The sequence below is a fragment of the Paractinoplanes brasiliensis genome (assembly GCF_004362215.1).
GTDB lineage: Bacteria > Actinomycetota > Actinomycetes > Mycobacteriales > Micromonosporaceae > Actinoplanes > Actinoplanes brasiliensis.
Genome location: NZ_SNWR01000001.1, coordinates 1092238 through 1148516 on the forward strand (window position 1 = coordinate 1092238; position 56279 = coordinate 1148516).

Annotated in this window: 58 protein-coding genes (1 of these 58 running past the window's edge); 27 read left to right on the forward strand and 31 right to left on the reverse strand. The window is 69.8% G+C overall.

Translation table 11 applies throughout. The features are described 5' to 3' along the window. The 4 genes from C8E87_RS04470 to C8E87_RS04485 all read left to right on the forward strand — a co-directional run. Positions 1 to 846, forward strand: the 3' portion of a protein-coding gene (locus tag C8E87_RS04470; RefSeq protein ID WP_133871906.1) for an NAD-dependent epimerase/dehydratase family protein. 60 nt of this gene lie to the left of the window's left edge; only the last 846 of its 906 coding nucleotides appear in the window; its start codon lies off the left edge, out of view; it ends in the stop codon at positions 844 to 846. Positions 847 to 1063: 217 nt separating this feature from the next. Further along, positions 1064 to 1462, forward strand: coding sequence for a VOC family protein (locus C8E87_RS04475; RefSeq protein WP_133871907.1), 399 nt, complete (start codon positions 1064 to 1066; stop codon positions 1460 to 1462). 750 nt (positions 1463 to 2212) lie between these two features. Further along, positions 2213 to 3130, forward strand: a complete 918-nt coding sequence (locus tag C8E87_RS04480) for a hypothetical protein (protein ID WP_133871908.1) — start codon at positions 2213 to 2215, stop codon at positions 3128 to 3130. Between the two features lie 523 nt (positions 3131 to 3653). After that, on the forward strand, positions 3654 to 3905 hold the full coding sequence (locus tag C8E87_RS04485; RefSeq protein WP_133871909.1) for a hypothetical protein: 252 nt from the start codon (positions 3654 to 3656) through the stop codon (positions 3903 to 3905). A 431-nt stretch (positions 3906 to 4336) separates the two neighbouring features. Here the strand turns inward: C8E87_RS04485 and C8E87_RS44505 are convergent, their stop codons facing one another. Further along, entirely contained in the window at positions 4337 to 4585 is a 249-nt protein-coding gene (locus tag C8E87_RS44505) for a hypothetical protein (protein WP_203720693.1), read from the reverse strand. Between the two features lie 68 nt (positions 4586 to 4653). Between C8E87_RS44505 and C8E87_RS44510 the strand changes: the two genes are divergently transcribed. Beyond that, the gene (locus tag C8E87_RS44510; RefSeq protein ID WP_275409081.1) at positions 4654 to 4875 is read left to right on the forward strand and encodes a tyrosine-type recombinase/integrase; all 222 of its coding nucleotides are present in this window, start codon (positions 4654 to 4656) and stop codon (positions 4873 to 4875) included. An 88-nt stretch (positions 4876 to 4963) separates the two neighbouring features. Here the strand turns inward: C8E87_RS44510 and C8E87_RS04495 are convergent, their stop codons facing one another. The 7 genes from C8E87_RS04495 to C8E87_RS04530 form a co-directional block, all read right to left on the reverse strand. Then, the gene (locus C8E87_RS04495; RefSeq protein ID WP_203720691.1) at positions 4964 to 5887 is read right to left on the reverse strand and encodes a DUF4253 domain-containing protein; all 924 of its coding nucleotides are present in this window, start codon (positions 5885 to 5887) and stop codon (positions 4964 to 4966) included. A gap of 329 nt (positions 5888 to 6216) precedes the next feature. Beyond that, positions 6217 to 6621, reverse strand: a complete 405-nt coding sequence (locus tag C8E87_RS04500; protein WP_203720690.1) for a carboxymuconolactone decarboxylase family protein — start codon at positions 6619 to 6621, stop codon at positions 6217 to 6219. An 870-nt stretch (positions 6622 to 7491) separates the two neighbouring features. After that, entirely contained in the window at positions 7492 to 8250 is a 759-nt protein-coding gene (locus C8E87_RS04510; RefSeq protein WP_239080277.1) for an LLM class flavin-dependent oxidoreductase, read from the reverse strand. Positions 8251 to 8478: 228 nt separating this feature from the next. Then, positions 8479 to 8931, reverse strand: a complete 453-nt coding sequence (locus C8E87_RS04515; RefSeq protein WP_133871911.1) for an HIT family protein — start codon at positions 8929 to 8931, stop codon at positions 8479 to 8481. Between the two features lie 78 nt (positions 8932 to 9009). After that, positions 9010 to 9498, reverse strand: a complete 489-nt coding sequence (locus C8E87_RS04520) for a hypothetical protein (protein ID WP_239080276.1) — start codon at positions 9496 to 9498, stop codon at positions 9010 to 9012. Further along, positions 9495 to 10139, reverse strand: coding sequence for a hypothetical protein (locus C8E87_RS45275; RefSeq protein WP_239080275.1), 645 nt, complete (start codon positions 10137 to 10139; stop codon positions 9495 to 9497). The genes C8E87_RS04520 and C8E87_RS45275 overlap by 4 nt, the downstream gene beginning before the upstream one ends. A 139-nt stretch (positions 10140 to 10278) precedes the next feature. Beyond that, the gene (locus tag C8E87_RS04530; RefSeq protein WP_133871912.1) at positions 10279 to 10995 is read right to left on the reverse strand and encodes a hypothetical protein; all 717 of its coding nucleotides are present in this window, start codon (positions 10993 to 10995) and stop codon (positions 10279 to 10281) included. 161 nt (positions 10996 to 11156) lie between these two features. Between C8E87_RS04530 and C8E87_RS04535 the strand changes: the two genes are divergently transcribed. Further along, positions 11157 to 11678, forward strand: a complete 522-nt coding sequence (locus C8E87_RS04535) for a hypothetical protein (RefSeq protein ID WP_133871913.1) — start codon at positions 11157 to 11159, stop codon at positions 11676 to 11678. Positions 11679 to 11800: 122 nt separating this feature from the next. On the opposite strand, the gene C8E87_RS04540 is transcribed toward C8E87_RS04535, so the two are convergent. Continuing rightward, the gene (locus C8E87_RS04540) at positions 11801 to 12238 is read right to left on the reverse strand and encodes a hypothetical protein (RefSeq protein WP_133871914.1); all 438 of its coding nucleotides are present in this window, start codon (positions 12236 to 12238) and stop codon (positions 11801 to 11803) included. A 119-nt stretch (positions 12239 to 12357) separates the two neighbouring features. Here C8E87_RS04540 and C8E87_RS04545 point away from each other — a divergent pair, with 119 nt between their 5' ends. From C8E87_RS04545 to C8E87_RS04565, 6 genes are all read left to right on the forward strand, one after another. After that, the gene (locus tag C8E87_RS04545) at positions 12358 to 13458 is read left to right on the forward strand and encodes a hypothetical protein (protein ID WP_133871915.1); all 1101 of its coding nucleotides are present in this window, start codon (positions 12358 to 12360) and stop codon (positions 13456 to 13458) included. 427 nt (positions 13459 to 13885) lie between these two features. After that, positions 13886 to 14464 (forward strand): hypothetical protein, encoded by a 579-nt coding sequence (locus C8E87_RS04550; protein ID WP_133871916.1) that lies wholly within the window; start codon positions 13886 to 13888, stop codon positions 14462 to 14464. Positions 14465 to 15160: 696 nt separating this feature from the next. Beyond that, positions 15161 to 15835: a nucleotidyltransferase domain-containing protein gene (locus tag C8E87_RS04555; protein ID WP_133871917.1), complete on the forward strand. Its 675-nt coding sequence runs from the start codon at positions 15161 to 15163 to the stop codon at positions 15833 to 15835. Beyond that, positions 15832 to 15972, forward strand: a complete 141-nt coding sequence (locus C8E87_RS43490; RefSeq protein ID WP_166661079.1) for a hypothetical protein — start codon at positions 15832 to 15834, stop codon at positions 15970 to 15972. The genes C8E87_RS04555 and C8E87_RS43490 overlap by 4 nt, the downstream gene beginning before the upstream one ends. 241 nt (positions 15973 to 16213) lie before the next feature. Beyond that, the gene (locus C8E87_RS04560) at positions 16214 to 17167 is read left to right on the forward strand and encodes an NAD(P)-dependent alcohol dehydrogenase (protein ID WP_133871918.1); all 954 of its coding nucleotides are present in this window, start codon (positions 16214 to 16216) and stop codon (positions 17165 to 17167) included. Between the two features lie 246 nt (positions 17168 to 17413). Next, a complete protein-coding gene (locus C8E87_RS04565; RefSeq protein ID WP_133871919.1) occupies positions 17414 to 18175 on the forward strand; it encodes a hypothetical protein in 762 nt (253 codons plus the stop codon). Between the two features lie 37 nt (positions 18176 to 18212). On the opposite strand, the gene C8E87_RS47075 is transcribed toward C8E87_RS04565, so the two are convergent. The 9 genes from C8E87_RS47075 to C8E87_RS04600 all read right to left on the reverse strand — a co-directional run bounded on the left by C8E87_RS47075 (position 18213) and on the right by C8E87_RS04600 (position 24792). Next, a complete protein-coding gene (locus tag C8E87_RS47075) occupies positions 18213 to 18431 on the reverse strand; it encodes a bacteriocin immunity protein (RefSeq protein ID WP_498371093.1) in 219 nt (72 codons plus the stop codon). Positions 18432 to 18456: 25 nt separating this feature from the next. Further along, positions 18457 to 19716 (reverse strand): VanW family protein, encoded by a 1260-nt coding sequence (locus C8E87_RS04570; protein WP_133871920.1) that lies wholly within the window; start codon positions 19714 to 19716, stop codon positions 18457 to 18459. A gap of 7 nt (positions 19717 to 19723) precedes the next feature. Beyond that, complete coding sequence (locus C8E87_RS04575; RefSeq protein WP_133871921.1) at positions 19724 to 20521, reverse strand: serine/threonine-protein kinase; 798 nt, start codon at positions 20519 to 20521, stop codon at positions 19724 to 19726. A 65-nt stretch (positions 20522 to 20586) separates the two neighbouring features. Continuing rightward, positions 20587 to 21333: a YidC/Oxa1 family membrane protein insertase gene (locus C8E87_RS04580; protein WP_133871922.1), complete on the reverse strand. Its 747-nt coding sequence runs from the start codon at positions 21331 to 21333 to the stop codon at positions 20587 to 20589. A gap of 57 nt (positions 21334 to 21390) precedes the next feature. After that, on the reverse strand, positions 21391 to 21660 hold the full coding sequence (locus tag C8E87_RS04585; RefSeq protein ID WP_239080274.1) for a DUF6412 domain-containing protein: 270 nt from the start codon (positions 21658 to 21660) through the stop codon (positions 21391 to 21393). 58 nt (positions 21661 to 21718) lie between these two features. Then, positions 21719 to 22627, reverse strand: coding sequence for an intradiol ring-cleavage dioxygenase (locus C8E87_RS04590; protein WP_239080273.1), 909 nt, complete (start codon positions 22625 to 22627; stop codon positions 21719 to 21721). Then, on the reverse strand, positions 22624 to 23676 hold the full coding sequence (locus C8E87_RS04595; RefSeq protein ID WP_133871923.1) for a maleylacetate reductase: 1053 nt from the start codon (positions 23674 to 23676) through the stop codon (positions 22624 to 22626). The genes C8E87_RS04590 and C8E87_RS04595 overlap by 4 nt, the downstream gene beginning before the upstream one ends. Then, complete coding sequence (locus C8E87_RS43495; RefSeq protein WP_166661080.1) at positions 23676 to 23816, reverse strand: hypothetical protein; 141 nt, start codon at positions 23814 to 23816, stop codon at positions 23676 to 23678. The genes C8E87_RS04595 and C8E87_RS43495 overlap by 1 nt, the downstream gene beginning before the upstream one ends. Before the next feature lie 28 nt (positions 23817 to 23844). Next, the gene (locus C8E87_RS04600) at positions 23845 to 24792 is read right to left on the reverse strand and encodes a LysR substrate-binding domain-containing protein (RefSeq protein ID WP_133871924.1); all 948 of its coding nucleotides are present in this window, start codon (positions 24790 to 24792) and stop codon (positions 23845 to 23847) included. A 70-nt stretch (positions 24793 to 24862) separates the two neighbouring features. On the opposite strand from C8E87_RS04600, the gene C8E87_RS04605 reads away from it, so the two are divergent. From C8E87_RS04605 to C8E87_RS04625, 5 genes are all read left to right on the forward strand, one after another. Next, the gene (locus C8E87_RS04605; RefSeq protein WP_133871925.1) at positions 24863 to 26056 is read left to right on the forward strand and encodes a thiolase family protein; all 1194 of its coding nucleotides are present in this window, start codon (positions 24863 to 24865) and stop codon (positions 26054 to 26056) included. After that, positions 26053 to 26712 (forward strand): 3-oxoacid CoA-transferase subunit A, encoded by a 660-nt coding sequence (locus C8E87_RS04610; protein ID WP_133871926.1) that lies wholly within the window; start codon positions 26053 to 26055, stop codon positions 26710 to 26712. Before C8E87_RS04605 ends, C8E87_RS04610 begins: the two co-directional genes overlap by 4 nt. Continuing rightward, a complete protein-coding gene (locus tag C8E87_RS04615; RefSeq protein WP_133871927.1) occupies positions 26709 to 27404 on the forward strand; it encodes a 3-oxoacid CoA-transferase subunit B in 696 nt (231 codons plus the stop codon). Before C8E87_RS04610 ends, C8E87_RS04615 begins: the two co-directional genes overlap by 4 nt. A 224-nt stretch (positions 27405 to 27628) precedes the next feature. After that, entirely contained in the window at positions 27629 to 29131 is a 1503-nt protein-coding gene (locus tag C8E87_RS04620) for an MFS transporter (RefSeq protein ID WP_239080272.1), read from the forward strand. Then, on the forward strand, positions 29098 to 29700 hold the full coding sequence (locus tag C8E87_RS04625; RefSeq protein ID WP_133871928.1) for a TetR/AcrR family transcriptional regulator: 603 nt from the start codon (positions 29098 to 29100) through the stop codon (positions 29698 to 29700). The genes C8E87_RS04620 and C8E87_RS04625 overlap by 34 nt, the downstream gene beginning before the upstream one ends. Positions 29701 to 29760: 60 nt before the next feature. Here the strand turns inward: C8E87_RS04625 and C8E87_RS04630 are convergent, their stop codons facing one another. Both C8E87_RS04630 and C8E87_RS04635 read right to left on the reverse strand, forming a co-directional pair. Then, positions 29761 to 30837 (reverse strand): carboxylate-amine ligase, encoded by a 1077-nt coding sequence (locus C8E87_RS04630; RefSeq protein WP_133871929.1) that lies wholly within the window; start codon positions 30835 to 30837, stop codon positions 29761 to 29763. Then, positions 30834 to 31811: a methyltransferase gene (locus C8E87_RS04635; protein WP_133871930.1), complete on the reverse strand. Its 978-nt coding sequence runs from the start codon at positions 31809 to 31811 to the stop codon at positions 30834 to 30836. Before C8E87_RS04635 ends, C8E87_RS04630 begins: the two co-directional genes overlap by 4 nt. Before the next feature lie 165 nt (positions 31812 to 31976). On the opposite strand from C8E87_RS04635, the gene C8E87_RS04640 reads away from it, so the two are divergent. After that, positions 31977 to 32765, forward strand: coding sequence for a phosphotransferase (locus C8E87_RS04640; protein ID WP_133871931.1), 789 nt, complete (start codon positions 31977 to 31979; stop codon positions 32763 to 32765). Here the strand turns inward: C8E87_RS04640 and C8E87_RS04645 are convergent. Continuing rightward, a complete protein-coding gene (locus tag C8E87_RS04645; RefSeq protein ID WP_133871932.1) occupies positions 32739 to 33233 on the reverse strand; it encodes a hypothetical protein in 495 nt (164 codons plus the stop codon). The two genes, C8E87_RS04640 and C8E87_RS04645, sit on opposite strands and share 27 nt — an antisense overlap. A gap of 35 nt (positions 33234 to 33268) precedes the next feature. Next, positions 33269 to 34783, reverse strand: a complete 1515-nt coding sequence (locus tag C8E87_RS04650) for a beta-N-acetylhexosaminidase (RefSeq protein WP_133871933.1) — start codon at positions 34781 to 34783, stop codon at positions 33269 to 33271. A gap of 352 nt (positions 34784 to 35135) precedes the next feature. On the opposite strand from C8E87_RS04650, the gene C8E87_RS04655 reads away from it, so the two are divergent. Beyond that, positions 35136 to 35495, forward strand: a complete 360-nt coding sequence (locus tag C8E87_RS04655; RefSeq protein WP_133871934.1) for a hypothetical protein — start codon at positions 35136 to 35138, stop codon at positions 35493 to 35495. 188 nt (positions 35496 to 35683) lie between these two features. After that, a complete protein-coding gene (locus C8E87_RS04660) occupies positions 35684 to 37429 on the forward strand; it encodes a PAS domain-containing protein (protein WP_133871935.1) in 1746 nt (581 codons plus the stop codon). A 45-nt stretch (positions 37430 to 37474) separates the two neighbouring features. Here C8E87_RS04660 and C8E87_RS04665 read toward each other — a convergent pair whose 3' ends face one another. Continuing rightward, the gene (locus C8E87_RS04665; RefSeq protein ID WP_203720688.1) at positions 37475 to 39274 is read right to left on the reverse strand and encodes an immune inhibitor A domain-containing protein; all 1800 of its coding nucleotides are present in this window, start codon (positions 39272 to 39274) and stop codon (positions 37475 to 37477) included. 1705 nt (positions 39275 to 40979) lie between these two features. Between C8E87_RS04665 and C8E87_RS04670 the strand changes: the two genes are divergently transcribed. Continuing rightward, positions 40980 to 41795 carry a CHAT domain-containing protein gene (locus C8E87_RS04670; RefSeq protein ID WP_166661081.1) on the forward strand — a complete coding sequence of 272 codons (816 nt, stop codon included), beginning with the start codon at positions 40980 to 40982 and terminating at the stop codon, positions 41793 to 41795. A gap of 134 nt (positions 41796 to 41929) precedes the next feature. Here the strand turns inward: C8E87_RS04670 and C8E87_RS04675 are convergent, their stop codons facing one another. From C8E87_RS04675 to C8E87_RS04695, 5 genes are all read right to left on the reverse strand, one after another. Next, on the reverse strand, positions 41930 to 42835 hold the full coding sequence (locus C8E87_RS04675) for a DUF5996 family protein (protein WP_203720687.1): 906 nt from the start codon (positions 42833 to 42835) through the stop codon (positions 41930 to 41932). Next, entirely contained in the window at positions 42832 to 45183 is a 2352-nt protein-coding gene (locus C8E87_RS04680) for an MMPL family transporter (RefSeq protein WP_133871937.1), read from the reverse strand. The genes C8E87_RS04675 and C8E87_RS04680 overlap by 4 nt, the downstream gene beginning before the upstream one ends. Positions 45184 to 45209: 26 nt before the next feature. After that, a complete protein-coding gene (locus tag C8E87_RS04685; RefSeq protein ID WP_133871938.1) occupies positions 45210 to 45845 on the reverse strand; it encodes a TetR/AcrR family transcriptional regulator in 636 nt (211 codons plus the stop codon). Between the two features lie 67 nt (positions 45846 to 45912). Continuing rightward, entirely contained in the window at positions 45913 to 46653 is a 741-nt protein-coding gene (locus C8E87_RS04690) for an ATP-binding protein (protein WP_133871939.1), read from the reverse strand. A 245-nt stretch (positions 46654 to 46898) separates the two neighbouring features. Further along, positions 46899 to 47609, reverse strand: a complete 711-nt coding sequence (locus C8E87_RS04695; protein ID WP_133871940.1) for an SDR family oxidoreductase — start codon at positions 47607 to 47609, stop codon at positions 46899 to 46901. Positions 47610 to 47807: 198 nt separating this feature from the next. Between C8E87_RS04695 and C8E87_RS04700 the strand changes: the two genes are divergently transcribed. Further along, entirely contained in the window at positions 47808 to 48626 is an 819-nt protein-coding gene (locus C8E87_RS04700; protein ID WP_133871941.1) for a helix-turn-helix transcriptional regulator, read from the forward strand. A gap of 59 nt (positions 48627 to 48685) precedes the next feature. Continuing rightward, positions 48686 to 49501: an SAM-dependent methyltransferase gene (locus C8E87_RS04705; protein WP_133871942.1), complete on the forward strand. Its 816-nt coding sequence runs from the start codon at positions 48686 to 48688 to the stop codon at positions 49499 to 49501. 104 nt (positions 49502 to 49605) lie between these two features. Here the strand turns inward: C8E87_RS04705 and C8E87_RS04710 are convergent, their stop codons facing one another. Then, positions 49606 to 50328, reverse strand: coding sequence for an SDR family oxidoreductase (locus C8E87_RS04710; protein ID WP_133871943.1), 723 nt, complete (start codon positions 50326 to 50328; stop codon positions 49606 to 49608). A 69-nt stretch (positions 50329 to 50397) separates the two neighbouring features. On the opposite strand from C8E87_RS04710, the gene C8E87_RS04715 reads away from it, so the two are divergent. Genes C8E87_RS04715 through C8E87_RS44520 form a run of 4 tightly spaced genes read left to right on the forward strand, consistent with a single transcriptional unit; the run spans position 50398 to position 54944 of the window. Next, on the forward strand, positions 50398 to 51225 hold the full coding sequence (locus C8E87_RS04715; protein ID WP_133871944.1) for a LysR family transcriptional regulator: 828 nt from the start codon (positions 50398 to 50400) through the stop codon (positions 51223 to 51225). A gap of 55 nt (positions 51226 to 51280) precedes the next feature. Continuing rightward, positions 51281 to 52663 carry a TetR/AcrR family transcriptional regulator gene (locus tag C8E87_RS45280; protein WP_239080270.1) on the forward strand — a complete coding sequence of 461 codons (1383 nt, stop codon included), beginning with the start codon at positions 51281 to 51283 and terminating at the stop codon, positions 52661 to 52663. Then, on the forward strand, positions 52660 to 53202 hold the full coding sequence (locus tag C8E87_RS04730) for a transcriptional regulator (protein ID WP_133871946.1): 543 nt from the start codon (positions 52660 to 52662) through the stop codon (positions 53200 to 53202). The genes C8E87_RS45280 and C8E87_RS04730 overlap by 4 nt, the downstream gene beginning before the upstream one ends. Then, the gene (locus C8E87_RS44520; protein WP_208116359.1) at positions 53199 to 54944 is read left to right on the forward strand and encodes a PEP/pyruvate-binding domain-containing protein; all 1746 of its coding nucleotides are present in this window, start codon (positions 53199 to 53201) and stop codon (positions 54942 to 54944) included. The genes C8E87_RS04730 and C8E87_RS44520 overlap by 4 nt, the downstream gene beginning before the upstream one ends. Before the next feature lie 21 nt (positions 54945 to 54965). Here the strand turns inward: C8E87_RS44520 and C8E87_RS04740 are convergent, their stop codons facing one another. Beyond that, positions 54966 to 55241, reverse strand: coding sequence for an SCO0607 family lipoprotein (locus C8E87_RS04740; protein WP_133871947.1), 276 nt, complete (start codon positions 55239 to 55241; stop codon positions 54966 to 54968). A gap of 450 nt (positions 55242 to 55691) precedes the next feature. Next, on the reverse strand, positions 55692 to 56048 hold the full coding sequence (locus tag C8E87_RS04745; RefSeq protein WP_133871948.1) for a PRC-barrel domain-containing protein: 357 nt from the start codon (positions 56046 to 56048) through the stop codon (positions 55692 to 55694). Between the last annotated feature and the right edge of the window lie 231 nt (positions 56049 to 56279).

A 56279-nucleotide genomic window follows, 5' to 3' on the forward strand; every position in this document is an offset into this window, starting at 1 on the left:
GTCGCCGACGGCCACGAGGTTCGTGGTCTGGTCCGCAACCCCGCCTACGAGCCGCTGCTCACGCAGGCGGGCATCACCCCGGTACGCGGTACCCTCGACGACGCCGACCTGCTCGCCGCCGAGGCGATGAACGCTGATGGCGTGGTCAACGCGGCCGACAGCGACCACCGCGGCGCGGCCGAGACGTTCCTGCACGCTCTGCGCGGAACCGGTAAGCCGCTGGTGCACACCAGCGGATCCAGCGTCATCGGTGACGACGCGAAAGGCGACTACGCCACGACAGCGGTCCACGACGACGCCGAGCCGGTCGTCGCCGACTCCCACCCCATCCGGCAAGCCCGCTTCGCGATCGACACCATGCTCGTCGCGGCAGCCGCCGACGGGGTACGCACCGTCGTGCTGTGCAACTCGCTGACCTACGGCACGGGACGGCAACCGCGGCCGGACACCGTGCTCCTGCCACCGCTGATCGACCAGGCCCGTGCCAGCGGAGTCGTGCGCGTCGTCGGCCGAGGCCACAACCGCTGGTCGAACGTCCACATCGACGACGTGGCCGCGCTCTACTCCCGCGTCCTCACTGACCCCGCCGCGACCGGCTTCTACTTCGTCGAGGGCGGCGAGGCCTCGTTCGGCGAGATCGGCACCGCGATCGCCGACCGGCTCGGCCTGGGACCGGTCCAACCCTGGAGCCTCGACGAGGCATCGCAGCTCTGGGGGGAAGGGTTCGCCCGCTTCGCTCTCGGATCCAACAGCCGGGTACGAGCAACCCGGGCCCGGCAACTCGGCTGGACCCCGGCACACACCTCCATCGAGACCTGGATCCGCGACGAGATGAAGACCGACTGACAGCGTGCGCTCGGGGCTGTGAGGCAGGTCGACGCCTCCGGACCTGCAGGGCCGACATGATTCGACCTGGTGCGCAACGCACGAATCGAAGGAGCCTCGCCCGGCATCATCTTGGTCGTGGTAGCAGCATGAGGGGCTCGTTGTCATCGGTGCGTCCACGCCAGCCGTCATGGGCCGTCGGCGGTGTAGCGCCTCGGTGGCGGGGTAACGGTGATCCGTGTCCCTGAACAGGTTTCCGCTGAGAGCGTCGATTGCCGTCTCCGACATCGTGAGGGCGGCCGAGTTCTACGAGGGCAAGCTGGGATTGCAGGCGCTGTGGTCCGGTCCGAGCGCCACCGTCGTCGATGGTGGGCGCGTCTACGGCTCGGCGGGCCGGCCGGCGCTGAACGTCTACCAGTCGGCCACGGCCGGCAGGTCCCCCGCAACCCTGGTCACCTGGTACGTCGACGACCTGGATCAAGTCGTCGACGAACTCGCCGCGGCCGGGGTCGAGATCGTTCGCTACGACGGGCTCCAGCATGACGCGAGGGGCATCACCCCGCGCGCCGGCGGCGGCCGCATCGCGTGGTTGCGGGATCCGGACGGCAACATTCTGGCTCTCGAGTCCGACTTCTGACCGGGGCCCGACCGTTGGCCCGGACGCCGGTGATCCGGCTGGATGGACCTTCGACGACCATGGCGCCAACGCGGTCGGGTCGCGCCCGCGGACATCCGCTTCTCGCCGCCGACCGGGCCTCAGGTGACGCCGCGCTCGTACCCGTTGCGCGTTTCCCTCACCCTGAGGCGTATTACGGCTGGACAACCATGACCGCCACCATCTGCTCGCCCCGTCGCGAGCACGGTGATCACCACCCCGGCCGCCGGACGCGTCAAGGCCGTGACGGCCCGCTAACGGTCTTCCACCGACAAGATGCAGTCCTCGGACTACGCACCCACCACAACGCGCATACGGCGCAAGCCTACGGCGACTCGTCGGGCTTCGCGTCGGCTGACAGCCTGATCTCCCCACGTCGGCAACCACGTTGCGTGACGACCCGGCGGCCGGATATCCTTGATCAATTCACTCATTTGCCGAGTAGAGTGCACTCGATCAAGGCATGCGAGTTGAGGTTTGGAAAAGGGCACTCCGGCCGCCGAGATTTGCAGTAGACGGCATAGTTGGCGCTCCGCACTGCGTTCGCAAAATCGCCACCAAAGGGTTGCACGCCTTGTTGCCCTTGTCCAAGATCTGACAAATGGCCCCTTCGTGTGTTCGCGTAGGATACTGCGGCCGATCGGATCGGGCCGAGAGGAGCGTGCGCCCAGACTTACCTGCGCCGACCGCACTCTCGCCAGAAGGCCCTTAACCGAATTCAGGGAGTTTGCAATGGCGCACGGTAAGTTTCAAGAACGATCGCCTGGGCGCTTCGTTGTCGGAATTTGTGCAATCGTATTCATTGCAATATTCTCAGGCTACATTTCCTTATCAATGTACCGCGAGGCAAGGCCTCCTGCGCCGATTAGCGGGTTTGACGGTTCTGTAGAGATCGATGCCGGCGGCTATCCGGATGGCGCCACAACCAAATCCATTGAGCGGTCGTATATCGAAGTCGATATTTCAATGTACGACGACGCGCCCTTCCCGATTTCGCGTCAAACGGCCATCGCGCCAGAAGAGTTGATGAGCCGGAAAGTACGCATCAGCCTGACTTTGGGATACATTCCACCGGGCAGCGAAGTATCCATGCACCTGCGCGGAGATGCGCAACTCGTTCCGGAATCCATTGAGTACGGTAAGGGCTTCCAGGGAACGCGCACCATAACCGAGGACGGATCGACTTGGCAGGAGTTTGGGCCAGTGGTCGATCCCCCAACAGATGGCGAAACGAGTTATAGCATCATTGGCACCCTAGCTGCGTCGCCGATTGTGAGATCTGGCGCGGACTATGATGTCCGCCTGCCATCCTGTTCTGCCCCGTATCCGGGATGGGTGATCGGTGGAGGAAAACAGATTCCGAGCCTATCATGCAGCATCATTTTTGGCGAACTTAACGGTCAATTCGACCTCCTAAATGTTGCGCCGGAAGTTGAGAACCTGCCAACCCTGTCCTGGTCAGGTCGGCTTTTCGGCAAGGACCCCGCGCCCCAATTCAGGATACGGGATCGCTTGGCAGCAGATCGACTCGATCTATTTTTCTACCTTTCAAGCGGGCTACTCGGGATCACAGGGGCCGCGATTCTCGAAGCGCTGATAAGGATCGTGCTCTATTTGACTCAAAATCGAGGCATGCGCCCGAAGCCGTAGCAGTACGAGGTGGTCCCCCCAGGTTGATTGATCCGCACGGGTCACGTCTTCCAGGTCGGCCAGGTGGGCTCGCCGCTGCCCGGGGATGTCGGCGGTCCACCCTTCACAACGTCGCTGGGGACCTGGGCCGAGAACTATGCAGCAGGATCGCGTTGAAGTCCGCGGAGGCGGTCGTCTGACCGGGTCTTGGACGCCGACGGCCTCCCCAACACCGGGCCGTTTCGACAGCCGTTAGCCCTGCATTTCGTCTTTCTCCTGGATGAGGCGCCGCCCGCGACCTTCGCGGAGCCCGCCGTGACCGATCCTGAGGTCGAAGTCGCCGTGACCGATGGACGTCTGATCGCGACTCTGCCCCGCCTCGACTGGCCAGCGCGGCGGCCATAGTGACTGTCCGGATCTGCCGCCGTCCGTGCTTGACAGACCGTCAACGTCGGTTACGCCGTGTAAGTATTCTTCCGAAGCTATGGCGCGCGCTTGCGTCTATGAACGGATGCATGATGAAGTGATGCGCCAGAATGTGCGGATGAACGACGAAGAAGTGGTGGGATACCTACGCCGCTGCAACGAGGCGGACAACCATCGCTTTGCCGAGGTCGCGGGCCGCTTCGGCGAAGAGGCACTGCTGGACAGCCACCTGCCGATGCTCGACTTGATAGATGAACTCGCCCGGGAATGGCAAGTCATGGAGCCCGCCGACGAACGCTACGCCGGCCTTACGTATGCTTTGCGTGTTTTGGCGCGGGCCTACTTGAGCGACACCCAGAAGCCGCACTGATCTGCCGCGTCGAGGGCGTTGGTGGTCTTGCCGGCGGTGACGCACCGTAGGTTATGACTACTTCTTCTGTTTCGGAGCGTCCTGCGGTCGCCGTCGACGAGCGCATGCTGCGTGCGGCGGTGGCCGCGTACCTGGGCCGGTATCGCGGTGAGTCCCGCGTTCATACCGGCTCCGATCTCAAGGTGTTCTTGACCTGGTGCGCAGGTCAAGATCTTGATCCGCTGGGCCTCGGACGGGCCGAGATCGAACGGTATGTGCGCTGGTTGCAGGAAGTCCGCTGCTACCAGCCCTCCACCGTCTCACGCCGCTTGTCGGTCGTGGTCGGCTTCTACCGCGTGTGCGTCATCGACCAGCTCTTGGCGCACTCGCCGGCCGACTACGTCCGGCGCCCGCCGACGCCGACGGACTCACCGACGCTCGGACTTGGGCACCTACAGTTCGAGGCCCTGATCACGACCGCACGGCTGTCGGCCAACCGCAACGACTTCGCGTTGATCGCGATGCTCGGCCTGCTCGGACTTCGGATCTTCGAAGCCTGCGGTGCCAACATCGCCGACCTCGGCGAGGAGCACGGCCACCGTGTCCTGAAGATTCACGGCAAGGGCGACAAAACTGTGCTGGTTCCGCTGCCTCCCGCGGTCGCTCGGGCCATCGAGCGCGCCACAGAAGACCGCGAACATGGACCGATCCTGCGCAACACGCTCGGTCGGCGGATGGACCGGCACGCCGCGACCCGCCGGCTCATCAGCTGTCCGAGGCAGCCGGCATCCGGATGCCGCGAATGCACCCGCACATGCTGCGCCACACGTTCGTCACTACCATGCTGGACGCGGGCGTCAGCCTCCGCGACGTGCAGATCGCCGCCCGGCACGCCGACCCCAAGACCACGATGCGCTACGACCGGGCCCGTAAGAACCTCGACCGGCACCCCAACTACATCCTCGTCGCCTACATGGCCTCCGGCACCTGAACACCTCGAGGATCGGCGGCGATGCGCGGCGCGGTCGCCGCCTGCTCGTCATGCGGCTTTCTCACCCTGGTGGGCGGTCGTGTGACTTTCAGTCCCACCAGAAGGACCAGAGTGGCGTGTCGACCAGCCGCTCGGCGTAGGCGGTCAGACCCGGCGAGGGACCCTGCCAGATGTTGTCCGGGCAGAAGGCGAAATGCTCGGCCGCGACGCTGACAGCATGATCGATCGTGGTGGGCGGCGCCGCGATGCTGAGGTAGAGCTCGGCAAAACCGGCACCGACGACGACGGCCCCGAACCGTGTCTCCCACGAGCGCAACACGGCCGACAGCTCGGCGGTGTCGTTGGTGTAGTTGACCGCCCCCTGCCAACCCGCGACCGTGATCGCGTCACAGGGCCGGTCCGCGGCGACCAGGCCCAGCCGCAACCGCGGATTGCCCGCGAGCAACTCTGCCGCGCACTGATCCGCGTAGGCGCCCAGATCATGCCGGGCAGCCGCGGCGGCCGCCAGGCCCGGCCACTGCCGGCCGAACGGCGCGGTAACCGCGACGCGTTCCTGCGCCGAAAGGTTGTCGTCCCCGTGGGTCTCGGTGTACTGCGACCACCACCTGGCCAGAAGCTCCTCCGGATCGAAGGCCGACGGGCGGGATACGTCGGCCGGCCACAGCTCCCCGTCGTCCCACGGCCGCCGGTCGTCGCCGTGCAGGCTGTCCAGCAGCAGCGGCCACAGCCCGGAGTGTCGATGTGCCCGACGCAGATCGACCCACAACTGCGCCGTCGCGGGAGCCTCGCTGACCCACAACGCGGGCAGATCCTCGGACCCCTCGTTACCGTGCACCAGCCGACCGGCAGGAAGATCGACCGACAGCGCAGAGATCGCCGCCAGCCCGCGCGAGGCTCCAGAAGGCATAACCACGGCTGGCAGCATAAGGCGCTCGGAAGCCCTCCAGCCGCGCCGGACCAACCGCCGAAGACACCGCATCTCCTGGCCGAACCAGTCGCCGCCGAGCGTCACAGCCGGCGACGGAGACCGACTCGCGGACATGCCGATGTGAGTGCATCCGGGGGTGCCGGCTCGCCGGGTCGCTACTCGGACCTTCGGCGTAGGTGGCCGATAGTCGAGTATCTCAGCCGAGACCGAGCTCGGAGGGCTGCCACCGGCGAAGGCGGGTGCGAACCGGAGCGGATCGGCGGGTCGCAGTGCGAGGTCGGCGCGCGGCTCAAGCAGTGCCGATCTGTGGCCACCCGCTACGACAAGACCAGCAGATCATTCCACGCCACCGTCACCATCGCTGCACTACTACAATGGCTGAGACCCTTTGACGACACGCCCTAGCGTGGTCTTCACCTTTTGTCCGCGTCTCTGCCCCGGTGCGTCCGCTCGGCGAACACCTCGGCGGCGATCGCATAGCTGTCGAACGCTCGCGCCACCCCGGCGTACACGGCGATCTGGATGAAGGCTTCGACGATCTCCTCCGGGGTGACACCGTTGTTCAGCGCGATGCGCAACTGCCCGCGCAACGGTTCCAGAATGCCGAGCGAGGCCGCAATGGCGACCGAGACGAGCGCGCGGGTACGGGTGTCGATGATCTCCGTACGCGGCCAGGCGTCGCCGAACGCATGCTCGGTGGCAATCCGCTTGAAGTCAGCCGCGTTGGGCGGCTCTCCCTCACTCGCGCCGAGGAACCGCTCCAGGCGGAAGCCCAGCATCTTCTCGGCGGTGTCGAGGGCAGTCTCGTAGTCGGACACCGGATCTCCTAACAGTGGTCGCGGAGTGCGTGGCCCGCTGCTCCTGGAAGCTCTAGACAAAGTAGTATTGCGAGAGCGCTTAAGCGGGCGAAACGTAGCAATGGTCACGTCGTTCGAACTGGTCGTGACGGCGGCTAGTTCGTGGTCGAGCGGGCCGCTCTTGAGCGAAGCGAGCGGGCCGCTGGTCTACTTCCCGATGGTGTGGAGCCGATGTGACGAGGTCTCGGCGTGGGCCGCCCGTCTGACCGAGGATCACGCGCTGAACTGCTACGACCCACAGAGGGATCAGCTGTGGACGCCTTGGGGTCGCCCGTGGCGATTTGAGCTCACCTCGGCACAGGGCTACTCGTCTCGTGGCCCCGATCCGGACCGCGTCCGCGAAGTTGTGACGAGGATTTCCGCGGACAACTATTTCACCGTTCGTGGTCGTTCCGATGATTGGTACGTTCAGGTCGGATACGGAGAACGAGCAGATACCCGTCCCGGCTGGTATGCACTTGAACGCAGAGACGAGGTGCCCCCGGCGAACATTACCGGGCGGAAGTTACGAGCATCGACGATGTCATCGGAGCCTTCGTTGGCTTCCTCCAGGATGGCCCGACAATCCCGCACCCATTTCCATGGCGGCCATATACCGTTTGAGCCGCGTATTGTCCGCGCACTTACCTGCCGCTCGATAGCACGCGGCTCAGGCCGGTTGACCTGAGGTGACCGGCCGATGGGTGGGTTACGCGTAGAGCGCTGATCGGCGCGATCGAGGTCGCGGGGCAGAACCCGGCCTCGGCGCAGGCATCTGTATTGCCCTCGGAATGCGAGCGCCGCGCCTGAGTGTCGATGAGTCAGTCGGGATCGCAGTCGGTCATATCTGGACTATCGTCCGGCCAGTTTGGCCACGACCGGAGCGAGGACAGCGGCGACGTCTGCTCCGAACACGAAGTAGGAGAAGCCGATCTCCTCACGTCGCCTCAGGATCTCCTCAGCGGCCGCGGCGGGATCTGCCGGGAGGAAGGCCAGCGAGTCCGCAGCACGGATGGCGGCGGGATCTGTGTCCGGGCCTGCCATGAACGGAGCGACCGTGTCGCCGATCACCGGCACGTGCAACGCGAGTTCCACGCCGCGACGGTTGTCGAAGTCGCGCACCCGCTGCGTCGTTTCGGCCCGTGCCTCGATGTGCGGCATGACGAAGGTCACGGTGTCGGCGAGTTCCGCCGCCAATGCTTGCGCCTTCGGGCCGCCCACGGCCATCGCTACGGGGGTGCGCAGTTCAGAGCCGTCCAGTTCACGCAGGGACATGATCACATCACGTACCAGGCTCAGTCGCTGGTTCGCGGGCACCTGCGGCAAGCCCAGCTCGCGGAGTTGGTCGGCGAGCCCGGGCCGGCCGGTGCCGATGCCCATCTCGAAGCGGCCCCCGGTGAGCACGGTCAACGAATGCGCTTCCCACGCGGTGCTCCAGGCCGGCCGCACGGGAGACGCATACACCCAGCTACCCACTCGCAGATCGGTGATCGTTGCCGCGACGGCCAGCGCGGGACCCGGTGCCGGCTGCCACTGCGGCACGTCGGGCATCAGGATCGTGGAGTAGCCGGTATCCGCCAAGCCGCGCAGCTGGTCAAGCCATGTCGGCACATCGGACGTGATCGGAGCTACGACTCCGAACCGCAACCGTCTGGCCTGCCGTGTCGACGTATGCGTCATGATGATCCACCTTCCGGTCGCCGGCTCTCTGCCGAGCCCTCCACTGTTCTACGAACGGGCCGCTTCAGAACCGACACCAGACCATCCGGATCCGCCGCCGACAGGGCGCGGAGCCCCGCGGGACCGTCACGCTCCGTACTTTCCGGATCTGTTCACACGTCAGGTCTCGGGCACGAGCACGGCTCGGATGGCAACTGCGAGGTCGTCGCGTTGCTGCTCGGAAAGGCGGGCCTCGGTGCCGCGCTGATCCAGGTACTGGAAGATTCCCGGCCCGCGACGGTCGGCTGGCAGGTCCGGCATACGCGGCACGATGTGGAAGTGGACGTGCGCGAAGCCTTCCTTCTCGGCGAACTGCACCACGTAAGTCTTGACGCAGCCGGTGACCTTCCGCAGCGCTCGGGAAAGTCGTACCTGCCAGACTCCCAGTACCCCCGCCTCCTCATCGGTCAGGTCGGCGATCGAGGTCACGTGGCGTCGCGGGACCAGGACGAGCCATCCCGGCAGGGTGCTGTTGAAGTCGTGTGCCACCCGCCACCAGTCGTCGGCGGCGACCTGCTCGCGCGGCGGCAGGTCGTCGAACAATTCGTTGTTCCGGCATGTATAACAGCTCATGACTCGGACCGTATAAACAGCAGGCCACACTGTCATACCGCCGCCCATGCGTGGTGGTCCGGTGCCAGCCGGACCGGATTACCGAGGGCTGGCAGTGTTCCAGGCGTAGTCGAACCGATGTGGCTCGAGCCGCCACTCCCTCAGCACTGTCAAGAGCTCCGACTCGTCCACCGCGGCAGCACTTCGCAACCGAGCAGCTCCGATGTCGTAGTCGAATCCGTCGAGCAGCTCGGCGTCGTACTCCCAGTGCTCGACCCGGAAAGACCGGGCGGTGCTTCTGTGGGTCCATCGCTCGCCGTGAGCCTGTGCATCAGGTTCGACCTTGCCCGGCGTGATGTCGACGAAGGCACGTCGTCCCGAGTGGGTAGCAGGCACCTCGACCGCCAAACGCCTACCGAGTCGGAGCGCGGATAACTTGTCCAACGGCCAGGCGAATTCACCTGTCACGGTGATCCTCGATGAACATCGGCACGCCGTCAGCGTAGAGCAGGGCACCTTGGGATGTCCGGTGAGCATCCTCATCTGCCGCTGAGGGCGCGCGACGGCGCGAATACCAATGAACGTCACACCTTGGACCGTGTGCCGACGTCCGTGATCTCGCCGCTGCGAACGAGCTCGCGGATGGCAGTCGTCATCGCCCTGACGCCCGGCTCCGGCACGATCAGTTGATCGGACGCCCAGAAGTAGCTGCCGTGCGCGGCCTCGCCGCTCTCGCGCCACACCGCAAGAAGCCGCTCAACCTCGGCAACAGTGAAGATTGTCAACGACCAAGTAGAACCGTCGGGCAGATCGACGAAGACGTCGACGTTCGCCACGGATGCTGACGCATCTCCCTCGGGGGCGAGTAGAAATCGTGCCACAAACGTCGGTTCAGTCACCACGAGGTACGGGTCAGTGCCTGTCACGTCACCATTCTTCACGGTGAGCCGAACGGTACTGCTGATCGCTCCCAGTGTCGGACTGCCCGCCGCAGTCTGGTGCACTGATTTGCCGCCGATAATGCTCGAGAGGGCAAGGTGATTCACAGGCGTACTGCCAGCGGTGGATGCGGGAACCTGGCCCGACTCGAACGGTGCCGCCATCCTTGGGTTCAGTGACGCGCGCTTACCCGGCATCGCGCGCGTTGGGCAGGTCTGCTGGGTGAGCGTACGGCGATCGGCGACGTCAGGCGACTGGATGTCGGCGCGTTGTGTCGCTGACGCGCTCAACGCAAGATCACGTGCACTGTCGAGCCGCTGATCGTGCGCTCTGCGCGGCGGACCACTACGGCGAACGTCGTGATGTTGGCGGTGACCGCTGAGCCGTCGAGCTCGCTGGACGCAGCCTCGCGCCAGGGCCCTCTCGATGCTATTCGTAGCTGTTCGACCAGTCGTCGGGCAGTGCCTGCCGCATTGCGGCTATCCCCTCCGGCGAAGGCGCCCCGACCCACAACCACGTTCCTGGGTGCTCCAGCAGCACGGCCCCGGATGTCTCGAACCATCTCACCGGAGCGCCGGCCGACCACCACCAGGCCGGATAGTCCGGCAGCGGGAGTCGACGCAACCGCTGCTCCAGCAACACGAACGTTTCGTCCCGCGGCTGACAATTGATCCCGTACGGTGCGCCACCCATGACCCACTCCGACAGCACCATCTCCACGCAGGCCAGGGAGAATCGTTCGAGGAACGGATGCCAGGCCGTGACACCACGGAACACCACCGGCGGGTCAGCCTCACCCAACGCCGACAACGGAATACCCCATTGCGTGCATCCCTGGTTCTCCAGACGAAACACGAGCACACGACCGGTCTCGTCGAACTCGAGCTGGTGAGGAGTCAGCAGGACGTCTTGGCATCTGGTCAGGTCCGGACGTCGGCCCAGCAACGCGTATGCCGCGTGCACGGACGCCGGCAACGTCACTCCCAAACGAGCCTCCGCCTGCCCCAAGTCAACGTCGTCGTAGCCCTGGCCGGGAACGATGGGGCTCGCGTAGTTGGCTGCGAACAAGCGGATGAACCGCCACGCGCTGACGGCGTCGCGCACTCCCTGGGCCAGCTCCGCGGGCAGATCGAATTGCGCCTCCACGAGCCGACACCGTAGCGGGTGGCCCGCTCTCCGGCATACACGGAGCAACGCCAACGACCCGACGAACAACAGTCCTTTCGTATCCGGATCCGCCGCCGACTGCGCACCAGCGGGCGACAAACCGTTACAGGCGGCTGTCCCGATCGGGATATCCTCTCCGCGTGTCGCAGGCCAGGGTTTACCGCTACGTGGGGCCGGCCGAACTGCGCGGCGCGCAGGCAGGCGCCACTGCTGTCGCGATCACGACTCCCGATCTTCTCGCCGATTGGCTCAGCCGCCGAAACCCCGACGAGCTGGCCGAGCCGTTCACGTTCGTCGTGACACTGGACGGCTCGTTGAAGCTGGCGCCTCGCCGCAGCGAGCACGTGGCTCTCGCTGGCGGCGATATGGTCCTCGGCGCCGGCGAGATGACATTCGTGCAAGCCGGTGCCGGCTGGTGCGTAGCTGAGGTGACCAATCAGTCGACCGGATTCTGCCCGGATCCAGACTCGTGGCCGGTCGTCGCGGCTACCCTCGACAGTCTCGGCCTGTCTCATCCCGGGGGCTTCACCGATAAAGTGACCTTCCGTCTGTGTCCGAACTGCGCAGAGCGCAACATCGTGCGCGATGAAGACTTCACCTGCGCGATTTGCGACTGCACCTTACCGGCGCATTGGAACTTCGTTCCGGGTGACCGCCGATAGCATCCTCATTTGGCGCCGTCCGCGTGCGGGCACGGTGCACGTCGTCACAATTAGTGACCGATGGCCGTACTCGTCCCTCATGGAACCGCCGGGGAACTCGGGGTGAGAAGCCTTTTGCCTGCTCAGCGAGCTGTCGACCGCAACGCCTCTTCGTACTGGTGACGATCGAAGGTGAAGTCACGCAGTTCGCGGTAGTCCCAATCGCGATGTCCGGTGCGGTAGCCAGACCAGGTGACCGTGTCCTCGTCGACCGTGACCAGCGCGGTGAACGGCCAGCAGCCCCAGTCACCGCAGCCACACCCGAGCAGGACAGTGTCACCGTCGCCGAACCAGGAGAGGACTGGATTGCCGAGGTAGTGCCGACTCGGCCAGCGCACCTCCTCGCCCAGCAGGCCCGCGTAACTGCCCGCGAGGCCACGGCTTCCCTCGCGTCGGGCAAAAGGCAGCTCAGCCTTGCGCACCAAGTCGAGCAAAGAAACACCGCTGAGGTACGGCACAAGTGTCGGCCGCACCCCGACACCGAGCTCTTCCTCGACCGTGCGGAACTCCATATGTTCCATGGCTCAAGGCTAGGTCGTGCTACCCGACGTGGCCGGGCGGTCCTCGTCATCGCCACCCGATCCCTCCTTTGCGGTCAGCGCACACTGTTCTGCCGCCGTTGGTGCGAGGCGTGCGGCTGATGTCTGCCACGCTCGGTATCGAAAGCGACCGCGGTGCCTGGATACTGGGTACAGGCGCTGCGTGGCGCCTGCTACCGGCTAGGCGATCAACCCGATGTCGGCGGCCGGCGCCGGGCGCACGGACGGACGATGCGTGTGGCCGGGACGGGCTGACTTCGGCCGGCGCCGCGGCCGCGACGATTACCATTACAGTCGCATTCGTGAGCGCAGATCAGGGTCTTGTCCGGGTGTCCGATTCGTTCGGCGTACGCCGTGCCCGAACCGGATCGATCCTCGCCGATGACGGGGCGATCTATCAGGTCAAGTGGGATGACACCGGTGAGGAAGAGCTTGTCCCACGGGGAGTGGGCGTTCACGTCGCGACGAGGGGTTCGCTGCGTTTCCTGGCTCTGTCCGACTCCCGTTTGTTCCACGCTGTCTTCGCGCAAGAGCCCCTCGCGGTGGTTCTCCACCTGTTGGCCGAGTCGTCCGTCCCGCTGAAGGTGCGAGAGATCCGCGAGCGTCTGGCGGAGCTCGGTCTCCGGAACGAGACCTGGGCCCGGCACGGGCCTCGCGCGCTGGCGGTTCTGCCCAAGTGGCCAAATGTCGTCCGACGGCAGAAGGGTGACACTCTGGCCTACGCCTGGGTGGGGGACGACCTTCCCGAACTCCCGTCAGAGGCCGAGCCTGACCCGGAGCCGGCACCTACGCCCGTGCCTGTGTCGAAGCCCGCTCCTTCTGCCGCCAAGCCGATCGCGGCTGCGACACCGGTCGAACCGGCGGTGCCGTCCGCCGAGCGTCTTCGGCGCCAGATGAGCGCCGCGCGGAGCCTCGGCGAGGTCGCGCGCCTGCTTACGCTCCCGAGAGAGTTCGTGGCTGAGTTGTCACCGGAGGTGGTCGCCTCCGCTCTCCGCCGGGTCGCCGCTGAGGATCGGCTGGTCGCGGGCTTGCTCGACGCTCTGACCGCCTCCGGGCCGATCGGTGCGCTGACCGAGGAACTGGCGACGGCCCGGGCGGCGAATGCCGCACTTCAGAGCCGGGTCGATGAGCTGGAGGAGTGGTGGACGGCCCTCGAGCAGAGCACCGATCCGGGCGCCGCAATCCGTCAGCCGGGTAGCTGACAAGATTCTGATGCGCCGGGTATCGCGAGCAGGCAACCCTCTTGAGGGCGGAGAGAACATGATGGCGGGACCGGGGTCGTCGGGTTGCCGGATCGGATGCGTACGAGACGTCGGCGGTCAGTCGCGCGGCGGGCCGGCCAGGGTCGCGTAATGGTGGTGCAGCGCCCGGTGTGCCCGCTCGTCGCGGTCCTGCCATGCCTCCAGGACGGCTTCCGTGCTCAAAGCCCCCGAGCGCCGCCTTCCAACCGTCCGGGTGGACGACCATCGCGCCGGTGAGCCAGCCCATAGCCTTGGGCACGGTGAACTTGGCCAGCAGACCGCGGCCCGTCCGACGGTTGACCTCCTCGGCGGCGGCGCGCATCTCCTCTCGGTAGACCCGGCGGGCGTCTGAGTCCAGACCATCGCCCACGGCGAGGAGTGCTTTCCGTTGCCGGACGCGGAAGTGGGCGAACGCATCCTCGTGCCTGATCTCCAGCATCCGGCGGATCTCCAACCGGCCGCTGGCCGGCACGGCCAGCGCGGCAAGGTGACGCAGCGCCGTGCTCTCCGCGGCGGGCGTCAGCGCGGACAACACGCCTGCTGCGTCGTTGAACGCGGACTCCTCGTCCTCCGAAGCGAACAGGGGCACCGCCCGGCCACCGGCCAAGAGCCACGCACGGAGCGTTCGCTGCGCCAGTTCACGTCGCGAGATTTCGCCGCCGGCGCCGGCGAGGGAGGATCCGGCCACCTCGATGCTGCGCGGATCAGCGGTCAACTGCCGAGGCAGGAAGGTCACGATCCCCGCGCGGACCAGCGGAGCGAGGTCTGCCAATACCTCCACGGTGCGGACGAAAAGGTCGGGGTGCGGGGCAGGTCGAGCCTGCACTTGCGGGAACGTCTCGCGGATGGTTTCGATGATCCGCAACGCGTGGTGCTCGTCGTCGAACGGATCTTCGAGCACCACGTCGTGGGCATAGCAGAGCGGCCCCTTCAACTCCCGGTAGTCCGCGGAGAGTTGCCCAGGTAGCCGCTCGGCCCCGTAGTGCTGGCCATCCATGATCAGATTGAGTCGTCCGCTGCGCGGCACGTCGATCAGTTCGCGCCCTAACAGCGCGGCACGCAGGCGTCCTTCCGCCAGCGGCAGCGACCGGGCCCATCGCTGCGCGTTATCTGCCCACCCGCGATGCGCAAGGCTGATCGTGCGCGAGCCGCGCGAGCCGCAGCCCGGCAGATCAGAGCAGCGCGTACTCGACCGTCGATGACGCCGCGGCAGCGGCTTGCCAGGCCAGCAGCGTAGCCGCAGCGGCGGCAACGACGATGACGAGTCGTTTGACGGTACGCATGGTGAGCCCCCCCTTGAATCAGCGGCATAGCACGCCGCGACACTGTTCATCCTCGCTGGCAGATCCGACTGTCGGGAATGGTCCGTCCAGCCACATTGAGCTGTTCAACGTGAGAGCTGCCTACTGCGCCGGGCTGTCCCAAGGTCGCCGGCAACCGCACTCCGACACAGCCGCCTTTCCTCGCCTTCGTCGTTCCCGGCGGTCCTTGCACAATTCGACTGGTCAAGGAAGCTCATCCGAGATCAGGTGCGATCACCTGCCGCACAGTCATCGCTACGGAGAGTGGGCTCCCTTCGACGGGCTGACCTGCTCGTTTCCGCCGAAGCGGGCGGTCGGAAACTCCGAGTGCGCGCACCGTGGGTTCGGTAGGGTTCCCGCTCATGATCGAGTTGGTGCGGGAGCACACGATCCTGGCGGTGGTGGTCGGGTCGCGGGCGTACGGGCTCGCCGGGCCCGGCTCTGATCACGACCGGCGGGGTGTGTACGCGGCGCCGACGCGCTGGTTCTGGCGCCTGGCCAAGCCGCCCACCCATCTGGACGGGCCGGCCGCCGAGCAGTTCTCGTGGGAGGTCGAGCGGTTCTGCACCCTCGCGTTGCAGTCCAACCCGACAGTGCTGGAGGTGTTGTGGTCGCCGCTGGTCGAGCAGGCCACCGATGACGGCCGGCAGTTGCTGGCGATCCGGCGCGCGTTCCTGTCGCGGCGGGTGGCCGACACCTACGGCCGGTACGCCCAGGACCAGCTCGACCGGGTCGCCGCCCGGCGGCTACGGAGCGGGCAGACCAACCACAAGCAGGCCATGCACATGATCCGGCTGCTGTGCGCGGGGGTGCACGTGCTGCGCACCGGCGAAGTCCTGGTCGACGTGACGCCGCTGCGGGAGCGACTGCTCGCCGTGCGACGCGGGGAGGTGCCTTGGGAGCAGGTCGCCGCGTGGGCGGCCGAGTTGCTGGCCGACCTCGCCGACGCGGCGGCCGGAACCCGGCTGCCGCAGCAGCCGGACCGCGACGCGGTCGACGACTTCCTGATCGCGGTCCGGGAAAGGAACCTGGCATGACCCTCGACGCAGACCTGGACGAGATGTACGACCGGCCGATGGCCTTGCTGGTAGCTCGTCCCGCAACAAGCCTCATTCGGGTCAGAGACGGCGCGGTGCAACAGGCCTACCACGACCTTCTCGGCGTTTTGGCATAACGAGATCAGGTGCACGGAAGTAGCCGCTGACCGCGCGCTGGGACGGCATGGAATCGAGTATCGGAAGTCGGCACGAGTGCGTGCGGTGGCCGGACCGAGCTGTGGTTGACCGGATGTACGGGCCGTCGCCATCGGAGGCCGTTCTCGTCGTCTCGGCGTGCTACATAAGGGTGAGGCCCGCTGGTACAGGGCGTGTCGGATACGAGGTTGGTGTGCTTCACCGAGGGGAAGGGGTGGGCGGATGAGGGCGGTCGTGTACGACAGGTACGGGCATGCGGACGTGTTGCGCATCGAAGATCTTCCCAAGCCATCCCCTTCGGACCGGCAGGTGCTGGTCAAGGTCGCGGCGACATCGGTCAACCTCAGCGATTGGGAGACCCTGCGAGGTTCGCCGCTGTATTCGCGTATCGGTGGGCTTCGTACACCGGCGCGCCGGACGCTGGGTTCGGACATCGCCGGATGGGTCGACGCCGTCGGTCCGGCCGTCACCCAGTTCCGGCCCGGTGACGAGGTCTACGGCGACAACCTCATGCTCAAGGGCGGCTTCGCGGAGTACGCGATCGCCCCCGAGTCGGTGCTGGCGCACAAGCCCACGGCGCTGACCTTCGCCGAGGCGTCGACGGTTCCGCAGGCGGGCGTGATCGCGCAGCAGGGGACCGACGGCGCCGCGGCCGGGCAACGGATTGTGATCAACGGTGCCGGCGGCGGTTCCGGATCGTTCGCTATTCAGCTCGCCAAGCGTCTTGGCGCCGAGGTGACCGGAGTGGACAACGCGAGCAAGCTCGACTTCATGCGGTCGGTCGGCGCCGACAAGGTGATCGACTACCGTCGCGAGGACTTCACCCGCAGCGGTCCGTACGATCTCATCCTCGATCTGGTGGCGCATCGATCGGTGTTCGCCTACCGTCGGGCGCTTGCGCCGGGTGGTCGTTATCGGTGCGTTGGCGGATCGGTGCGCACGCTCCTGCGCGTCCTGACGATCGGCTCGGTGGCCGGATGGCTCACCCGCCGGCGCCTCGGCGTGCTCGCGGTCAAGGAAGGCCCGGCGCACTTCGGGCCGGTCGCCGACCTCTGCGTAGCGGGTGACCTCGCCGTCCACATCGACCGCACCTTCACCCTCGACCAGGTCCCCGAGGCCCTGGCCCACGTAGGCGAGGGACGCGCCCGCGGCAAGGTCGTCGTGACAGTGACCTGACCGCCGCGCCTTGCCGCGTCCGGGGCAGGCGTACCCACAGCAACGGCGCGCCGAACATCGCCTGTACCGCCGTCCTGGGCCGTAACGACTATCCGGTTCTGCCGCTGTCCGTGGTCGGCCGGTCTCCGTCGCCCCGGTACGTGGTCGGCTGTGACCAGCGTCTCGTCGTGCCGGGAATGAACCTTCGCAGAGGTCGATCCGGCCGGTTGGGGGCGGATCTTTCGGATCCAGATGCAAGCTGCGATCATGTGCCAGGTGGTGCGCCTGCAACGACACTGGTCGACGGTCCTGGAACACGGCTTCACCGCTGACGGGACCTGCAATGACGAGACGTACGGTCGGCTACCGCCACTCCCGGAACATCTGTTCACCGGTGATTTTGACTGGCTCACTGCCGGCGCGGCGGGGCCCGACGCTCCCTACATGCAACCGTACGCGGTCCCGAAACCGGCCATGTACGAGCTGGACGACCGGCTGGCACGGTACGGCTTGTACCTCCCGGCCTCGTTCGTCACCTTCATGACCAGCACCACACTCCCACAGCGAATCCCCTCCCCCTTCGACGCCTGGCAAATGTCCGGACCTGCCCTCAGCCCAGTCGAAGAACACGGACGACTGCTGCGATTCATGAGCGATGCGCAGGGTGCTAACTGGGAGTCATACCTCTACCTCGCCGCTGACGGCACCTGCCCGGTACTCGGTAGCACCGGTCTGCCCACGCCGGAAATCGACGAGGAGCCAGAAGGACATCCCCCATGCACGCCGGCAGAGTTCGCCGAGGACATCTACTGGCTTGCGCCGGACTTCGAGCAATTCCTATATCGTTACTGGGTGGAGAACGTCATCTGGTCCCACCTTGTCGACCAAGAACGGCCCGCAGCCGAGCTACCACCCTTGGCCAGGAATTACTTCGCACTTCTTCAGGATGTGGATCGCCCTCCGCTTGATGTCTGGCCGGCACCGCTGACCTGGTTGATGAGAAATCCTGACCAGCTCGAACTGTGGTAAAGCGAATGAAACAAGTAGCCGCGATCCGGGCGGCTGATCAGGCGGTGAAGGGGTGGTACTGCAGGGCTTCGTCGATGACTTCATCGGCGCTGAGTTCCGGTGTGCGCCAGAACAGAAGATCGCTGACTCTGGGATACAGCAGAACTCTCTCCAGTTCATCCAACAGTTTGCCGCTGGTGTCGTCGGGAATCGTCGCGCTGGACGAGATAGCGCGCTCGCCGCCGGCGCCGCGGCGCTGCGTATCCTCGAGGATCAGCTGGGCCGGCTCGCGCCGGACGCGGTCAGTCCAGGCCCCGGTACGTCCAGCTGAGCGTCTTCGTACTGGTCTCGCGGCCGCCGTCCAGGACGGTGCGCGTGACGGTCACGCGGAAACCGCCGTTCTCGCGTGGGCGGCGGGGGCCGGTCACCGAGCGGACCTCGCGGTCGCCGGTGTGCCCGTACAGTCCGACCGTCACCGACGTGCCGGTGGTGCGTACCCGGATCACGAACGGCGCGGACGTGTCGTTGCGGATGACGTTGTCGATGGCCCGCCAGTCCAGCGTCGCCTCGCGGCCGGGTGGGTAGCGGCTGATGTAGAGCGAGTGCGGCTGGTGTTTCACGATGTCGAGCCCGGCGAACCAGGCCGCGTTGAACAGCGTGGTCGAGAACTGGGAGACGCCGCCGCCGAGCTGGTCCTCGAGTTCGCCGTCGACGATGGCCGGGGCGGGCACGAAGCCGCGGGCCCGGGTGCGCTCGCCGGCCGTGTCGTTGAGCGAGAACGTCGCCCCGGCCGGGACCACGGCGCCGTCGACCAGCTCGGCGATGCGGTGGATGTTGGCGACCCGGGGCGCGCAGCACGGGTGGTAGGTGGTGAACGTCCCGATCAGCTGGTCGACCCCGGACAGCTTCGGTTCGGCGTGACCGGGCGGCAGAACCCGTACGGCCACTGTCATCTCGGCGCCGCCGTCACGGACGGTTCCGGCCAATGCCCGTACGGCCTCAGCGGTGTCCACGCCCCGCCCCGGCTCGCCTTCGCGCACCGTCACACCCCGGTCCGAGGCCTCGTACGCGAGATCACCCTTGCCGTCGAGCACAGTGCCCGGCCTGGCCAGCTCGACCGACGCGTCACGCGCGGGCCGGATGACCGGGGCGAGCAGAACGGCCAGTCCCTTGCGAGCGGCGGCCTCGTCGACGTTCAGCACCGGCGTGACGTCGTTGCGTCCGCCGGGCCACCGCAGCCGGGTAGCGCCGACCGAACGGCGGGTGGCGTCGGCGTCGAGCCGCACCCCGAGCTCGCCGGGCCGGGCCGTGAACCGCCTGTCCCCGGCGACGATCTCGACCGGTTGCTCGACGCGCTCGCGGACCGGGCCGTTCAAGGCGTCCCGCAGCTGCTGGTCGTTCAGCCCGCCGACGGCCACGCCGGCGATGAACGTGTTGCCCGGCACCACGGCCGACGGGCGTACGAGGAGAACGCCGATCCCGACCAGGAGCACCAGGACCCCGATGCCCACGCCCAGCACCCACCGTCGCCTGCCGCGGGGATGCCCGTACACGTTCGTCACGTACTGATCATGCACGGGCACGACGGCCCCGCCCGCTGTACAACGACTGCGCCTGCAGAGCCTCACGCGTACGCGTGACGGTCCACCGCTCGCCCGGATCGACCCTGAGCAGGCCCTCGATGACCGGCTGGAGCGGACCGGCGTGGCGGAACGGGGCCGGTGTGGCCTCGCTCACGGCCAGCACGGTGGCGAACAGGTCACCCCGGTCGAACGGCGAACGGCCCTCGACCGCCGCGTACAGGGTGGCCCCCAGTGAGAAGAGGTCGGTGGAGGGTTCCAGGGCGGCGCCGTGCAGCTGCTCGGGCGAGACGAAGGCGGGGCTGCCCTGGAAGAAGCCGTCCGGCGCCTCGGCGGTGTGCCCCGGGAACAGCGCGATGCCGAAGTCGAACAGCACGACCCGCCCGTCCGCGCACAGCTGCACGTTGCCCGGCTTGACGTCGCGGTGCACCAGGCCGGCCGCGTGCACCGCCTCGAGCACGTCGAGCAGGCACAACCCGATGCGGCGGACCCGGTCGACGGGCAGCGGGCCGAGCTCACGGATCGCGTCGGCCAGGGTGCGCCCGCTCAGCGCCTCCAGCACGATCCACGGCCGGTCGCCGTCGGCCACCAGGTCGAGAACCCGCACCACGCCCGGGTGGCTGAGCCGGGCGGCCGCGCGGGCCTCGTTCAATGTCTCCCCGTTGCCCCGCTTGAGCGCGACCCACCGCCCCAGCAGCTGATCCTCGGCCAGCCAGACCGTCGCCATGCCACCGCGGCCGAGCACCGACTCCAGGCGGTACCGGCCGCCGACCGTCTGTCCCCTCATGCCTGAAGACTCTGCCGATCCGCGCGGCCGGTGTCGTCACGGCGAGCACCCAACCCGGTTACCGGCTAGCCGGTAACCGGCACCTGGACCGGATATCGGCGCAGCAGCCAGGCCTGCTGACCGAGCGCGAACACGTTCTGCGTCGTCCAGTAGAGCAGCACGCCGACCGGGAAGATGACGCCGCTGACCAGCAACGAGATCGGGATACCGTACGTCATCACCCGCTGGATCGTCCGTTGCGTGGGGTCCTCGACCGGCGCGTTGCGTGCCGCCGACAACCGCATGGTCAGGAACGTGGTGATGACCATGGCGGCGATCAGGACGGCGGCCACCAGCGCGCCGCCACTGCCGAACGTCGACGCGAGCGGCGCCCCGAGCAGGGCAGCGTGCGACGCCTCGTGGAACTGGGTGGTGGTCCAGCCGTACAGGGTCTGCGTGGCCGGATCGGTGATCTCCGGACGCAGGTGGCGCAGCACGTGGAACAGCCCGAACAGGATCGGGGCCTGCACGAGCAAGGGCACAAAGCTCGCGTACGGGCTGACCCCCTCACGCCGGTAGAGCTCGGTCACCGCCGCACCGAGCGCCAGGGGCTCGCCCTTGTGCCGGGCCTGCAGCTCACGTATCTCGGGCTGGAGGCGTTGCATGGCCCGCTGCGAACGCATCTGCCGGACGAACAGCGGCAGCAACGCCACGCGGACGGTGAGAACGACGAAGACAATGGCGGCGACCCAGGACCAGTTGGGCCCGAGGAAACCCCACAGAGACTGCCAAATCTGGATGAGTTCGGAAATAAAGTTATAAATGATCGACACGGCTCGACTCCTCGAGAGGCTGGCGGACAGGCGTCACCAGCGGCCGCGTCTGTCAGGTCAGGCGGCCGCCAGGGGCCGCGCCGTCGGTCCTCTCGGGCGGGTGCGTCCGGGGGCGTCGGGATCTCTGTAGCGAGGGACGCCGGCTTTCTCAGCCCGCGCGCGCAGCGCCAGGCCGATGCCGTCCGAGTCGTCGCCGGGCTGGGCCTGCCGCACGACGAGCAGGACAACAGCGGCGAGGGCGGCCACCACCAGTACGCCGGCCAGGGCGGACGGGCCGGCGTCGGTCAGCATGCCGACCAGCCACCAGAGCGCTCCCAGCCACGTCACGCTGACAACGCTAGCAACCCGCCGCCACAGCCAAGGATGTGAGCAACGCGACCCGTTGTCACACTCCGCTGGGCGCGAGGACGATGTCGAACCTCGTTCTCGACCAGGTGCCCTCGATCACGCGGCCGTCGGGCGTCGGAGTGCCGGCGGGCTGCTGTTGGAAGTCCTTCACCAGCGAGTCCTTGACACCGAAGACGGCGTCGGAGCCGAGCAGTTCGTCACCGCGTACGAAGATGTGCGTCACCAGGGCCCGGTAGTGAAGCTGGGACACCATGAAGTGCAGGTGCGAGGGCCGCATCGGTGAGCGGCCGACCGCCTCCAGCATCTGTCCGACCGGGCCGTCGTGCGGGATCGGGTACGGCGTCGGCGTGATCGCCCAAAAGCGGTACGAGCCGTCCGCGTCGGTGACCAGATGCGCGCGCGCCGCGGTCCGCTCGTCGCCGTACTGGACGTCGTACATGCCGTCCTCGTCGGCCTCCCACACCTCGATCAGCGCCCCGCGGATGGGACGGCCGTCGGTGTCGGTCACGGTTCCCTCGACCCAGCACGGCTCCCCCGCCGCACCGAAGGAGATGTCTCCGCCCAGAGCAACCTCAGGTGAATCCTCGACGAAGAACGGCCCGAAGACCGTCGCCTCGGTCGCGTCGCCATACGCCGCGTTGTTGACCGCGACCGTCTGCATGGAAGCACCGAGCACGTCGGAGAGGAGGATGAACTCCTGCCGCTTGTCATCGGTGATGTGACCGGCACGGGTCAGGAAGCCGATCGCCTGGCGCCACTCCTCTTCCGTCAGCCGCACCTCGCGGATGTAGTCGTGCACATGGCGGACGAGGCCGACCATCAGCTCCTTGAGCCGAGGGTTCTCGCACTGGTCGAACGACCGCACGACCCTCTCGACCAGCTCCTCCTCACGTGCCGCCTGGTCGGACGGCACCGGCGCCTGCGCCCGGGCGTTGGTAAGGCTCACTCGTGGTCTCCTTCCCACGCCGCACGCAGCAGTGCGGTGAGGTTCTCCTCGGTGACAGTGGCGGGGTTGCTCGCCGGCACAACGGCCAGGACGGCCTCGACCGCGGGGGCGATACCCCTCCCGGGCATGCCGTAGTCCTTCAGCGCACGCGGCGCGTCGAGCGCCTCCCGCAGCGCGGCGAGCCCGGCGCCGGCCGAGTCGGCGCCGAACGCCCGGGCGATCCGCCGCTCAGCATCCAGGGCAGCCCGCCCGTTGAAAGCGAGCACGTGCGGCAGCACGACAGCGTGGGTCTGCGCATGCGGAAGGTCGAACATCCCGCCCAGCACATGGCAGATCTTGTGGTGCAGTCCCGAGCCGGCCGAGGCGAACGCGACCGCCGACAGATAGGCGCCGTGCAGCGCCTCCTCGCGGCCCTGCAGCGCCAACGGGTCGGCCTTGACCAATGGCAGACCGACCTTGAGCGCGCGGATGCCTTCCCCAGCCAGAGCGGCGTTGATCGGATCGGCTCGCGGCGCCCACATCGAGTCCACACAATGCGCGAGAGCGTTGAGGCCGCTGGCGACCGACATCTCCACCGGCAACGAGAGCATCAAAGACGCGTCGTACACCACCGTGCGCGGCAGAACCCTCGGGTCGGACCCCGTGGTCTTACGGGCCGCCTCGGTCAGACCCCACACGCTGGTCGCCTCGGAACCGGCGTACGTCGTCGGCACCGCCACAATCGGCAGCCCGGTCGTGAGTGCGACCGCCTTGGCCAAACCGGTCGTGGAACCACCACCGACCGGAACCAACAGGTCGACCTGGGCCCGGACCGCAACCGCCCGCGCCCGCTCAGCCACCTCAACAGGCACATGCATCGCAACCTCGTAGTGCCACACCGCCACCGGCAAGCCGGCGGCAACCTCATGGGCGAGCGCCCTCTCGGGTACCGCGGCGATCACCATGACCCGCGACGCGCCGAGCTCCTTGACCTCCTCTGCAAGCTGCTCGGCCGCCTCCCCCGAGGCGAAACGAACTCGCTGCGCCAACGTGTCGTGGAAAAACCTCATCAGATCGCGCCCCCGATCGGCATCACGAGGATCTTGGCATCCTGTCGCAGGGAAGCGCGCTGGACGGCCTGAGCCGCGCCGGACGTGTGCTCGAGGACCACCTCGGCCGGGCTGGCGCCGTCCTCTCGCAGCCTGCCCACATCGTACGCCGCGTCGGCGCCGACCTGCTCAGCCAGTTTGCGGCGGGCCGGCTCGGTGTCGAACGCGATCAGCTTCGCTGCTCTGAGCCCGAGAGGCGCAGTCGGCGGCGATGATGCCGGCGACGCGGCGGATCGCGGGTGAGGTGTCTCCGGCGCGGGTCGCCAGGGCCAGGTCGACCGTCGCCGGCACGGCCAGTTCGACGTAGGAGACGCCCTCCAGGGCCAGGCTGCGGACCGGTTCGGGCACCAGCGCCACCCCGAGGCCGGCCGCCACGAAGACGACCAGGGTGACGGTTTGCCCGACCTCCATGATCGGCGAGGGCCGGAAGCCGGCCGCGGCGCAGGCGGCCAGCACGTGCTCGTGCATGGACGAGCGGTGCCCCGAGAAGTGCGTGACGAACGGGTCGGCGGCCAGGTCGGCCAGGTCGATGCGGGACCGGCCGGCCAGCGGGTGCTGGTCGGGCAGCACGGCGACGAGCCGCTCGGTGCGCAGGATCCGGACGTCGAGCTGCGGGCGTTCGACGCCGTCGGGGCGCAGCACGACCAGGTCGTACGTGCCGTCGAGGAGCCCGTCGAGCAGCGCTGGGCTGAGCAGTTCGCTGTGCAGATCGAGCCGGATGCCGGGAGCGGCGTCGCGGATCCGGCGGGCGGCCGACGGCAGCAGGTCGTAGCTGGCCGTGCCGATGAACCCGGCCGACACGTGTCCGGCCCGGCCCGAGGCGACCAGGTCCATGTCGGCCGTGGCACGGTCGGTCGCGAGCAGGACCGTACGGGCATGGTCGGCGAACCGGCGGCCGGCGTCGGTCAGTTCCACCCGGCGGGTGGTGCGGCGCACCAGCTCGACGCCGAACTCCTGCTCAAGCTTCTTGATCTGCTGCGACAGCGCCGGTTGGGCGATGTGCAGGCGCTCCGCGGCACGGCCGAAGTGCCGCTCCTCGGCCAGCACGGCGAAAGACCGCAGGTGCCGCAGTTCCATAAGCAGACATTATCAATCGTACGAAAATTGGTATTGGATTCAATCAGTTGTGCCGTCCTACGGTGGCCGGGTGAAGTCGGCTTACCTGTACGCGGCAGCCCGCACGCCCTTCGGCCGGTTCGGGGGCGCGCTGGCCGGGATCCGCCCCGACGACTTGTCCGCGACCGCGCTGCGCGGCGTGCTGAGCAAGGCGCCCGCGCTCGATCCGGCCTTCGTCGACGACGTGGTGTGGGGCTGCGCGAACCAGGCCGGCGAGGACAACCGCAACGTCGGCCGGATGGCGGTGTTGCTGGCCGGGTTGCCGGTCTCGGTGCCGGCCACCACCGTCAACCGGCTCTGCGGCTCGTCGCTGGACGCGGCCATCAGCGGCTCGCGGGCCATCGAGACCGGCGACGCCGAGGTCGTGGTGATCGGCGGTGTCGAATCGATGACCCGCGCGCCCTGGGTGCTGCCCAAACCGTCGCGGGCCTTCCCGGCCGGTGATGTGACAGCGGTGTCGACCACCCTGGGCTGGCGGTTGGTCAACCGGAACATGCCGAAAGAGTGGACCGTCCCGCTGGGCGACGCCAACGAGATGCTCGGCGAGAAGTTCGGCATCGGGCGAGACCGGCAGGACGAGTTCGCCGCGCGCTCCCACAACCGGGCCGACGCCGCCTGGGCCGGGGGCTTCTACGACGACCTGGTGGTACCGGTCCCCGGCGCCGACCTGTCCTGCGACGAGGGCATCCGGCCCGGATCGTCGGCGGCCGGACTGGCCGGGCTCAAGCCGGTGTTCCGGCCCGACGGCACGATCACCGCGGGCAACGCCTCGCCGCTCAACGACGGCGCGTCCGCCGTGCTGCTCGGCTCCGGGGCCGCGGCCGGCCGGATCGGCCAGGCCCCGATCGCACGCGTCGCCGGCCGTGGGGTGTCCGCGGTGGAACCGCCGATGTTCGGCTACGCCCCGGTCGAGGCAGCCGCGCGAGCCCTGGCCCGGGCCGGCATCACCTGGGCCGACGTCGGCGCGGTGGAACTCAACGAGGCCTTCGCGGTCCAGTCGATCGCCTGCGTCGACGCCTGGCTCAAAGAGGGGCTGGCCGACGCCGAACTGGTCAACGCCGAGGGCGGCGCCATCGCCATCGGCCACCCGCTCGGCGCCTCCGGCGGCCGGATCCTGGGCACCCTGGCCGCCCGCCTGCGCCGGTCCGGTGACCGCTACGGCGTGGCCGCGGTCTGCATCGGCGTCGGCCAAGCCCTGGCCGTAGTGCTGGAGAACGCGCAGTGACCGCCACGATCTGCGCCACCACAGCCGAGGCGGTGGCCGGGATCCGGGACGGCTCGACCGTGCTGATCGGCGGGTTCGGGATGGCCGGCATGCCGGTGCGGCTGATCGAAGCGCTGATCAACCAGGGTGCACGCGACCTGACCGTGGTGTCCAACAACGCCGGCAACGGCGATACCGGACTGGCGGCGCTGCTGGCCGAAGGCCGCGTCCGCAAGGTCGTCTGCTCATTCCCGCGGCAGAGCGACTCGTGGGTCTTCGACAGCCTCTACCGGGCCGGGAAGATCGAGCTCGAGGTGGTGCCGCAGGGCACCCTGGCCGAACGGATGCGCGCCGCCGGCGCCGGCATCGGCGCGTTCTACTGCCCCACCGGGGTCGGCACGCCGCTGACCGAGGGCAAGGAGACCCGCGACATCGACGGCCGGACGTACGTCCTGGAATATCCGATCAACGGCGACGTCGCGCTGATCGGCGCCCACCGCTCGGATCGGATGGGCAACCTCGTCTACCGCAAGACCGCCCGCAACTTCGGCCCGGTGATGGCCACCGCGGCGACCACGGTCATAGCGCAGGTCCACGAGATTGTCGCCACCGGCACCCTCGACCCCGAGTCGGTCGTGACCCCGAGCATCTACGTCGACAGGGTGGTGGCGGTATGAGCCTCGACAAACACCAGATCGCCGCGCTCATCGCCCGCGACATCCCGGACGGCGCCTACGTCAACCTCGGGATCGGCCAGCCCACACTGGTCGCCGACCACCTGCCGGACGACTCCGGCGTCGTGCTGCACACCGAGAACGGCATGCTCGCCATGGGGCCGGCCGCCACCGGCGACCAGATCGACCCCGACCTCATCAACGCGGGCAAGGTGCCGGTCACCGAGCTGCCCGGATCGTCGTACTTCCACCACGCCGACTCGTTCGCCATGATGCGCGGCGGGCATCTCGACGTCTGCGTACTCGGCGCGTTCCAGGTCTCGGCCGGCGGGGACCTGGCCAACTGGCACACCGGCGAACCGGGCGCGATCCCCGCCGTCGGCGGGGCGATGGACCTGGCCATCGGGGCCAAGAGCGTGTACGTGATGATGACGCTGTTCGCCCGGGACGGGAGCCCGAAACTGGTGCCCTCGTGCACGTACCCGCTGACCGGGATCGGCTGCGTCGACCGCGTCTACACCGACCTCGCCACCTTCCTCATCACTCCGGAGGGGATCGAGGTGCGCGAGACGCACGGAATGTCGATCGATCAGCTTCGCGACCGACTCGCAGTGCCGTTGCTGCTTCCGCGGGACCCATCACCATCGGCGGCAACGCCTGGCTCGGCGGCGAAGTCATCGTCTGTCCAGGCGTGACCGGATTCACCTTCGGTTCCTCGGCCGATGATGGCCCGTATGCGGTCCAGGACGTCGAGCTGGGCGGGGTTGTACAACCCGGTGATCGCTTGACCGATGATCGCCCAGTTACGCGGTCCGCTCAAGGTACCCGCCGTCCGCAGAAAGCGGAAGCGGAATTCTGTTTCCGGTTCCTGTAGGGTCGGCGGCACGAACCGAACCACCGCAGGAAAGTCGAGATCCCCGTGGACCCCCGGACCCGTCGTATCCCACTCAACGCGACCTACGCCGTCCTGGCGGCATCGGTCGTCGTCTTCACCCTGATGCAGTCGTTGCTCACCCCCGTCCTCGCGACGATGGTCACGGTCCTGCACACCAGCCAGGGCACCGTCACCTGGGTGCTGACCGCGTACCTGCTCTCGGCCTCGATCTTCACGCCGATCATGGGCCGGGTCGGCGACATCCTGGGAAAACGAGGTGTCCTTGTCCTCACCCTTGTCGCGCTGTCCGTGGGGTCGCTGCTGGCGGCGACTGCCACCACCCTCACGGTGATGATCATTGCCCGGGTCATCCAGGGTGTCGGCGGTGGCGCTCTTCCGCTGGCCTTCGGCATCATCCGGGACGAGTTCCCCCAGAAGAGAGTTGCCGGAGCCGTCGGGCTGATCGCCTCGCTGAGCGCGGTCGGCGGGGGTCTCGGCATCGTCCTGGCCGGCCCCGTCGTCGACCACCTGGGCTTCCGCTGGCTGTTCTGGCTGCCCATGATCGCGACGATCGCGACCGCCGCCGCGGCTCACTTCTGGGTGCCGCCGTCGCCGGCACGAAGCGGCGGAACGGTGAGCTGGCTGCCCGCGGTGCCGCTTTCGGCCTGGCTGGTGTGCCTGCTGCTGGCGATGAATCAGGCGACCGTCCGGGGCTGGGCCTCACCGGCTGTCATCGGCCTGCTGATCGGGGCGCTCGCGCTGGGCGCGGCATGGATCGCCGCCGAGCAACGTGCCGCGACTCCCCTGATCGACCTGCGGATGTTGCGCCTGAAGGCGGTATGGACCGGCAACCTGGTCGCTCTGCTCACCGGCGCCGCGATGTACGCGGTCTTCGCCTTCCTGCCGCAGTTCGTCCAGACTCCGTCCTCCGCCGGCTACGGATTCGGCGCAGGCATCGCCGAATCCGGTCTGCTGCTCCTACCGTCGTCGATCACCATGTTCGCGTCCGGCGCGCTCGCCGGCCGCCTTGCTTCGATCATCGGCGCCAAGCGCGTCGTCGTCCTCGGCTGTCTCATCGCCGCCGCCTCCATGGCACTGCTGGCCGTCGCTCACGGGCACACCTGGGAGATCTACCTGTCCTCAGCCCTCATCGGCGTCGGGCTCGGACTCGTCTTCGCGGCCATGTCCGGTCTCGTCGTCGCCGCCGTCCCGCCATCGCAAACGGGCGTCGCCAGCGGCATGAACGCCAACATCCGAACGATCGGCGGCTCGATCGGCGCGGCGCTGATGGCGAGCGTCGTGACCTCGCAGCTGATGCCGAGCGGCCTGCCCGAGAAGTCCGGTTATACACTCGGCTTCGCCGCGATGGCGGTCGTCCTGGTGCTGGCCGCCGTGGCCGCGCTCCTACCCGAAGCCCCCGCCACGCCCCGGATGGCTCCGGCCGCGCCGCCGGCTGAGCAGGGCGAACTGGCAACGCGTGCCGGCGGAGCAGGCGCGCCGGGAGAGGAGTTCTCGTGCGCCGAGACGCGGCCCGGAACCAGGAGCTGATCCTCAGGAGCGCCCATGAGGTGTTTTCCGAACTGGGCACCGATGTGGGCCTGGACGTTGTCGCCGGCCGTGCCGGCGTCGGCGTCGGCACCGTGTACCGCCATTTCCCGAACAAGGACCTCCTGCTCGACCACCTGGTGAACACGATGTACGAGGGCCTCATCGCCGCCGCGCAGGAGGCCCTCGCACGAGGAGACGGCACAGGTCTGGAGGACTTCCTCCGCCGGCTCAGCAGATCTCTGATCGAACACCTCGGCTATTCCGACCGATTCATCAGCGGCCGGGGCCCGGGCGTGGGCGAGCAGCTCGACAGCCTGTTCGACCAACTCCTGGCCCAGGCCAAGACCCATCGCATGATCAACGACAGCACCACGAAGGCCGACCTCCAGATGCTGATCTGGGGAGTACGCGGTGTCGTCGCCGTGAGCGGCCCCGTGGCCCCCGACGCCTGGGAACGTTTCCTCGACATCCACCTGGCGGGACTACGCGCAACTCCGTTTCCCAGCGCCAAACCGGGCCCGGACGCCCGACAGATCAGGGACATGCTGGACGCCCGCGACAAGAATTGAGGCGGATGCTGGTCTCGATGGACGGTTCGCTCGTCACTGCTCGGTGAGGGGCGCGCGTGGTCAGCCGTGGACCGTGGCTTTCGACATCTCGTCGATCCATGCGGTTCGGGGCCATCGGCGCTGGCGGTCGGCGCCCGTGCCGTCCCGCCGCAGCCGCCTGAGCCCGGCGGACACCACGTCCAGGTCGCCGTGTTCGCGCAGTGCCGGGGTAACCCGTTCGACCAGTTCGCCGACCAGGTCCCAGGCCGGCCGAGCCCGCCCGCTGACCGGGTCGAGGAGCGTGCCGCCCAGCCCGTCGTGGGCGGCGTTCCAGTGCGCGGCGTGCAGCACCACGTCCGGGATCTGCGGGGCCGGACGCCCTGACGACGCCTCGGCCAGCGCGGTGCCGACCAAGCCGCGGGCCAGCGCCGCCACCAGCACGGTGTCGTCCGCGGTGAGGCACACGTCGGCCACCCGGATCTCCACGGTCGGGAACGACGCGGACGGACGGGAGTACCAGAACACCATGCTCTCGTCCATCATCTCGCCCGAGGCGATCAGCATGCGGACCGTACGGTCGTAGTCGCCGGCCGATTCCAGGTGCGGCCACGGCCCCAGGCTGGGCCACCGTTCGAGCTGGACGGAACGCCAGCCGGCGTAGCCGGTGTCGGCCCCGCAGTACAGCGGCGAGTTGACCGCCAGCGCCTGCAGCACCGGCAGCCAGCCGCGCAGCCGCGTGCACACCTCGACGGCCGACGCGACGTCCGGGACGCCGACGTGCACGTGGCAGCCGCAGACCGCGGGGTCCCGCGCGATCGGCCCGTAGTGGTCGGCTATTGCCTGGAAGCGCGGGTCGTCGGCCGGTTCGCGGTGGTGGTCGGCGACGGGAGTGGCACCGACGGCGGCCAGTGTGGCGCCGGTCGCGACGGCCAGTTCGGCGGTCGCCCGCCGTGCGGTGAGCAGTTGCCCGCGCAGGTCGTCGAGGCCGGTGCAGACCTCCGTCACCATCTCGACCATGCACGACCGGAACTCGCGGCGGTAGCGCCGGCGCAGGTCGCCGGGCAGTCCGGCGACCACCTTCCCGGCCAGCGGCGCGTTCTCGCCGGTGTGCGGGTCGAGCAGCAGGAACTCCTCCTCGACGCCGACGGTGAGGGTCATCGGGGCCGGGTGGCGGTCAGCAGCACGACGGCGATGCGCTCGGCCCGGGCGTACGCGGGTCCGTCCAGTTCCTCGTCGTAGACGTCCGGGTCGACCTCGCGGTAGGCCCAGGTGAGCCCGGTTCCTTCGAGCCGCCGGGCCGCCGCCTCGCGCAGCGGGTCGTGGCCGTCGATGATGCCGCAGCCGCTGAACAGCACCAGCGAGCCGCCGGGGGCCAGCCGTTGCGCGGCCACGTCGATGATCGTCAGGGACAGTTCGTTGCCGTGTTCGCCGCCGCCGTCGCGGTAGGTCCGGCCGGCCGGGTCGATCATGAACGGCGGGTTCGAGATGATCAGGTCGAACGGGCCGTCGACGTCGTCTAGCAGGTTGCTGCGGAGGGGCTTGACGCCGTCGGCGCCGGCCAGGGCCGCGTTGATCCGGGCGTAGCGCAGCGCGGTGTCGTTGATGTCGACGGCGAACACTTCCGCCCCGGGGGCCCGTTTCGCCACGCTGATCGCGCCCGCTCCACTGCCTGTGCCGACGTCTGCGACCCGGGCCGGCGGGTGATCGAGGCCGGTGACGTGGGCCGCGGCGGCGTCGGCCATCCGGTACGTGTCGGGGCCGAAGAACACCGAGTCGGGCGCGTCGGTCGGGTACGCCGAGTGGACGTAGAGCTCGTCGTCGTACGAGGAAAAACGGACCCGGCTGCGCAGCAGGTCGCCGCTCGGCTCGACGGCGTCGGCCGCGCGCAGCAGGTCGAGGATCGGCACGGGCAGCACGCCGGGGGTGAAGGGCCGGCTCCAGCCGAACACGTCCCGTACGGTCCGGGCCGTCTCGTTGCCGGGACGCCCGTTGACGTGGGCGTGGGTGGCGGGTGTGACGGTGGTGAAGTGGTAGCCGGAGTCCTTGAGCTCGCGGCCGAGTTGCAGCAGCGCCTCGTCGGCGGCCTGGCTGTCCCCGCCGACGGGAGCGGAAACGGTGTCGGTCGTCGTCATGGTCGTGTTGTTCCCCGGAGCGCCCGGGTTACTCGGACGAGATCGTCATCCGAGCAACCCGCAAAAGCCCGCTCAGTCAGGTGTCGGGGGTTGTGGGTGGTGCGCGGGCCGGTCGCGGATCCACCCTCGTGCGCGCCCAGGCCCGCCGCCTGTGACCATGGGGTGGTGGATGCCACCGAGGCCATGACGGCGTTGCGTGTCACGCCCCGGGACAGTTCGGGACGGCTGGAGTCGCGTTCGGGCGCGGGCGTGCACCCGGTCACCACGGCCGGCGGCGCACCGGCCTTCCTCAAGGTCGGCGCCGACGAGCGGGAGCTGCGGTTCTACCGCGAGATGCGGGTGCCGGTGCGCACTCCCGAGCTGCTGGATTTCCTCGTACGGGGTCAGGAAGTGGCCCTGCTGCTGTCCGCGAGCGGCGCCACCGTCGACATCGCACAGTGGACGGATGTCATGTGGGCCGGGCTCTTCGCCGACCTGGCCGCCCTGCACGCGACGCCTCCGCCGCGGTGGGACGCCCCCGATCCGCTGCTGGAGGCCATGGCCCGGCCGGACCTCGGCCTGATCCGCGGTTTCTGGGGCGACGACGTGCGGCCCGACCCGGATCACCTGCGGTCGGCCATGTCCGGGGCGGGGCGGGCGTTCGTCCACGGCGACTGCCACACCGAGAACATCACCGTGACCGGCGGCTACCTGCACTTCTGTGACTGGCAGTCGGCCGGGGCGGGACGGCCGTCGGCGGATCTGGCGCTGCTCAGCGTGCGGGCCACCCCGGCGGGCGTACGGGTTCCGCTCGAACGCTTCCCCGCCGGCGAGCCCCTGCGGCAAGCCGTCGAGGCCGAGGAGCTCGCGATTCTGATCTTCCTGTGGCCCCTGTACGCCGGTTACAACTCCGACGAGGGCAACGAGCGCGTCCGCCGGCGGGGCCGGTCACTGGCTCGCAGCTTGCGAGGGTGAGCCCGGGTGGTAGGTCAGATCCATGGTGTCGGTGCGCCCCGGCCAGGTGAGCGTGAGATGCCAGCAACCCGGCCGCGGCAGGTCGACGATCGACGGGCCGGGACCGCCGGCGACCTCGGCCTGGGCGGTCACCGCGGCGCCGGCCAACTCCGCCGTGATCGTCAGGTCGCCCCGCTCGAACGGCGCCCGCGCCACCCACAGGATCTTGTTGTTGCGGTCGGGGGCGGGCGGGCTGCTGAGTGGATGACCGAACAGGACGGCCAGCAGCTCACCCCGGTCGCTGAGCACGTGTCTGGTGCCGCTGCCGTCCCAGCTGAAACCGGCGCGGGCCCACTCGGGCAACGCTTCGGTGCTGATCGTCTCGCCGCACGCCGCGTCGGTCGTGCGCGGCGGGTCGGCGGTGCGCGGCGAATCGGAGCTGCAACCGGCCAGCAGCAGAACGGCAGCGGCGACGGCGAGTGTCCTCATACCTGTAAGGACACCACCGTCGCCGCCCGGGTTCCTCAGTCCGCCCAGTCGATCTGCGGCGAGCGGTAGAAGTCGACGCCCCGGGCCGCCCAGCGCGGGCCGTAGGCGCCCAGCCTCGTGCGGAACGACTCCCAGTCCCCCGCCGGCGACCAGCCCAGCTCGGCGTGGCCGGCCAGCCGGGGGAACGCCATGAACTCGATGTCGTCGAGGTCGCGCAGGGTCTCGGACCAGAGCGGCGCCTCGATCCCCAGCACAGCGCTTTCGGGCACGCCGGTCAGATGCGTGCCCGGGTTCCAGTCGTACGCCTTGCGCACCTCGATGAAGCCCGCCCAGCTCAACCCGAGGCGGGTCGACGGGTCGTACTTCTGATCGATGTACGCGAGGTTCGCCGGCGACATGATCACCTTGGTGCCGTTGGCCACGGCCGCCGCCAGGGCCGGGTTCTGTGTGGTCAGACCCCAGTACTGCGCCACCGCGGTGCTCGCCTCGGGGGCAACCGCGATCTCGTTCCACCCGTACGCGGTCTTGCCGTACTTGCGGACCAGCGGCAGCACCCTTTTCTGGAACGTCAGGTAGTCGGCGTCGGTGGTGGCGTGAGCCTCGTCGCCGCCGATGTGCAGGTACTTGCCGGGGGTCATCGCGGCCAGCTCGCGGATCACGTCCTCGACGAAGCGGTACGTCGTCTCGCTGCCGATGCACAGCGAGCTGTACCCGACCGCGGTGTCCGTACGCGGCGGCGGCGCGATCCCGTCGCAGGTCAGCTCCGGGTAGGCCACCTGCGCCGCGTTCACGTGCCCCGGCATGTCGATCTCGGGCACGATCGTCACGTACCGGCTCGCGGCGTAGCGCACCAGGTCGCGGTAGTCGGCCTTGGTGAGGTAGCCGCCGCCCACGCCGTCGACCCCGGTGCCGGCCGCGCCGCCGACGGTGGTGAGCCGCGGCCACGAGTCGATCTGGATGCGCCAGCCCTGGTCGTCCGACAGGTGCAGATGCAAGTGGTTGATCTTGAACTTGCTGATCTCGTCGATGTGGCGCTTGATCTCGTCCGGCGTGTGGAAGTGCCGCGCGACGTCGAGCATCGTCCCGCGATAGCCGAACCGTGGGTGGTCAACGATTTCCCCACCCGCGATCGTCCGCGCCCCGCGCAACGGCACGAGCTGCTGCAACGTCTGAGCCCCGGCGAACAGTCCCGCCGCTGTGCCCGCACGCAGCGTGACACCGTTCCTCTTCACGGTCAGCCGATAGCCCTCCGGCCCGCCGCTCACCCGCCCCAGTTCCAGAGCGATTTTCCCCGTACGGGCGGAGGCGTGCCGCACCACCCGGAGGCGCAGCGCCTCCCCCAGCTGCTCGGCCACGGCGCGTGCCCCCGGCGGCGCCTCGATGACGGTGCCCGCGGTGAGCTTGAAGCCCGGCCCGCCCGGACGCACCTCGACCGGGGCCGGAATGACACTGCCCAGCGCGACCGCGGGCGCGGGCGGCGCGGCGTGAGCCGGCGCGGCGGCGGTCAACGGCAGAGCACAGGCAAGAAGCACAGCCAGACGTCTACGCATCCCCCGACGTTACATAGCCACCCTTCGATCCGTGAAGACTCCTGCCAATAAGAGGTCGGCGGCTGCCAACAAGAGGGGCAGCGGCGAAACTACAGCCGGCCGAAACAGACCCGGCTCACCCCGGTGGGCCGGCCGGTCCACGGACGGGAACAGTTCGCCGCGCCGCCGGTTCAAGGACGGGGACAAAGTTCGCCGCGCCAGCCGGTCCAACGACGGGGAGAATTCGCCGCGCCGGCCGGGCCGGTGGAGCACCGAGCCGGCCGCATCGGGCCGGACCTGACGGTGGCGGCCGAGCACGCCGCCGGGGCTGCGGTTACGCTGGGTCAACAGCAAGCTGAGGACGGGGCTGCAGATGATCAATGTGCAAGAATTCGCGCGGCGGCTCAGCACCCTCGGTGCCGACGCGTACACCAGCGACGACGTCGTGGACCTGGCCACCGCCGCCGACGTCCGCATCAGCGCCGACCTGGAGATCGACGCCGCTCTCGCGCAGCGCCTGCTCGACCAGGTCAAGCCCGCGCCGCCGGTGACCGGCGCACAGATCACCGCGTCGACGTGGCCGCCGCCCACGTCGTCCCGCCCCGCCGCGCCCACGCTGTCGTTCTCCAGCCCCGGCGCCGTCGACGCACCGGCCGACCAACCGGCCCGTTCCCGCGGCCCCCGGCCCCCGCGCGGCGGCCGCCGCCCCGGCCCCCGCCGATCCGGCCGGTAAGCCGCACGCCACCGCCGATCCGGCCGGCAAGCCACACGCCACCGCCGATCCGCCCGGCAAGCCACACGCCACCGCCGATCCGCCCGGTAGGCCGCTCATCCCGGCCGGACGGACCCCATCGAGTGCCGTTCATACGCTGCGTATACATGCTCATGGACACACCGCAACGGCGCTGGTACTAGTTGAGGGTGCTGAGGGTCATCGAGTGGGTTGTGCTGGGAATCGGTAGCACGTCCGCCATCGTCTACGGCGTCCGTCGTCACCGGCCCGCCCGCACGGGGCCCTGGCTGCTGCTGGCCGGCGCCATCGTGACCAGCGCCGCCGGCGACGTGCTGACCGCGCTGAACCGGCCCGACCTGGCCGACCTCTGCTTCTATGCGATGTTCGCGCTGGTCGCGTGCAGTCTGCTGCAGCTGACCCGCGTCGGTTCGATGCTGGTCGACCGGGCCCGGCTGATCGACCTGCTGGCGTTCGCGTGCTCGACGCTGCTGGTGGTCTGGGTGTTCGTCATCGGTGACGCCCGCCGGATCGGTGACATCTCCGGGGCGTACGTGATCGGCGCCCTGCTGCTCCTCGCGGTTGTCACCCGGGTGCTGGTCGCCGCGGGCCGCAACGTCTCGGCCGCCCTGCTCGTCGCCGGCGCGGTCGGTGTCCTGGCCGGCAACATCGTGGAGCCGCTGTGGCCGGGCCGGCTGAGCGAGATCGGGTACGTGGTGCTCTACCTGGCCTGGGGCGCCGCCGCGCTGCACCCGTCGATGGTCCGGCTCACCGAGCCCGCGGCGCCGCGGCCGAGCCCGTGGCGGGGGCGATGGGCGGCCCTGCTCGGCGTCGCCGTGGTCACCCCGCCGGTCGTTCTGCTGATCGAGGCGGTCTCGGGCCGGGTCGGAGACGGCGTGGTGATCGCCGTGGCGGGCGCGATCACGCTGCTGCTGACCATCACCCGGCTGACCGACTCGGTGACCCTGAACGGTCAGGCCCTGGCGCGTGAACGCGGTCTGCGGCAGGCGAGCGCCGCGCTGGTCGCCGCCGCCGACACGTCGGCCGTGAACGAGGCCGTCCGGGCCGCGGTCACCCAGCTCATGCCGCCCGGGACCGTACGCCGTACGGTGTTCGCCGCCGACGACCACGAACTCGCCCTCGAAACCGCGCCCGGCCGCGCGACCGCCCCCGACCACGAACTCACCCGCGACACCAGCGCCGGCCGCGAGAGCGCGCTTGAGACCCCGCCGGACCGCGAGTTCGCGCTCGGAGCCGCGCCCGGCCCCGAGGACGGGTCACCGCGGCGCAGCTGGTGGATCGAGGACGCGGACCCCGGCCACGCCACGCTGATCTGCCCACTGTGGCTGGAACCGCTCTCCGTCGCCCGGCCCGGCGGCGGCGCCCTGATCCTTGAGGGCCGGCGCGACACCCTCACCGCCACCCGCGACACCCTCGAGGTGCTGGCCGGGCAGGCCGCGCTGGCGCTGGAACGCGTCTCGCTGATGGAGGCGGTCGGCCGCCGCGACAGCGACCTCTACCTGCGTGCGGTGATCCGCAACAGCGCCGACATCATGGTGGTGATCGACGAGGACAGGCGGATCCGGTACGCGAGTCCGTCGCTGCGCGAACTGCTCGGCGCCGACGACCTGCCGCCACTGGCCACACTGGACGAGCTGGTGCATCCGGACGACCGCGACCAGCTGTGCCGCGCCTTCCGCGGCTCCGGCGACGGAGTGGTGTTCTGCTCGCTGCTGCGGGCCGACGGCACCCCGGTGCCGGTCGAGGCCACGTACCGCGACCTGCGCGCGGACCGCCTGGTCCAGGGTTTCGTGGTGACCATGCGGCGCTTCACCCGGGGTCCCGAGCCGGACGACCAGCAGCCCCAGCGCGACAACCTGGGCGAGCTGCCGTCCTGGGTGAACCGCCGCAGCGCCCGCGACAAGTTCCGCTACTGATCGGCGCGGGCGGGCCCCGTGGGGTGCACGGGGCCCGCGCTCACGTCACGCCTTCGGCGGGGTCACCTTGAGGGTCATCAGCGGGACCAGGCCCGTGATCTGGGTCTTGACCTCGATCTTGACGCCCGCGCCGGCCACCTTCACCGAGTTCTGCGGGTTGGCCGCGTTCCAGTAGCGCAGCGGGTCCGAGTCGTCGAAAACCGGGATGGCCGGCTGGCGGGGCACCGACACGGGAACGCCGTTGCGGTGGAACGTCACCGGGTCGGTCTTCTGCAGGCCGAACGTGGCGTCGAAGGGCTGACGCCGGTTGCCGAGCAGGACGCCGTCGGGGAAGACGATCGGGGACGGCCGTGCGTCGACCGGCAGGGCCAGACCCGTACCGGGGTGGCGGCTGGTGTTGTTGTTGCCCACGGCCGGGTTGACGTACCAGACCACCAGGCCGTCCTGGTAGGGGAAACGCTCGGCCCAGTCGGGGCGGGTGTCCTGCCAGCCCCAGTTGTACGGGCCGACCTTGAGGACCTCGTCGTAGCCGTTGTACGTCCTGTACTCGGCGGCGTAGTACGAGCCGTCGGCCAGCGGCACCACCACGGCCTGGGGCAGCACGCCCTCGCCGTACGCGGCCGAGCCGAGGGTGACGTACTTGGACTTGCCCGGCTCGACCGTCACGAAATCGGACCAGCCGAGGAAGATCTTCTCCCAGGCGCCCATGTAACCGGGGGTGGAGCCGATCGTCGGGGCGCCGCGGCCCAGCCACGAACCGGCCGACATCAGGGTCCAGAAACCGGTGCCGTTGTCGCCGCCCGCGGTGTCGTACAGGTCGGGCAGGCCCAGGTCGTGGGCGTACTCGTGGGCGAAGACGCCGAGGCCGCCGTTCTCCGGCTCCGTCGTGTAGTCGCCGATCCAGATGCCGGTGTCGCCGATCTGCGCGCCGCCGGCCTTGTTGCCCTCCGGGCCCGCGCTGCCGGCCAGGTCGGGGAACGCGAACCAGCGGTGCGACCAGATCGCGTCCTCACCCTGCGCGCCGCCGCCGGCCTCCTCGCCCTCACCGGCGTGGATGGCCTGGAAGTGGTCGACGTACCCGTCGGGCTCGTTGAAGTCGCCGTCGCCGTCGAAGTCGTCGCGGTCCCACACGTCGAACGTCTTCAGGTACGCCTTGATCTGCGCGGACGTCTTGCCGGCGGCGACCTGCGACTCGTACCAGGCGGTGGCGCTGTCCTTGACGAAGTTCCAGTAGCCGTCGCTCTCGGCGATCTCGTTGCTGCCGTAGCGGGCCTCGTTGTAGGGCAGCTCGACCCACTCGGAGACGTCACCGCTGACCGTGTAGCGCCCGCCCGACTGCTTCGAGTAGAAGGTCGTCATCGACTCCTGCTTCTTGTCGAACAGGAGTTTCTTGAAGTGCGCGGGGCTGAAGTCGCTCGCCCAGATCGTCGTGTTGTCGTTGGCCCGGTCGGGGCGCGGGATCTGGTTGTGCAGCGGTCCCGGAGTGCCCCCCGCCGCCGGGTAGGTGGCGTCGCCGAACTCGACGAGGAACGTGAGGACCGGGTCGGTCTTGGTCTGCTTCTTGCGGTACTCGACGAAGCGGTTCTTGCCGAGCTTGATGACTTCCGATCCCGTACGGTTCTCGGCCTTGAGCTCGCCCGCGATGAGCTTCTCCAGGGCCTCCGTACGCTCGGCCTCGCGCTGTTCGCCCAGCGGGTGGGGCAGGTTGTCCTCGCCCAGTGAGGTCTCGATGGCACCCGGCGAACCCGCGTTCGGTGATTCGAAAGCGGACGCCGGAGCGGCCGTGAAGCCGGCGGTCACCGCGATCGCGGAGACGGCCGCCAGCACGACGTGACGTTGTTTCAAGGAGCACTCCTCAAACCTTCAGAGGTAAGCCGGACGACGAGCACGCTGTCGGAACTCCGTTTCCGGCCCGGGTCGTGTTCATGAAATCTCATGCATTCGAATATGTCGATAACCAAGGTCAGGCCCCGGCCGTGGCGGGCGGGGCGGGCGCGGGGCGGGGCAGGCAGGCCGAGGCGAGGCAAGCGACGGCGGGGGCGCGTCCGGCCGTCCGTCCGTCAGGAAGGGGTGTGAGCTTCGAGGAGGCCGCGCGTGAGTTCCAACGGGTGATCAACGCGCTCATGCAGGGACACCCCGGCGTCGGGGCGGAGGACCTGACGCGGGCGGTCGACGCGCTGGCCGGCCATCTGGGCGCGGACGAGATCGCGGTGGTGCGGCTCTGGGCCGACCTGCTGACCGCCTACGAGCATCGCGATGTGGCGGCGTTGACGGCCCTGCCCGCGCGGCTGGCCGAGCTGCGAGCCCGGCTGCCCGCGGACTTCCCGCTGCGGGAGATTCTCGACCCGCTGGCTCGGACGGCCGGTTTCCTGGCGCAGCACGTGACCCGGCCCCGCGGGGCCGCGTTCACCGTTCTCCCGCCGGCCGACGGCCGCGTGCCGGACGCGATTCACCAGGCAATGCAACTGCTCGCCGCCGGCGGGCCGGTCCCGGCGAAGACGATCAACAAGCTGCGCCGGGACGCCGTACGGCTGGACATGACGCCGCTGGAACGCGCGTTGCTGTTCGCCCAGATCGGGATGATCAGCGCCGGCAACGGCCATCCCGTGCTCCTGACCGTCGCCATCCGCGACTTCCGGAAAGCCGTCGAACACGCCGCGGCGGGCGACCCGCAGCGTCCGCAATACCTGACCATGCTGGCCGATGCCCTGCTCAACCGGGCCCAGGCGACCAGCGAAGCGGCGCCCGGACCGGCGCGGATGGTCATCCGGATGTCCCTGCGCCCGATGACCGGCGCGCTGCGGGACGCGGCCGAGGGCGTCGCCCTGCTGGAACAGGCCCGCGAGCTCGCCGGCTGGACCGGGCAACCACATTGGGCACTCGTCTGTTTGCGGCTCGGCCTGGGTTATCGCCTGGTCGGGCGCCACGCCGACGCCCTCACGGCCGGGATCGACGGGCTGCGCGGGCACATGTGGCAGGTGCTCATGCAGGCCCACACCGCAGCCGCGGCGGCCGCTGTGAAGTGGGCGGCCCTCGACGCGCTCGAGGTCGCCGGCTGGCACGCCGCCGACGGGCACGCCGACGGCGCCGCCGCCGCGCTGGAGATGGGCCGGGCGCTGATTCTGCACGCGGCGACCGAGACCCGGGACGTGCCGCGGCAGCTGGCCGAGGCAGGGTTCGGCGACCTCGCCCAGCAGTGGGCCGCGCTGCCCGACGGGCTCGAGGCCAAACCGGCCGAGCTGCGCAAGGCGGTCTTCCGGCGGCTGGTCGAACCGCGCCGCCTGCTCGACCCGCCGACCGGCGAGGAGGTGCGGGCTGCGCTGACCGCCGTGGACGCCGACGCGCTGGTCTACCTGGTTCCGGCCGACGAGCAGGTGGGGCACGCGGTCGTCGTTCCCGCGCACGGTCCGGCCATGATCGTCGAGCTGCCGGAGCTGACCGACCCGCCGCTGCACGCGATCACCACCCCCGGCGTACGGGATCTGGGTGTCCCCGGGATCTGGGTGTCCCCGAGATGCACGGCGACGGCGACTGGGCGTGGCGGGCCGCGATGGGGCCGCTGCTCGACGGGCCGTTCGCCGGGCGCGAGCCGCGGATGGTCCTCATACCGATGGGCAAGCTCGGCTCGGTGGCCTGGCACGCCGCGCGCTCCGGCGGGACGTACGCGATCGAGCGCGCCACCATCTCGTACGCGCCCTCGGCCCGCATGCTGTGCCGGGCCGCCGCCACCCAAGCCAGGATCGACGGCCCGGTGCTGATCGTCGGCGACCCGGACACCGGCGGCGCCGCCCCCGATCTGCCCGCCGCCCGCGAGGAGGCACGGATCGTGTACCGGCGGTTCTTCCCGCAGGCCCGCTACCTGGGCCGAGCCGGTGGCGCACCCGCCGGACCAGCCTCGGGGCCGCCGGGTGGCGCCGGCAGCGCCGCCGAGGTCGAGGCGTGGCTGGCCGACGACAGCGAGACCGGCGGCGTGCTGCACCTGGCCTGCCACGGCGAGGTGCGCGACGACCAGGCCTCGCTGCTGCTGCACGGCGGCGAGCGGCTCAGCGCCGACCGGCTGGCCGGGGCGACCCGCAACGGCCGGCGTCCTGGTCTGGTCGTGCTGGCCGCCTGCCGCAGCGCGGTCTCGGGGCGGGGCTGGGACGAGGCGTTCAGCCTCGCCGCCACGTTCCTGTCGGCCGGGGCGGGCTCGGTGGTGGCAGCCCAGTGGAGTCTGCCCGACCGGGCCACCTCCGACGTGATGGTGCTCTTCCACGAGCACATCGCGGCCGGCCGGCCTCCCGCCGACGCGCTGCGCAGAGCCCAGCTGGCCCTGCTCGACCGTCCGGTCACCGACTGGGCCGGCCTGATCCACTTCGGCCGGTAGGGCGCGTGGCCGCACCATCGCCCGGCCCAGCTTGATCAAGCCCGGTGAGCACGCTGAGCGGCTTGTGGGAACTGTTCGGCGATCGGGCCGCCGGTCCGCTGCGCGGGGTCGCCGGGACAGACTCATGGTGCTGGTCACGGCGCGAGCGGACGCACAGCCTCCAAAGCGGGCCGGTCCCAGTCGGCCAGGTCGGCGGCGGCCAGGTAGGTCGAGCGCAGGAACGTCAGCAGCGTCTCGTCGGGGTCGTCGGCGGCGGCCACGGTCTCGTACGGCAGCAGGCACTCGCGCAGGTCCGGGTCGTAGAAGGCCGCGTTGCGCTCGGCATACCCGCCCGGCTCCGGATACGCGTACGCGTAGAAAGCGCCCTCCGCCCCGCCGCCCGGCCAGAAACCGAAGCTGGCCAGCTCGTGGGAGTAGCCCTCCTGCATCACCGACGGCGGGCAGTTGGGGGCGCCGCCCGGGTGCGGTGGGGCGTGCCGGCCCGAGAACCGCGTGTACGCCAGGTCCATCGCGCCCCAGAAGAAGTGGACCGGGCTGGCCTTGCCGGCGAACTCGGACCGGAACTTCTCGAGGACGCGCTGGGCCTGCAGCAGTTGCCGCCAGAACAGCTGCGCGGAGGCTCCGTCGTACGAGCAATGGGTCTTGTCCTCGGCGAACGGGATCGCCGGCTCGACCTCGTTGGGCACGGCGTGGATGCGTGGTGTCAGGCCCAGCGAGGCCAGCGCGTCCATCGTCTCGGCGTAGAAGGCGGCGACGCTCTTGGGTTCCAGCACGACCTCGGCCGAGCCGCCGTCACCGGTGCGCAGCCGCAGCCGATGGGCGAGGAAGTCGAACGCCATGTCGAAGACCCCATCGCCGTACGGGATCACCGACGTGCTCAACCCGCTCGCGTCGGGATAAAGCGTGACATGCCACCAGTGGTTGACCGGCGGCGCGTAGGCCATCCGCACCTTGCCCACGATCTGGGTCCACATGTGCAGGGTGTCGCGGGTGTCGGTCCAGTCGGCCACGCGCAGCCGCGGCCAGGTCGCTGTGCTCACCGCTCCAGGGTGCCAGCTGTTGCGGCCGGGTGGTTGCGCTCGAGGGCGGCGCCTTCCACGTCGACGTTCGGGAGCAGGTTGTCGAGCCGGCGCGGGATCCACCACGCGGACCGGCCGAGCAGGTGCATGACGGCCGGGATGAGCAGCATGCGTACGAGGAAGGCGTCGGTGAGCACGCCGAAGGCCAGGCCGAAACCGAGCGACCGGATGATCGCCGTGTTGGCGAAGATGAAGCCGCCGAACACCGCGATCATGATGATGGCGGCGGCGGTGACCACCGTACGGCCGGCGTGCACACCCTGACGCACGGCCAACCTCGCCGGGGCGCCGTGGGCGTACGCCTCGCGCATGCCCGACACCAGGAACAGCTGGTAGTCCATGGCCAGCCCGAACAGGATGCCGATCAGGATGGTGGGCAGGAAGCTGAGCACCGGGTTGGGGTCGTGCACCCCGAAGACCGCGCCCAGCCAGCCCCACTGGAAGATCGCGGTGATCCCGCCGAACGTGGCGAACAGCGACAGGATGAACCCGAGCGTGGCGGTCAGCGGCACCAGGATCGACCGGAACACGAAGATCAGAATGATCAGCGACAGGCCCAGCACCAGCCCGAGGTAGCCCGGCAGGGCCTCGGCGAGCTGCTCGGAGATGTCGATGTTGCCGCTGGCGCTGCCGGCCACGCCCAGCCGCACGTCGGTGGGCAGCGGCGACAGGTCACGCAGGTCACGCACGACCTGTTCGGTGGAGGAGCTGGACGGGCCGTCGGCCGGGATCACCTGGAACCCGAGCAGCGTCTTGTCCTCGGACTGCCCGATCGGCGCGACCGCGGTGACCCCGTCCACGGCGAGCAGCCGCTCGGCTACGCGCACCTGCTCCGCGACCAGGCGGGCCTGCTCGGTGATCGGCTGCGGCAGGTCGGCCACCACGAGCAGCGGCCCGTTGACGCCGGCCCCGAACTTCTCCTCGATCTTTTTGTACGCCTGGTACTGCGTCGAGCTCGCCGCCTCGGAGCTGCCGTCGGGCAGGCCCAGCCGCATCGACAGGGCCGGCACGGCGATAGTGAGCAGCACCGCCAGGCCGCCGAGGACGGTCAGCACCGCGCGGCCGGTGCTCATCGGCTCGCTCGGCGCCCGGCCGTGGTGGGTCCGGCCGATGCGCGCGCGGGCCTTGCGGCTGAGGATCCGGGCGCCCAGCAGCGACAGCAGCGCCGGGGTGAGGCTGACGGCCAGCAGCACCGACACGGCGACGCAGATCGCGCCGACGGTGCCCATCAGGCCGAGGAAGCCGATGCCGGTGACGTTCAGCGCGAGCAGGGCGACCAGCACGGTCGAGCCGGCGAAGACGACCGCGTTGCCGGAGGTGCCGTTGGCCAGCCCGATCGACTCGTGCAACTCCACGCCGTCGAGCAGCTGCCGCCGGTGCCGGTTGAGGATGAACAGGCAGTAGTCGATGCCGACGGCCAGCCCGAGCATGATCCCGAGCACCGGGGTGATCGACAGCATCTCGACCACGCCGCTCAACGCCAGCGCGGCGGTGACGCCGATACCCACGCCGGCCAGCGCCGTCACGATCGGCAGGGCCGCCGCGACCACCGCCCCCAGCATGATCATCAGGGTGATGGCGGCGATGACCACGCCGGCGACCTCGCCGACGCCCAGCACCTCGGGCACGCCCTGGGTGATGTCGCTGGAGAAGTCGGCTTCCACCCCGTCCGGCACGCCCGCGCTGACGTGCTCGACCACGCTCTCCTTGGTCTCGGGGGTGACGTCGAGCCGAGCCTCGGTGAAGACGACCTGCGCGACCGCGGCGGCGCCGTCCGGCGACACCGTACGGACCTGGGCCGACATGTCGATGAGCCGTTGCGACTGGTCAAGGGTGGTGCTCTGCGCCTGGAGCTGCTCCTCGGCCACCGCGCGCTGGGCGGCGGGCAGCTGGGCGACCTGGGCCCGTCCCTCCTCCAACTGCCGGCGGCCGTCGGTGATCCGCGCGGTCTGCTCGGCCAGCTGCCCCTCGGTGGCGAACGGGTCAACCGTGGTGGCGATCCCGTCCAGCTCGCGGGCGCTGCGCAGGACGGCGGTGATCCCCGTACGCTGCGCCTCGGTGAACGCCGAGGAGTCGGTGGTGGAGAACACGATCGCGCCGTTGCCGCCGCTCGCGCTCGGGAACCGGTCGGCCAGCTTGCCCGAGACCTCCTCGGTGGCGGTGCCCGGGATGGTCACCTGCGACGACAACACGCCGCCGAACGCGAGGTAGCCACTGACGGTCACGGCAAGGACGACTGTCCAGGCAGCCAGGACGGTCCAGGCGCGGCGGGCACAGAGGCGGCCCAGGCGGTACAGCAGCTCAGCCATTGATCCGGTTTTCTCGAAGGGGGATGTCAGTAACCGGTACGGATGTCGTCGATCAAACGATCGAGCAGGTCGTGCCAGTGCTTGCGGGCCCGGTCGCCGGTGACCGCGCCGGTGCCGGCTATCCAGTGGTGCGCGATCACCTCGGTGCCGTGCATGAGCGAGCTCACCAGCAGTTCGGCCTCCAGCGGATCCCGGTCGGGGTGGCGCTCGGCCAGCTCGCGGGCGAGGTCGGCCGTCGTACGGGAGAAAGTGGCCTGGAAGATCTGCCGCGGCCGCGGGTCGCCGGCGCTGAACCCGCCGAGGGCCCGCCACAGGAACGCGATCGTGCTGGGCACGTCGGCCGCCCGCAGGGCCGCGGCCACCGTCGCGAACATCTCGGCCCGGGTGCCCGCCCCGACGGCACTCGCGCTGACCTGCGTACGGAAGGCCTCGATGACCGTCCCGAGCACCTCCGTGCAGGCGGTCGTCACCACGTCGTCGATCGAGGCGAAATGGTTGAAGATGGTCCGTCGCGACACGTCGGCCCGCGTGGCCAGTTCCTCCACGCTGAACCGTGCCGTGCCACCCTCGTCGATGAGGGCCTTGGCGGCGTCGAGGATGGCCCGGCGGTGGCGGGCCTTCAGAGCCGCCCGCCGATCCGGCACCTCCGCGTTGACGACCACGAATGCGTACACTAAATGCAGCGTTGCACCGCGTGCAAACTGATCGGGCCCGCCCCGGCCGGCCGCCTTATTCGCCGGAACGGATGAGCGCCCACACGACCTTGCCGCCGGGCAGCGGGGTGGCGCCCCAATGGGTGGCCACCGCGGCCACGATGCGCAGACCACGCCCCGACCCCGGTCGCATCAGCGTGCTCGTGTGCGCCGGCTCCTCCGGCACCCGGGGCATCGCCGGCGCGTCGTCCTGCACGCCGATGCGCAGGTAGCGTCCCGTGTGGACGACGGTCAGGTCGAAATCCGAGCCTGCATGCACGATCGCGTTGGCCGCCAGCTCGTTCGCCACCAGCCGGGCCGGGGCGTGCAGCTGCGGCAGACCCCAGGCCAGGCAGGCATCCCCCGTCACGTTCCGGGCGGCGGCGGCGCTGCTGCGCTCGGGCGGCAGATGCCGGCGCTCCCAGCGCGGCACGCCGGCGTTCACGGCCAGGGCCGCGTGCGAACTGTCCTCGTAAAGTGCCACATAGGCGCGGACGGCCGACAAGCCCTCCCGTACGCCGGAAGTCGCCCCGCACAGCAGCACAGGCACTCCCCAGTGAAGCTGGGCGTCCTGCGTCACCGCCGCGAACACACTCAGCAACGGGTCATCCTCGTGCCGCAGCCCGGCCAGATCCACGATCACCGCCGCCGGGCACTCCGCCGCGGCCTTGGCCAGCGCCGTGCCCAGCTCGGGCACCGTGACCACCGACAGCTCGCCGTGCAGGCGTACCGTCGTGATCCCGGTGCCGAGGTTCCGGTCGGTCGTCGTCGTCAACATCGCAGCCCTCTGCTCGCACCTCCCCGCCCGTGGCGCCCTTCACGAAACGCCCGACGCCCACCCCCGCGCAATCCCTGGTCGCGCGCCTATCGCCCGATGGACGGAAGCGCTGTACCGGGGCACTTCACCGAGGCTCGAAAATCAAAAGCAGATGTCGTAGCGGGGTGGTGGGTGACGGACCGCAGCTCCCGCCGAGGGTCGCTTCGCTCCGATCTGCGTGCGTGGTTGCGCCCGGAAAACCCCGGTCAGGCGGCCGGGCGTTGGCGGGTCGGGCGGACGATGATCTCGTTGACGTCCACGTCGGCGGGCTGGTCGATCGCGAACTGGACGGCACGGGCGACCGCGTCGGCCGCGATGACGTCGCGGCGGTACTCGGTCATGGCGGCACGGGCGTACGGGTCGGTGATCTGACCCGCCAGTTCGCTCTCGGTGACGCCGGGCGTGATCGTGGTGACGCGGATGCCGGGCTCGGACTCCTGGCGCAGGCCCTCGGTGATCGCCCACGCCGCGTACTTGGTGCCGGAGTAGACCGCCGAGGTGGGCACGACCTCGTGCGCGCCGACCGAGGCGGTGGTGATCAGGTGACCGGCGCCCTGGCGCTGGAAGAACGGCAGGACGGCGGCGATGCCGTGGAGCAGGCCACGCACGTTGACGTCGATCATGCGGTCCCACTCGTCGACGAGCAGCGCGTCGAGCCGGGACAGGGGCATGACGCCCGCGTTGGCCACCAGCACGTCGACGCGGCCGTGACGTTCGGCGGCGCCGGTGACGAAGCGGGTCATCGAGTCGCGGTCGGTGACGTCGAGGTGGGCCGGTTCGAGACGTTCGGCGGCTGCGATCGGGCGGCGGGCCCCGGCCACCACGACGTGCCCGGCGATGGCCAGGCGCTGGGCCGTGGCCGCGCCGATGCCGCTGCTCGCGCCGGTCACCAGGATGATCTTCTGCTGTTCGGTCATGCTTCGACCGTGCGCCGGCCCGGCGCCTGCCTGGAAGGGTGCAACAGGGCCAGGCAGCCGAGCCGGGCCGGGTGGGTGCAACAGAGCCAGGCGGCCGAGCGTGGCCAGCTCGGGTGTGACAGGGCCAGGCGGCCGAGCCGGGCCGGCTGGGTGTGACAGGGCCAGGCAGGGCGGCCGTGGTCGGCTTACCGTTGACGTATGCCGACCACTGAGCTGGGCGACTTCCTTCGCCACCGCCGCGCCGCCGTCCTGCCGTCGCAGGTCGGGCTGCCCGATCACGGCGACAGGCGGGTGGCCGGGCTGCGCCGCGAGGAAGTGGCGCAGCTGGCCGGGGTGAGCGTCGACTACTACGTGCGGCTCGAGCAGGGCCGCGAACGCAACCCGTCGGCCCAGGTGGCCGAGACCCTGGCGGTGGCCCTGCGGCTCGACGACGACGGCCGGGCGCACCTGTTCCGGCTGGCCGGGCTGGCGCCGACGGCACGGGCGGCGTACGGGAAAGATCGTGTCGAGCCGGCGCTGGTGCAGCTGATGCGGGCCTGGCCGGCCACACCCGCCCTCGTCCACAACCGGGCCTACGACATCCTGGCCGCGAACCCGCTGGGTGAGGCGCTGTTCGCCGGCTTCCCGCGCAACCTGATGCTGGCCGTGTTCACCGACCCGCGCGCCCGTGACTTCTACACCGGCTGGCCGACCGTGGCCGCGAACGCGGTGGCCGGGTTCCGCATGCAGCTGGGCAAGGCGCCCGGCCATCCGCGCATCCGGGCCGTGCTGGCCGAGCTGACCGAGCGCAGCGCCGAGTTCACCGAGCTGTGGCGCCGCCACGACGCGCGGGGCAAGAGCCTGGACGTGAAGAGTTTCCACCACCCCGAGGTGGGCGAGCTGACCTTGCGGGTGCAGACGTTCTCCGTACGGGGAAGCGACGGTCAGGAACTCGTGGTCTACTCCCCCGAACCCGGCTCGCCCAGTGCCGACGCCGTCGCCCTGCTGGGCATGCTCACCCCGTCGCAGCAGGCCTGATCACCGCTCTACTGTGGACCCGCACGACAGGGCTGGACAATCGGCGGTATTGTTCCGCTGTGGATCACAGCAGCGCCGCCCGCCACGGGCTCGACCCGAACGTTGCGCACCCGGCCCGCCGATACAACTACTGGCTGGGCGGCAAGGACCATTTCGCCGCCGACCGGGCCTCGGGTGACGCGCTCGAAAAGCTGTTCCCCAAGGTCCGCGACGGCGCCCTGGCCAACCGCGCCCAGCTGCAGCGGGCCACCAAGTTCCTGGCCGCCGAGGCGGGCATCAGCCAGTTCCTCGACATCGGCACCGGCCTGCCCACCGCCGACAACACCCACGAGGTCGCGCAGCGGATCATCCCGGACGCGCGGATCGTCTACGTCGACAACGACCCGCTGGTCATGGTGCACGCCCGCGCCCTGCTCAACAGCAGCCCCCAGGGGCGTACGGCGTACATCGAAGCCGACCTGAACAACCCGCGGTCGATCCTGGAGAACCCGACGCTGCACGACACCCTCGACCTGGGCCGGCCGGTCGGCCTGATGCTGATCGCTGTGCTGCACTTCATCCACGGCGACGGCGCCGCCCAGCCGATCGTGCGTGAGCTGCTCGACGGGCTGCCGTCGGGCAGTTACCTGGTCGCCACCCACGCCACCGCCGACTTCGGCACGCCCGAGCAGCAAGCGATCTATCGTCAGCTGGTCGAACAGGGCAAGTCCGACGTCTGGACCAGGCCCAAGGACGAGTTCGCCGCCCTGTTCGACGGTCTCGAGCTGGTCGAGCCCGGGGTCGTGCCGGCCAGCGAGTGGCGGCCCGACCCCGGCGCGGTCATTCCCCCGCGCTCCGACATCAACATCTGGACGGCGGTCGGCCGCAAACCCTGACGTCCCATCCCCGGCTCTCCCCGGGCGATCGGGCCGCTGCCGCCTTTCACCAGGCGATCGGGCCGCTGCCGCTCTTCACCGGGCGATCGGGCCGCTGCCGGCTTTCACCAGGCGATCGGGCCGTTGTCGTCGAAGTAGCCGCCGGTCGGGCCGTCGTCGGGCAGGGTGGCGAGGTGGATCGCGATCCGGGCGCCCTGTTCCGGCGTACGGTATCCGCGGAACCCGTTGAGGTCGGTCGCCACGAACCCCGGGCACCCCAGGTTGATCAGGATATTCGTGTCGCCCAGTTCCTTGGCGTACTGGATCGTGACCGCGTTCAGGAACGACTTCGAGGGCGCGTACGCCGCCGAGATCGGCCCGGTCGCGTCGGTGTTCGCGCTCTGCAGCGTGAGCGAGCCGACGGTGCTCGACATGTTCACGATGCGCGGGGCGGGTGAACGGCGCAGCAGCGGCAGCATCGCGTTGGTGACCCGGACGACGCCGATCACGTTGGTCTCCACCACCGTGCGGATGACGGCCGGGTCGACCACGGTGGGCTCCTGCGGGCTCTCGCCGGTGATGCCCGCGTTGTTGACCAGCACGTCCAGGCCGCCCCGGTCGCCGAGCAGCTCGGCCGCCGCGGTGACGCTCGCGTCGTCGGTGACGTCGAGCGGCACCCCGAACGCGTCCACCCCGGCCGCGCGCAGCTTCTCGACCGACGCCTCCCGCCGTACGTCGTCCCGGGCGCCCACGCCGACCGACCAGCCCAGCGCGCCGAGGCCCGCCGCGATCTCGTACCCGATGCCCTTGTTCGCGCCGGTGACCAGCGCTGTCGTCTGATTGCTCATGCCTCGATCGTTCGCCCGGACGCCGTTTCGGGCCAACACTGTCTGGGTCGCCGGCGATACCGTGAAGGTATGGAAACGCGGGAGCTGCGCTATTTCGTCGCCGTCGCCGAGGAACTGCACTTCGGACGGGCGGCGCAACGGCTCGGCATGGCACAGCCGCCGCTGTCCCGGGCGATCAGCCAGTTGGAGCGGCGACTGGGCGTGCAGTTGTTCCACCGTACGAGCCGCGCGGTGACGCTGACCGAGCCGGGCACGGTGCTGCTGCGCGAGGGACGGGCGGCGCTGGACGCGGTCGAGGCGGCGGAAAGGCGTACGCGCAGGGCCTCGGTGAACCCCGGGCTGGTGCTCGCCTCGAAAGCGGGGGCGTCGGGCGAGATTCTGGCGAAACTGCTGGATGCGTACGCGGCGGAGCCGGGCTCGGTTCCCGTCGACGTGGTGCTCTGCGGGGTCGGGCAGCAGGAGGGAATGCTGCGTGACGGGCGTGCGGATGTGGCGTTGCTGCATCTGCCGTTCGACTCGACGGCCGGGCTCGACGTCGAGGAGCTGAACACCGAGCCGCAGGTGTTGCTGCTGCCCTCGGGGCACCCGCTCAGCACCCGCCCCTCCCTCCGCATGTCTGATTTATCGGACTTGGCCATGCCGCGGTGGCCCGATGTGGACGGCGTCTATCCGGACGGCGACGGGCCCGAAGTGCGCGACCACACCCAGCTGCTGCAGCTCATCACGCTGGGGCGGGCGGTGGCGGTGCTGCCCGAATCGGCCCGCAGCCAGCTCGGCGACACCATCGTGACCGTGCCGGTGCTGGACGCGCCGCTGGTCACGACGGTGATCGCCTGGCCGCCGCACAGCCGGTCGCGCGCCCTGGCGGGACTGGTCATGGCCGCGACCCGCCTTTGACAAAGTCGTTTCAGATGTTCCGATCATCGGGATGGTGGGAGTATCGTACCGGGCCATGAGGTTGACCCGGGCTCAGCAGCAGGAACGCACCAGAAAAGCCGTGCTCGCCGCGGCGAAGTGGGAGTTCTCGCACTTCGGCTTCGCCGACGCCAAGGTCGACCGCATAGCCGAGCGGGCCGAACTGACCCGCGGCGCCGTGTATTCGAACTTCCCGAGCAAACGCTCGCTCTACCTGGCCGTCCTTCTCGACCACGACCCGCACTCACACCCGGGTCACGCCCTGCCCGCCTCTGATGACGCCGCCGTCGGCTCTTCGTCCGCCGGCCCGTCCTCTGCCGGCACCTCTCCCGGCAGCGCACCTCCTGGCGAGCCCTCTCCTGGCAGCGCCTCTCCCGCCGGCCTCTCTCCCGCCGGCGCCTCTCCCGCCGGCGCCTCTTCTGGCAGCGGCTCTCCCGCCGGCCTCTCTTCTGGCAGCGCCTCTTCTGGCAGCGCCTCTTCTGGCAGCGCCTCTCCCGCCGCCCTCTCTCTTGGCGGCGGCTCTCCCGCCGGCGGCTCTTCTGGCGGTTCGTCTTTCGACGGGGTCGATTCCGGCAGGCTTGTTCCTGCCGGGCTCGCCTCCGCTGCCGAGGCTTTTGCCCGGGTCTGGCTGGAACGGCTGCCCCTCACGGCCGACGATGCCGGCGTGGGCCGCCTGGCCGCCCGCTCGCTGACCGGGGTGATCGACGACGAGCGCGGCCGCTCCACGCTGGCCCAGCTCACCCGGCTCGAGGCCCTGCTGCTGGCGGTGGCGCTCGAGTCGTGCCACGCCCCCGACGCCGGGCGGCGGGTGCGGCTGGCCGAGCTGATCATCACCCTGCTGCACGGCACGGCCCACCTGGCCGAGACCGCGCCCGGGTTCGGCGACCCGTTCGACGTCGTACGGGCCTGCCGCCACCTGGCCGGGCTGCCGCTCGCCGACGAGTGGGCCCCACCCCACCTGCCGTACGTCGCGCCGGCCCGCCCCGTCCGCGAGCCGTGGGACCCGCCCGGCGAGCTGACCGACCAGCTCAGCGGCCGCCCGGCCGACCTTCGCCGCGACGGCGTGCTCGTCACGCTCGGCCCCGACCGGCTCGGGGCCGCCGAGGAAGCCGTCCGGGCCGCCCAGCCCGGCGACGCTGTCACGGTCGCGCTCGTCACCGACGATCCGGCCGAGACCGGGGCCCTCGTCCGCCTGCGGGTCACCGACGTGACGGCCTGTCTGCGTCGCGTCTTCGGCCCCGCCGTCCGGCCCGCCCTGCGCTTGATCCTCGACGAGCAGGGCGCTCTCGCCGCAGCGATCGGCGTCACCCCGGCCGGCAGCAGCGAGTCCGCCGTACGCATCCACGCCGGCGAGATCGTGGCCCGCGCCGACGGCCGGGGCGCCGGGCACGCGGCCACCACCTCGGAAGTCACGCGATGAACCAGGTGCTGCACACCCTGCGCTGCATCGGGCACGCCGACCTGCCCCGGATAGCCGGCACCACCGGCCGGCCCGAGCCCGACGTCGAATCCGAGCTCATCAACCTCGCGGTCGACGGGCTGGTCACCCGCTCGATGGGCGCCTGGGGGCTCACCGACGCCGGGCGGGCCGCCGACGCCAAGCAGACGGCCGACGAGCTCGACACCACCGGCGCCCGGCCCGCGGTCATGGCGGCGTACGAGACGTTCCTGACCCTCAACCCCGAACTGCTCGACCTGTGCACGATGTGGCAACTACGCGACGACACCACCGACCCGGCCCGCGTCCTGGACCGCTTCGCCGACCTCAACCAGCGGGTGCAGCCTGTCCTCGACGCGCTGCCCCGCCTCACCCGTTACCGGGAACGGCTCGACGCCGCCCTCCACAAAGCCCGCCGCGGTGCCATGCGGGAGCTGACCGACAGCATGACCTCGTACCACGTGGTCTGGTTCCAACTGCACGAAGACCTGCTGGCCACCCTCGGCATCCCCCGCTCATGATCGTCGCCCTGGACCCGCGAACCGACCTGCCGCCCGACGTGATCGGGGCCAAGGCGCACGGCCTGATCACGCTCATGCGCCTCGGCCTGCCCGTCCCGCCCGGTTTCGTCATCACCGTCGGCACGGCTCCTGCATCCGCCGGGCCCGCCGGCGCTCCGGGGGCCGGTTCTTCCGAGGCCGGCGCCTCCGGGCCCGCCGGTGTTCCCGGGTCCCGTGCTTCCGACCCGGCCAGCACTTCCAAGCCGGCCAGCACTTCCAAGCCGGCCGGTGCTTCCAAGCCGGCCGGTGCTTCCCGGGTCGCTGGGGCCGGCTCTCACTCCGTTGGGGAGGAGCTGCCCGCCGGCCTCGACGCAGCCGTCGCCCAGCTCGGGGCCGAGTCGGTCTCCGTGCGCTCGGGCGCCGCCGTATCGATGCCCGGCATGATGGACACTGTCCTCGACGTCCGTGGCCCGGTCGCCCCCGCCGTACGGACGGTCCTCGCCTCGTGGCACACCCCGCGCGCGGTCACCTACCGCGAACTGCACAACATCCCCCACGACCTGGGCACCGCCGTGATCGTCCAAGCCATGGTCCACGGCGACCGCGACCCCCACAGCGGCAGCGGCGTCGCGTTCAGCCGCGACCCCGCCACCGGCGCTCCCCACCCGTACGGCGACGTGCTCTTCGGCCACCGCGGCGACGCCGTCGTGTCGGGCCGGTTCAACACCTCGCCGTTGCCAACCCTGGCCGACCGCGAGCCGGCCGTATGGTCGGCCCTGACCGCGGCGCTGACCCGCGTGGAACAGCACTACCGCGACGCCTGCCACGTCGAGTTCACCTTCGAGACCGGCCGCCTGTGGCTGCTGCAGGTCCGTCCGGGCGGCCTCACCCCCCGCGCCGCCATTCGCGTGGCCGTCGACCTCGCCGACGCCGGCCTCATCTCCCGCCCCGAGGCCGTCCGCCGCATCTCCCCGTCCCAGCTACGCGCCGCCGCCACACCCCGCATGCTGATCTCCACCACCCCGGCCACTTCTCCGGCCGTCACCACCTCCACGGGCGACCCGGACGCTGCCCTGCCGACGCCCGACCTGGACGTTTCCCCACACCCGGCCCCGCCTCCCGGTGCCTCGGACGCTGCCCTGCCGACGCCCGACCTGGGCGTTTCCCCACACCCGGCCCCGCCTCCCGGTGCCTCGGACGCTGCCCTGCCGACGCCCAGCCTGGGCGTTTCCCCACACCCGGCCCCGTCCCCCGGCGACCCGGACGCTTGTCCCGTCGTGGCGCTGTCGCGTGACGGCCTGGCGGGTACTCCCGGCGCGGCTGGGTTGCTGGCTCGGGGCCGGGGTGCTTCGCCCGGCGTGGCCACCGGCCGGGTCGCGCTCACCGCCGACGCCGCCGTCCGCATGCACGGACCCGTCGTGCTGGTGCGCCCGGAGACCTCTCCCCTCGACATGCACGGCCTGGCCGCCGCCGTGGGAGTCGTGACAGCCCGCGGCGGCCTGGCCAGCCACGCTGCAGTTGTCGCGCGCGCCCTCAACAAGCCCGCCGTCGTCGGGGTGAACGGCCTCGACCAGCTCACCGAGGGCATCGAGATCACCATCGACGGCACCAGCGGCGAGATCGCCCGAGGCGCGCAACCCACCACCACAGCGGCGGACGACCCCCACGTGACCCGCCTGCTCACCTGGGCCGACGCCATCTCCGGCGATGACTCCCCGCGCCCCGCCGAGGCACGCCTGACCGCCGCCCGGACCCGGCTGTGAGCCCTTTTACTCAGGAGGCAATCATGCGCTGATCGTCTTGCCCGACTTGTCGACCGTGTGGCTGCGCCAGTAGACGTCCCACTCGTCGTCGACGTGCTTCGGCACCTGCCCCTCCGGGAAACGCGTGAACCCCGCAGGCGGCTCCTGACCCTTGGGCACACATTGCCGGCCGCTGCCGTCGATCTGCAGCACCGGATAGTCGTCCGAACCGCAGATGGCGTCCTTCATGCACCCTCCGAGCAGCAGCGCCACGCCAGCGGCAACCACCGCCGGCACAGCGGCCCGACGCAATCTCATACCCCGATTGTCCCCGACCCTGCCCACACCGAAACCGCCCGGCTTCGTACGCCGACTTCCACACGCGGACCCGTGGGCCGACTTCCACGCGTTGGCATACGCGCATCGGCTTCCGCGGATCGGCTTCCATGCGGCGGCATCCGCACGTCGGCATCCGGGCGTTGGCATACGCGCATCGGCTTCCGTGGGTCGGCTTCCGTGGGTCGGCTTCCGTGGGTCGGCTTCCGTGGATCGGCTTCCGCGGATCGGCTTCCGCGGATCGGCTTCCGCGGATCGGCTTCCATGCGGCGGTATCCGAACGTCGGCATACGCGGGTCGGCTTCCATGCGGCGGTATCCGCACGTCGGCATACGCGCGTTGGCATACGCGCATCGCCTTCCGTGCGTCTTCCGTGGGTCGGTAGCCGCACGTCGGCATACGCGCGGCGGCTTCCGTGCGCCGGCGGCGTTGTCAGCGGCGAGCCAGGCGGCGTTCGCCCGCCATGCCGGTCGTGTAGGGCAGGTTGTAGTGCGCGAAGACCGCCGGTTCGTCCGCGGCCGTCAACTCCCCGTCCAGCTCGATCGTCGGGGCGTCGCCGACCAGCTTCTTGCCGTACCGCACTCGCACGGCATCGGGCCGGACCGTTGCTCCGCCCAACGGCACGAACACCAGCCGGTGCCGCCCGATGAAGCCAACCCGCACGGTCGCGAACGCCGGCTCGTCCGTAGCCGTGTCCACGTACACCGCCTCCAGGTCGCCGATCTTGTCGCCGTCGGGGTCGATGACCTTCTCGCCTCGCCAGTCACGCAGGTTCTCAGCCGGGAACATGCTCTGGAGATGCCCGCCCGCTCCCCGCCGAAACCGCCTCCACACCAGCCGTGACCCCCCAAGCAGCCACTCCAGCACCGACGGTTTGTGAACCCGGCCCATATTCACACAGCATCCTAGGAGGCTAGGAATGAAGATGGGATCGCCTATAGGCAGGGCCGATGCCACAGCACATCAGCGAGGCAAGCAACGGTGCGCAGAACCTTGAGTCGCAGGGTCGCAGGGCACGGG

Excerpts from the sequence above, each read along its gene's own strand:
- C8E87_RS04635 (WP_133871930.1), bottom strand. The coding sequence starts at position 31,811 with ATGACGACGACCGACACCGTTTCCGCTCCCGTCGGCGGGGACAGCCAG.
- C8E87_RS04670 (WP_166661081.1), top strand. The coding sequence starts at position 40,980 with ATGGGGCCGCTGCTCGACGGGCCGTTCGCCGGGCGCGAGCCGCGGATG.
- C8E87_RS04575 (WP_133871921.1), bottom strand. The coding sequence starts at position 20,521 with ATGAGGGGACAGACGGTCGGCGGCCGGTACCGCCTGGAGTCGGTGCTC.
- C8E87_RS04540 (WP_133871914.1), bottom strand. The coding sequence starts at position 12,238 with ATGGAACATATGGAGTTCCGCACGGTCGAGGAAGAGCTCGGTGTCGGG.
- C8E87_RS04630 (WP_133871929.1), bottom strand. The coding sequence starts at position 30,837 with ATGACCCTCACCGTCGGCGTCGAGGAGGAGTTCCTGCTGCTCGACCCG.
- C8E87_RS04695 (WP_133871940.1), bottom strand. The coding sequence starts at position 47,609 with ATGACCGAACAGCAGAAGATCATCCTGGTGACCGGCGCGAGCAGCGGC.
- C8E87_RS04680 (WP_133871937.1), bottom strand. The coding sequence starts at position 45,183 with ATGGCTGAGCTGCTGTACCGCCTGGGCCGCCTCTGTGCCCGCCGCGCC.
- C8E87_RS44505 (WP_203720693.1), bottom strand. The coding sequence starts at position 4,585 with ATGTTCGCGGTCTTCTGTGGCGCGCTCGATGGCCCGAGCGACCGCGGG.
- C8E87_RS04485 (WP_133871909.1), top strand. The coding sequence starts at position 3,654 with ATGAACGACGAAGAAGTGGTGGGATACCTACGCCGCTGCAACGAGGCG.
- C8E87_RS04560 (WP_133871918.1), top strand. The coding sequence starts at position 16,214 with ATGAGGGCGGTCGTGTACGACAGGTACGGGCATGCGGACGTGTTGCGC.
- C8E87_RS04745 (WP_133871948.1), bottom strand. The coding sequence starts at position 56,048 with ATGTTCCCGGCTGAGAACCTGCGTGACTGGCGAGGCGAGAAGGTCATC.
- C8E87_RS04515 (WP_133871911.1), bottom strand. The coding sequence starts at position 8,931 with ATGAGCTGTTATACATGCCGGAACAACGAATTGTTCGACGACCTGCCG.
- C8E87_RS04730 (WP_133871946.1), top strand. The coding sequence starts at position 52,660 with ATGAACCAGGTGCTGCACACCCTGCGCTGCATCGGGCACGCCGACCTG.
- C8E87_RS43490 (WP_166661079.1), top strand. The coding sequence starts at position 15,832 with ATGACCCTCGACGCAGACCTGGACGAGATGTACGACCGGCCGATGGCC.
- C8E87_RS04650 (WP_133871933.1), bottom strand. The coding sequence starts at position 34,783 with ATGCGTAGACGTCTGGCTGTGCTTCTTGCCTGTGCTCTGCCGTTGACC.
- C8E87_RS04480 (WP_133871908.1), top strand. The coding sequence starts at position 2,213 with ATGGCGCACGGTAAGTTTCAAGAACGATCGCCTGGGCGCTTCGTTGTC.
- C8E87_RS04555 (WP_133871917.1), top strand. The coding sequence starts at position 15,161 with ATGATCGAGTTGGTGCGGGAGCACACGATCCTGGCGGTGGTGGTCGGG.
- C8E87_RS04565 (WP_133871919.1), top strand. The coding sequence starts at position 17,414 with ATGTGCCAGGTGGTGCGCCTGCAACGACACTGGTCGACGGTCCTGGAA.
- C8E87_RS04545 (WP_133871915.1), top strand. The coding sequence starts at position 12,358 with ATGTCTGCCACGCTCGGTATCGAAAGCGACCGCGGTGCCTGGATACTG.
- C8E87_RS04645 (WP_133871932.1), bottom strand. The coding sequence starts at position 33,233 with ATGAGGACACTCGCCGTCGCCGCTGCCGTTCTGCTGCTGGCCGGTTGC.
- C8E87_RS04690 (WP_133871939.1), bottom strand. The coding sequence starts at position 46,653 with ATGTTGACGACGACGACCGACCGGAACCTCGGCACCGGGATCACGACG.
- C8E87_RS04595 (WP_133871923.1), bottom strand. The coding sequence starts at position 23,676 with ATGAGGTTTTTCCACGACACGTTGGCGCAGCGAGTTCGTTTCGCCTCG.
- C8E87_RS45280 (WP_239080270.1), top strand. The coding sequence starts at position 51,281 with ATGAGGTTGACCCGGGCTCAGCAGCAGGAACGCACCAGAAAAGCCGTG.
- C8E87_RS44520 (WP_208116359.1), top strand. The coding sequence starts at position 53,199 with ATGATCGTCGCCCTGGACCCGCGAACCGACCTGCCGCCCGACGTGATC.
- C8E87_RS04600 (WP_133871924.1), bottom strand. The coding sequence starts at position 24,792 with ATGGAACTGCGGCACCTGCGGTCTTTCGCCGTGCTGGCCGAGGAGCGG.
- C8E87_RS04715 (WP_133871944.1), top strand. The coding sequence starts at position 50,398 with ATGGAAACGCGGGAGCTGCGCTATTTCGTCGCCGTCGCCGAGGAACTG.
- C8E87_RS04615 (WP_133871927.1), top strand. The coding sequence starts at position 26,709 with ATGAGCCTCGACAAACACCAGATCGCCGCGCTCATCGCCCGCGACATC.
- C8E87_RS04710 (WP_133871943.1), bottom strand. The coding sequence starts at position 50,328 with ATGAGCAATCAGACGACAGCGCTGGTCACCGGCGCGAACAAGGGCATC.
- C8E87_RS04655 (WP_133871934.1), top strand. The coding sequence starts at position 35,136 with ATGATCAATGTGCAAGAATTCGCGCGGCGGCTCAGCACCCTCGGTGCC.
- C8E87_RS04740 (WP_133871947.1), bottom strand. The coding sequence starts at position 55,241 with ATGAGATTGCGTCGGGCCGCTGTGCCGGCGGTGGTTGCCGCTGGCGTG.
- C8E87_RS04700 (WP_133871941.1), top strand. The coding sequence starts at position 47,808 with ATGCCGACCACTGAGCTGGGCGACTTCCTTCGCCACCGCCGCGCCGCC.